The sequence below is a fragment of the Benzoatithermus flavus genome, from assembly GCF_037908215.1.
GTDB classification, from domain to species: Bacteria; Pseudomonadota; Alphaproteobacteria; order Geminicoccales; family Geminicoccaceae; genus Benzoatithermus; species Benzoatithermus flavus.
Genome location: NZ_JBBLZC010000005.1, coordinates 56266 through 111460, shown reverse-complemented (window position 1 = coordinate 111460; position 55195 = coordinate 56266). Strand labels below are relative to the sequence as shown.

The 55195-nt window shown below is 69.1% G+C and carries 58 protein-coding genes and 1 pseudogene; 40 read left to right on the top strand and 19 right to left on the bottom strand.

Annotation, left to right across the window (positions count from 1 at the left end; genetic code table 11):
- Positions 1 to 55: 55 nt before the first annotated feature.
- Positions 56 to 493 (bottom strand): ricin-type beta-trefoil lectin domain protein, encoded by a 438-nt coding sequence (locus tag U1T56_RS06860; protein ID WP_418158708.1) that lies wholly within the window; start codon positions 491 to 493, stop codon positions 56 to 58.
- A 383-nt stretch (positions 494 to 876) separates the two neighbouring features.
- On the opposite strand from U1T56_RS06860, the gene U1T56_RS06855 reads away from it, so the two are divergent.
- The 17 genes and pseudogenes from U1T56_RS06855 (at position 877) to U1T56_RS06775 (ending at position 14844) form a co-directional block, all read left to right on the top strand.
- Positions 877 to 1221: a hypothetical protein gene (locus U1T56_RS06855; protein ID WP_418158707.1), complete on the top strand. Its 345-nt coding sequence runs from the start codon at positions 877 to 879 to the stop codon at positions 1219 to 1221.
- Positions 1222 to 1437: 216 nt separating this feature from the next.
- A complete protein-coding gene (locus U1T56_RS06850; protein ID WP_418158706.1) occupies positions 1438 to 2541 on the top strand; it encodes an autoinducer 2 ABC transporter substrate-binding protein in 1104 nt (367 codons plus the stop codon).
- A 58-nt stretch (positions 2542 to 2599) separates the two neighbouring features.
- A complete protein-coding gene (rhaM, locus tag U1T56_RS06845; protein WP_418158705.1) occupies positions 2600 to 2914 on the top strand; it encodes an L-rhamnose mutarotase in 315 nt (104 codons plus the stop codon).
- A 9-nt stretch (positions 2915 to 2923) separates the two neighbouring features.
- Complete coding sequence (locus tag U1T56_RS06840) at positions 2924 to 4285, top strand: FGGY-family carbohydrate kinase (RefSeq protein WP_418158704.1); 1362 nt, start codon at positions 2924 to 2926, stop codon at positions 4283 to 4285.
- 58 nt (positions 4286 to 4343) lie between these two features.
- Entirely contained in the window at positions 4344 to 5459 is a 1116-nt protein-coding gene (locus U1T56_RS06835) for a 5-methyltetrahydropteroyltriglutamate--homocysteine S-methyltransferase (protein ID WP_418158703.1), read from the top strand.
- 128 nt (positions 5460 to 5587) lie between these two features.
- A complete protein-coding gene (locus U1T56_RS06830) occupies positions 5588 to 6427 on the top strand; it encodes a transporter substrate-binding domain-containing protein (protein WP_418158827.1) in 840 nt (279 codons plus the stop codon).
- Positions 6428 to 6493: 66 nt separating this feature from the next.
- Positions 6494 to 7165 (top strand): amino acid ABC transporter permease, encoded by a 672-nt coding sequence (locus U1T56_RS06825; protein WP_418158702.1) that lies wholly within the window; start codon positions 6494 to 6496, stop codon positions 7163 to 7165.
- Positions 7166 to 7168: 3 nt separating this feature from the next.
- Entirely contained in the window at positions 7169 to 7816 is a 648-nt protein-coding gene (locus tag U1T56_RS06820; protein ID WP_418158701.1) for an amino acid ABC transporter permease, read from the top strand.
- An 8-nt stretch (positions 7817 to 7824) separates the two neighbouring features.
- Entirely contained in the window at positions 7825 to 8643 is an 819-nt protein-coding gene (locus tag U1T56_RS06815; protein WP_418158700.1) for an amino acid ABC transporter ATP-binding protein, read from the top strand.
- 17 nt (positions 8644 to 8660) lie between these two features.
- Positions 8661 to 9866 (top strand): aminotransferase class V-fold PLP-dependent enzyme, encoded by a 1206-nt coding sequence (locus tag U1T56_RS06810; RefSeq protein WP_418158699.1) that lies wholly within the window; start codon positions 8661 to 8663, stop codon positions 9864 to 9866.
- An 11-nt stretch (positions 9867 to 9877) separates the two neighbouring features.
- A complete protein-coding gene (locus U1T56_RS06805) occupies positions 9878 to 10630 on the top strand; it encodes an SDR family oxidoreductase (protein ID WP_418158698.1) in 753 nt (250 codons plus the stop codon).
- 62 nt (positions 10631 to 10692) lie between these two features.
- Entirely contained in the window at positions 10693 to 10950 is a 258-nt protein-coding gene (locus tag U1T56_RS06800) for a type II toxin-antitoxin system VapB family antitoxin (RefSeq protein WP_418158826.1), read from the top strand.
- Positions 10949 to 11089, top strand: a pseudogene (locus U1T56_RS06795) (type II toxin-antitoxin system VapC family toxin); the annotation flags it as partial. The gene U1T56_RS06800 and the pseudogene U1T56_RS06795, both read left to right, overlap by 2 nt.
- Complete coding sequence (locus U1T56_RS06790) at positions 11086 to 11841, top strand: ATP-binding cassette domain-containing protein (RefSeq protein ID WP_418158697.1); 756 nt, start codon at positions 11086 to 11088, stop codon at positions 11839 to 11841. The pseudogene U1T56_RS06795 and the gene U1T56_RS06790, both read left to right, overlap by 4 nt.
- Before the next feature lie 121 nt (positions 11842 to 11962).
- On the top strand, positions 11963 to 12766 hold the full coding sequence (locus tag U1T56_RS06785; RefSeq protein WP_418158696.1) for an ATP-binding cassette domain-containing protein: 804 nt from the start codon (positions 11963 to 11965) through the stop codon (positions 12764 to 12766).
- Positions 12767 to 12771: 5 nt separating this feature from the next.
- Complete coding sequence (locus tag U1T56_RS06780) at positions 12772 to 13809, top strand: ABC transporter permease (RefSeq protein WP_418158695.1); 1038 nt, start codon at positions 12772 to 12774, stop codon at positions 13807 to 13809.
- A 36-nt stretch (positions 13810 to 13845) separates the two neighbouring features.
- A complete protein-coding gene (locus tag U1T56_RS06775; protein ID WP_418158694.1) occupies positions 13846 to 14844 on the top strand; it encodes a substrate-binding domain-containing protein in 999 nt (332 codons plus the stop codon).
- A 47-nt stretch (positions 14845 to 14891) separates the two neighbouring features.
- Here the strand turns inward: U1T56_RS06775 and U1T56_RS06770 are convergent, their stop codons facing one another.
- Positions 14892 to 15569, bottom strand: a complete 678-nt coding sequence (locus U1T56_RS06770; RefSeq protein ID WP_418158693.1) for a hypothetical protein — start codon at positions 15567 to 15569, stop codon at positions 14892 to 14894.
- Positions 15570 to 15626: 57 nt separating this feature from the next.
- Complete coding sequence (locus U1T56_RS06765; RefSeq protein WP_418158692.1) at positions 15627 to 16613, bottom strand: hypothetical protein; 987 nt, start codon at positions 16611 to 16613, stop codon at positions 15627 to 15629.
- 326 nt (positions 16614 to 16939) lie between these two features.
- Between U1T56_RS06765 and U1T56_RS06760 the strand changes: the two genes are divergently transcribed.
- The 16 genes from U1T56_RS06760 to U1T56_RS06685 all read left to right on the top strand — a co-directional run bounded on the left by U1T56_RS06760 (position 16940) and on the right by U1T56_RS06685 (position 33867).
- Positions 16940 to 17995 (top strand): sugar ABC transporter substrate-binding protein, encoded by a 1056-nt coding sequence (locus U1T56_RS06760; protein WP_418158691.1) that lies wholly within the window; start codon positions 16940 to 16942, stop codon positions 17993 to 17995.
- Positions 17996 to 18008: 13 nt separating this feature from the next.
- Entirely contained in the window at positions 18009 to 19019 is a 1011-nt protein-coding gene (locus tag U1T56_RS06755; protein WP_418158690.1) for an ABC transporter permease, read from the top strand.
- Positions 19020 to 19297: 278 nt separating this feature from the next.
- Positions 19298 to 19507 carry a Flp family type IVb pilin gene (locus tag U1T56_RS06750; protein WP_418158689.1) on the top strand — a complete coding sequence of 70 codons (210 nt, stop codon included), beginning with the start codon at positions 19298 to 19300 and terminating at the stop codon, positions 19505 to 19507.
- Between the two features lie 104 nt (positions 19508 to 19611).
- Positions 19612 to 20073, top strand: coding sequence for an A24 family peptidase (locus tag U1T56_RS06745; protein WP_418158688.1), 462 nt, complete (start codon positions 19612 to 19614; stop codon positions 20071 to 20073).
- Positions 20074 to 20086: 13 nt separating this feature from the next.
- On the top strand, positions 20087 to 20995 hold the full coding sequence (gene cpaB / locus U1T56_RS06740; RefSeq protein ID WP_418158687.1) for a Flp pilus assembly protein CpaB: 909 nt from the start codon (positions 20087 to 20089) through the stop codon (positions 20993 to 20995).
- A 20-nt stretch (positions 20996 to 21015) separates the two neighbouring features.
- The gene (locus tag U1T56_RS06735; RefSeq protein ID WP_418158686.1) at positions 21016 to 22419 is read left to right on the top strand and encodes a type II and III secretion system protein family protein; all 1404 of its coding nucleotides are present in this window, start codon (positions 21016 to 21018) and stop codon (positions 22417 to 22419) included.
- Entirely contained in the window at positions 22419 to 22811 is a 393-nt protein-coding gene (locus U1T56_RS06730; RefSeq protein WP_418158685.1) for a CpaD family pilus assembly lipoprotein, read from the top strand. Before U1T56_RS06735 ends, U1T56_RS06730 begins: the two co-directional genes overlap by 1 nt.
- A 19-nt stretch (positions 22812 to 22830) precedes the next feature.
- A complete protein-coding gene (locus U1T56_RS06725) occupies positions 22831 to 24036 on the top strand; it encodes a CpaE/TadZ family protein (protein WP_418158684.1) in 1206 nt (401 codons plus the stop codon).
- A 4-nt stretch (positions 24037 to 24040) separates the two neighbouring features.
- Positions 24041 to 25390 (top strand): CpaF family protein, encoded by a 1350-nt coding sequence (locus U1T56_RS06720; RefSeq protein WP_418158683.1) that lies wholly within the window; start codon positions 24041 to 24043, stop codon positions 25388 to 25390.
- A 10-nt stretch (positions 25391 to 25400) separates the two neighbouring features.
- On the top strand, positions 25401 to 26372 hold the full coding sequence (locus U1T56_RS06715) for a type II secretion system F family protein (RefSeq protein WP_418158682.1): 972 nt from the start codon (positions 25401 to 25403) through the stop codon (positions 26370 to 26372).
- Positions 26369 to 27307, top strand: coding sequence for a type II secretion system F family protein (locus tag U1T56_RS06710; RefSeq protein WP_418158681.1), 939 nt, complete (start codon positions 26369 to 26371; stop codon positions 27305 to 27307). Before U1T56_RS06715 ends, U1T56_RS06710 begins: the two co-directional genes overlap by 4 nt.
- A 17-nt stretch (positions 27308 to 27324) precedes the next feature.
- A complete protein-coding gene (locus tag U1T56_RS06705) occupies positions 27325 to 28152 on the top strand; it encodes a tetratricopeptide repeat protein (RefSeq protein ID WP_418158680.1) in 828 nt (275 codons plus the stop codon).
- A gap of 1 nt (position 28153) precedes the next feature.
- On the top strand, positions 28154 to 28786 hold the full coding sequence (locus tag U1T56_RS06700; protein ID WP_418158679.1) for a TadE/TadG family type IV pilus assembly protein: 633 nt from the start codon (positions 28154 to 28156) through the stop codon (positions 28784 to 28786).
- Entirely contained in the window at positions 28786 to 29382 is a 597-nt protein-coding gene (locus U1T56_RS06695; protein ID WP_418158678.1) for a TadE/TadG family type IV pilus assembly protein, read from the top strand. The genes U1T56_RS06700 and U1T56_RS06695 overlap by 1 nt, the downstream gene beginning before the upstream one ends.
- Positions 29379 to 30905 carry a pilus assembly protein TadG-related protein gene (locus U1T56_RS06690; protein ID WP_418158677.1) on the top strand — a complete coding sequence of 509 codons (1527 nt, stop codon included), beginning with the start codon at positions 29379 to 29381 and terminating at the stop codon, positions 30903 to 30905. The genes U1T56_RS06695 and U1T56_RS06690 overlap by 4 nt, the downstream gene beginning before the upstream one ends.
- A gap of 244 nt (positions 30906 to 31149) precedes the next feature.
- Positions 31150 to 33867: a cation-translocating P-type ATPase gene (locus U1T56_RS06685; protein WP_418158676.1), complete on the top strand. Its 2718-nt coding sequence runs from the start codon at positions 31150 to 31152 to the stop codon at positions 33865 to 33867.
- 129 nt (positions 33868 to 33996) lie between these two features.
- On the opposite strand, the gene U1T56_RS06680 is transcribed toward U1T56_RS06685, so the two are convergent.
- From U1T56_RS06680 to U1T56_RS06640, 9 genes are all read right to left on the bottom strand, one after another.
- Positions 33997 to 34221 carry a DUF3775 domain-containing protein gene (locus tag U1T56_RS06680; protein ID WP_418158675.1) on the bottom strand — a complete coding sequence of 75 codons (225 nt, stop codon included), beginning with the start codon at positions 34219 to 34221 and terminating at the stop codon, positions 33997 to 33999.
- Between the two features lie 100 nt (positions 34222 to 34321).
- Entirely contained in the window at positions 34322 to 34519 is a 198-nt protein-coding gene (locus tag U1T56_RS06675) for a hypothetical protein (protein WP_418158674.1), read from the bottom strand.
- A 77-nt stretch (positions 34520 to 34596) separates the two neighbouring features.
- Positions 34597 to 36027: an RtcB family protein gene (locus U1T56_RS06670; RefSeq protein WP_418158673.1), complete on the bottom strand. Its 1431-nt coding sequence runs from the start codon at positions 36025 to 36027 to the stop codon at positions 34597 to 34599.
- A 38-nt stretch (positions 36028 to 36065) separates the two neighbouring features.
- Positions 36066 to 36488 carry an archease gene (locus U1T56_RS06665; protein WP_418158672.1) on the bottom strand — a complete coding sequence of 141 codons (423 nt, stop codon included), beginning with the start codon at positions 36486 to 36488 and terminating at the stop codon, positions 36066 to 36068.
- Positions 36489 to 36551: 63 nt separating this feature from the next.
- Complete coding sequence (locus U1T56_RS06660) at positions 36552 to 37091, bottom strand: Hsp20/alpha crystallin family protein (RefSeq protein WP_418158671.1); 540 nt, start codon at positions 37089 to 37091, stop codon at positions 36552 to 36554.
- 147 nt (positions 37092 to 37238) lie between these two features.
- Complete coding sequence (locus U1T56_RS06655) at positions 37239 to 38087, bottom strand: carbohydrate kinase family protein (protein ID WP_418158670.1); 849 nt, start codon at positions 38085 to 38087, stop codon at positions 37239 to 37241.
- Positions 38088 to 38146: 59 nt separating this feature from the next.
- The gene (locus U1T56_RS06650) at positions 38147 to 38314 is read right to left on the bottom strand and encodes a hypothetical protein (protein WP_418158669.1); all 168 of its coding nucleotides are present in this window, start codon (positions 38312 to 38314) and stop codon (positions 38147 to 38149) included.
- Between the two features lie 847 nt (positions 38315 to 39161).
- Positions 39162 to 39767 (bottom strand): cytochrome b/b6 domain-containing protein, encoded by a 606-nt coding sequence (locus U1T56_RS06645; RefSeq protein WP_418158668.1) that lies wholly within the window; start codon positions 39765 to 39767, stop codon positions 39162 to 39164.
- Between the two features lie 202 nt (positions 39768 to 39969).
- Positions 39970 to 40881 (bottom strand): LysR family transcriptional regulator, encoded by a 912-nt coding sequence (locus U1T56_RS06640; protein WP_418158667.1) that lies wholly within the window; start codon positions 40879 to 40881, stop codon positions 39970 to 39972.
- A gap of 118 nt (positions 40882 to 40999) precedes the next feature.
- Between U1T56_RS06640 and U1T56_RS06635 the strand changes: the two genes are divergently transcribed.
- Positions 41000 to 41440 carry a DoxX family protein gene (locus U1T56_RS06635; RefSeq protein WP_418158666.1) on the top strand — a complete coding sequence of 147 codons (441 nt, stop codon included), beginning with the start codon at positions 41000 to 41002 and terminating at the stop codon, positions 41438 to 41440.
- Positions 41441 to 41462: 22 nt separating this feature from the next.
- Positions 41463 to 42239, top strand: coding sequence for a DODA-type extradiol aromatic ring-opening family dioxygenase (locus U1T56_RS06630; RefSeq protein WP_418158665.1), 777 nt, complete (start codon positions 41463 to 41465; stop codon positions 42237 to 42239).
- 13 nt (positions 42240 to 42252) lie between these two features.
- On the opposite strand, the gene U1T56_RS06625 is transcribed toward U1T56_RS06630, so the two are convergent.
- Positions 42253 to 43044 carry a cyclase family protein gene (locus tag U1T56_RS06625; protein ID WP_418158664.1) on the bottom strand — a complete coding sequence of 264 codons (792 nt, stop codon included), beginning with the start codon at positions 43042 to 43044 and terminating at the stop codon, positions 42253 to 42255.
- A gap of 172 nt (positions 43045 to 43216) precedes the next feature.
- Here U1T56_RS06625 and U1T56_RS06620 point away from each other — a divergent pair, with 172 nt between their 5' ends.
- Positions 43217 to 44932 (top strand): thiamine pyrophosphate-requiring protein, encoded by a 1716-nt coding sequence (locus tag U1T56_RS06620; protein ID WP_418158663.1) that lies wholly within the window; start codon positions 43217 to 43219, stop codon positions 44930 to 44932.
- 54 nt (positions 44933 to 44986) lie between these two features.
- On the opposite strand, the gene U1T56_RS06615 is transcribed toward U1T56_RS06620, so the two are convergent.
- Entirely contained in the window at positions 44987 to 45325 is a 339-nt protein-coding gene (locus U1T56_RS06615) for a hypothetical protein (protein WP_418158662.1), read from the bottom strand.
- Between the two features lie 771 nt (positions 45326 to 46096).
- Here U1T56_RS06615 and U1T56_RS06610 point away from each other — a divergent pair.
- On the top strand, positions 46097 to 46300 hold the full coding sequence (locus tag U1T56_RS06610) for a hypothetical protein (protein WP_418158661.1): 204 nt from the start codon (positions 46097 to 46099) through the stop codon (positions 46298 to 46300).
- Between the two features lie 17 nt (positions 46301 to 46317).
- On the opposite strand, the gene coaD is transcribed toward U1T56_RS06610, so the two are convergent.
- The 3 genes from coaD to U1T56_RS06595 all read right to left on the bottom strand — a co-directional run bounded on the left by coaD (position 46318) and on the right by U1T56_RS06595 (position 50497).
- Positions 46318 to 46848 (bottom strand): pantetheine-phosphate adenylyltransferase, encoded by a 531-nt coding sequence (coaD, locus tag U1T56_RS06605; RefSeq protein WP_418158660.1) that lies wholly within the window; start codon positions 46846 to 46848, stop codon positions 46318 to 46320.
- Positions 46849 to 46976: 128 nt separating this feature from the next.
- Positions 46977 to 49682: a DNA gyrase subunit A gene (gyrA, locus tag U1T56_RS06600; RefSeq protein ID WP_418158659.1), complete on the bottom strand. Its 2706-nt coding sequence runs from the start codon at positions 49680 to 49682 to the stop codon at positions 46977 to 46979.
- 173 nt (positions 49683 to 49855) lie between these two features.
- On the bottom strand, positions 49856 to 50497 hold the full coding sequence (locus U1T56_RS06595; protein ID WP_418158658.1) for a DNA-3-methyladenine glycosylase family protein: 642 nt from the start codon (positions 50495 to 50497) through the stop codon (positions 49856 to 49858).
- A 96-nt stretch (positions 50498 to 50593) separates the two neighbouring features.
- On the opposite strand from U1T56_RS06595, the gene U1T56_RS06590 reads away from it, so the two are divergent.
- From U1T56_RS06590 to U1T56_RS06580, 3 genes are all read left to right on the top strand, one after another.
- Entirely contained in the window at positions 50594 to 51616 is a 1023-nt protein-coding gene (locus U1T56_RS06590; protein ID WP_418158657.1) for a TMEM43 family protein, read from the top strand.
- A 108-nt stretch (positions 51617 to 51724) separates the two neighbouring features.
- The gene (locus U1T56_RS06585) at positions 51725 to 53362 is read left to right on the top strand and encodes an electron transfer flavoprotein-ubiquinone oxidoreductase (protein WP_418158825.1); all 1638 of its coding nucleotides are present in this window, start codon (positions 51725 to 51727) and stop codon (positions 53360 to 53362) included.
- 3 nt (positions 53363 to 53365) lie between these two features.
- Positions 53366 to 53497 (top strand): hypothetical protein, encoded by a 132-nt coding sequence (locus tag U1T56_RS06580; RefSeq protein ID WP_418158656.1) that lies wholly within the window; start codon positions 53366 to 53368, stop codon positions 53495 to 53497.
- A gap of 60 nt (positions 53498 to 53557) precedes the next feature.
- On the opposite strand, the gene U1T56_RS06575 is transcribed toward U1T56_RS06580, so the two are convergent.
- Together U1T56_RS06575 and map are read right to left on the bottom strand one after the other, a co-directional pair.
- Positions 53558 to 54277 carry a peptidoglycan-binding domain-containing protein gene (locus U1T56_RS06575; RefSeq protein ID WP_418158655.1) on the bottom strand — a complete coding sequence of 240 codons (720 nt, stop codon included), beginning with the start codon at positions 54275 to 54277 and terminating at the stop codon, positions 53558 to 53560.
- A 59-nt stretch (positions 54278 to 54336) separates the two neighbouring features.
- Complete coding sequence (gene map, locus U1T56_RS06570) at positions 54337 to 55164, bottom strand: type I methionyl aminopeptidase (RefSeq protein ID WP_418158654.1); 828 nt, start codon at positions 55162 to 55164, stop codon at positions 54337 to 54339.
- Positions 55165 to 55195 lie beyond the last annotated feature (31 nt).

Here is a 55195-nt window from a genome sequence, read left to right as displayed (position 1 = left end):
CCGATGTCCTTCCCCTATCGGCAGGAACTGCCCGCGGGATCCGAGCGGCCGCGCCTTATCGCACCGTCCACCTCTGCGCGGCCGTGCCGTTGCATGGAAAGATCTGAACAGGGGTGCCGTCGGCGATGACCCCTCCGCGAACATCCAGGCACTGGTAGCGGATGCCGCGGATGCTGCCGTCCATGTACATCCATTCCTGCGCCGCCGTCCCGTTGCAGTCGAACATCTGGACCGGCGTGCCGGTGGCAGGGTTGCCGCCAGCGACGTCCAGGCATCGGCCACCCAAGCCGCGAATCTCGTCGCCGACGAGCGTCCATCTCTGCGCGGCCGTGCCGTTGCAGGCGAAGATCTGAACCTGGACGCCGTTGCCGAGGATGCCACCTCGAACGTCGAGGCATTTGTTGCCGATGCCGCGAATCTCGGCGGCATCGGCAGAAGAGATCAGGATCATGCCGACCGCACAGGCGGCAGCACATTCCAGCAAAGGATTCATACCCATGACGGCCTCTCTGTATTTTCCGATGAGACAACTTATAGATATTTCTACTCCGTGTTGAAGAATACGATAATAGTCAATTCACGATATCATTCGAATTATTTCAGGTCAAGATCGCGAAGGATGCAGATGCGCTGTTCCGATATTATCCTACGAAGCGTCCATCTTTCCCGCCGGCGCCGACCAGGGCGAGGTCGGATTCCGATCGGAAGCAGATCGAGGATGGAGCCCCGGCTAACGGCAAAGCAAACACCACGAGGGCAGGCGGCGACCGACGATCTCTTTCCGGCGGAATTTCGCAACGTTGACGAAAAACAATTTCCAATTTACTATCCGAAAATTCATTGCATCGACTCATCATATCACGGAAGGCTCGATATATGCCGCTCAAGCCTCTTGCTGCCGCCATTCTCCTCTTGACGCTGGCACAGCCATTTTCCGCCAGTGCCCAGACGAGCGGAGATCCCCTCGCCGGCCTGTCCAGCCTGGTGACCGCCTGCAGCAAGGGAGATTCGTGCACCATCGTCGACAGCCTGCCGTGCGGCTGTGCCTCGGGCGGATCGCCCGTCGCGATCAATGCGCGCTATGCGAAATTCTGGCAGGCGCTGCAGCGCGATCTCAGGCGCAACGCTCCTCCGGTTTTCTGCCCGCAGGTGTACCGCTGCATCCCCGGCGCCCGGGCCGCCTGCGTCCAGGGCCGATGCGCCGTCAGAGCGCCGCGCTGAAGCGAGGATGGCGGCACGATTGCTGGTGCCGCCGCCAACACGCAGGCTGCGCGGGAGGATGCTCACCGGCGCTGTGCGCCATGTCCTGCCGTGCAGCCCGCGGCATCTCTTCCGCAAGGCACCCCTTCCTCCTTCCGGCTTGATGGCGCGCGCGGGCTGGGCCATGAGTGCGGCAGGCGAGCGAGACGACCAAGCGTCGCCAGGGAGGTTCGGGATATGCTGCGCACGATGATCGTGGCGTTGGGATCGGTGCTGATGGCGTCGTCCGCCATGGCGGCCGGGCGGTGGGACGGGGCGGACGAACTGCCGACCAATCCCTTGGCCTGCGACGGCGGGGCGGCGCAGGTCGCGGCCAAACCTTACGACGGTGGACAGCCCGTCAACCCGCCCGACCTCGCGGGCAAGCCGATCACGGTCGTGGACGTGCCGAAGCTGATCGGCATCGGCTACTTCAATGCCACATCGAAGGGCATTCAGGACGGGGCCAAGGAGCTCGGCAACGTCCAGGCGACGACCGACGGGCCGACCAAGGCCAACATCGACGAGCAGATCACCTTCATCGACAACTACATCACCCGCGGCGTCAACGGCATCCTGTTCGCGGCCAACGACCCGGTGGCGATCGCCCCGGTGCTGAAGAAGGCGCTCTCGAAGGGCATCCACGTCGTGGGCTACGATGCGAATTCGACGCCGGATGCGCGCGAGTGGTTCGTGAACCAGGCCGAGTTCAACGGCATCGCCAAGGCGATGGTCGATTCGATGGCGAAGGAGATCGGCGAGGACGGCAGCTTCGCGATCGTGACCTCGACCTTCACGACGCCGAACCAGGCGCGGTGGATCGCCGAGATGCAGGCCTACGCCGAGAAGTGCCATCCGAAGATGAAGTGGCTGGAGACGGTGGAGGCGCAAGAAGACAACATCCTCTCCTTCAACCAGGCCAGCACGCTCATCAACAAGTACGGCGACGAGCTCAAGGGCATCTTCGGCATGACCTCGGTGGCGACCCCGGCCTCGGCCGAGGCGGTGACGCAGGCCAAGCAGTGCGGCAAGGTCGCGGTCGTGGGCCTCGCCACGCCCAACGCGATGAAGCCCTACGTGCAGTCGGGTTGCGTCAAGTCGGTCGTGCTCTGGAACCCGGTCGACCTCGGCTATGCCGCGATCCACGTGATGCGCGCCGTGGTCGACGGCAAGCTGAAGCCCGGCGCCACCGAGGTCGAGGCCGGCAAGCTCGGCAAGCTCAAGGTGGTGAACGGCAGCGAGGTGCTGCTCGGCAGCCCGTTCATCTTCACCAAGGACAATATCGGCCAGTTCGACTTCTGATTTCCTCAAGACGAGGGCGGGCAGCGGCCCGCCCTTCTCCTGCCCCGTGAGAGGGAAGATGGAGAAGATCGCCTTCACGATGCGCCTGAAGCCGGGGCAGGCGGCGAAGTACGAGCGGCGGCACGACGCGATCTGGCCGGAGCTCGTGGAGCTTCTGCGCACGGCCGGAAGCAGGGACTACTCGATCTTCCTGGACGAGAGCACGAGGACACTCTTCGCCGTGCTGTGGCGGGAGGACGGGCACCGCATCGACCGGCTGCCGGAGCAGCCCGTGATGCGGCGCTGGTGGAGCCACATGGCGGACATCGTGGAAACGAACCCGGACGGGAGCCCGGTCACGACGCCGCTCCGGCGCGTCTTCCATCTGGATTGAGCGAGCCTCATGCCCATCGCGGTCCTCGACATCGGCAAGACCAACGCCAAGGTCATCGTCGTGGACGATGCGGGCGAGCCGCTCGCGTCGCGCTCCAGGCCCTCGGCCGTGCTGCCGGGGCCGCCTTATCCGGCGCTCGATCTCGATGGCGTCTGGGCGTGGGCGGTGACGGCGCTCGCAGAACTCGCGGGTGAGCACCGGATCGAGGCGATCGTGCCGGTGGCGCACGGGGCGGCGGCCGTGCTCATGGCGGGCGAGGAGCCGGCCCTGCCGGCGCTCGACTACGAGTTCGCGGGACCGGACGAGACCGCAGCGACGCTCGCGCCCGACCCGTTCAAAGAGACCGCCTCGCCCACGCTTCCGGCCGGGCTCAACGTGGCGGCCCAGCTCCACTGGCAGGAGGTGCGGTTCCCGCAGGCGTTCGCGCGCGTCACCGACATCCTGATGCTGCCGCAATACTGGGCATGGCGGCTCTCGGGCGTGAAGGCGAGCGAGGCCACGTCCTTGGGCGCTCACACGCATTTGTGGAACCCGCGCGAGCGGGGGTTCTCGGGGCTGGCGCGAAGGCGTGGCTGGGCCGAGCGGTTTCCACCCCTGCGCTTTGCCTGGGAGGTGCTGGGACCGGTGCAGCCGGAGCTCGCGGCCGCGACCGGACTGCCCGCGGACTGTCGGGTGCTCGCCGGCATCCACGACAGCAACGCCTCGTTCCTGCCGCACCTCGTCTCGAGGCAGGTCCCCTTCACCGTGCTCTCGACCGGGACCTGGGTGATCGCGATGGCGGCGGGTGCTTCGCTCGACCGGCTCGATCCTGCGGCCGACATGCTCGCCAACGTCGATGCCAGGCGCGATCCCGTGCCCTGCGCGCGGTTCATGGGCGGGCGCGAGGTCGAGCTCGTGGCGGGGGCGGACGCGGTGCGCGCGGCGGCGAGCCCCGAGGACGTCGCCCGCATCGTCGCGCGCGGGGTCATGGCGCTGCCGGCCTGCGTCGCGAGCGGGCCTTTCCTCGGCCAGAAAGGGCGGATCGTGGGCGAGATCGGCCCCGAGCCCGGCGAGCGGGCGGCGCTGGCGGCGCTCTATGCGGCCCTCGTGGTCGAGGTGATGCTGGAGAAGCTGGGGGCGGCGGGGCCCGTCGTGGTCGAGGGCAGCTTTCATCGCAATGCCGCCTTCTGCGGCCTGCTCGCCGCCTTGCGGCCGGAGCAGAGCGTCCATCCCACCGACGATCCGAGCGGCACGGCGCGCGGTGCCTGGCTCTTGAGCCGCTGGGGCGAGGACGTGGGCTGGCGGGCCGAGCTCGAGGCGGCGGCAACGCCCTGGCGGATCGAGGGCCTCGCCGGCTACCGCGCCCGCTGGCGGGAGCTGGCCGGGGCTTGATCCGCGCGGGCAGTGGTGGTGACACGGGAGCCTTAATCGCAGCCGAGGAGAGCCTATCATGACCCGCGAGCCTCCTTTCCGCGCCGACCATGTCGGCAGCTTTCTCCGGCCGCAGCGGCTGCGCGAGGCGCGCGACCGCTTCGCGCGGCAGGAGATCGACGCCGCAGCGCTGCGGGCGGTCGAGGACGACTGCATCAGGGAGGTGGTGAAGAAGCAGGAAGAGGTGGGCCTCAGGGGCATCACCGACGGCGAGTTCCGCCGCACCTATTTCCACGTCGACTTCCTCGAGCAGCTCGAAGGTGTGACGGTCACCTACGGCGAGTTCGCGGCGAAGTTCAGGAAGGACGACGGCACCGAGGTCGGCTTCCGTCCGCCCGTGATGCATGTCGAGGGCCGCATCCGGCATACGAAGCCGATCCAGGGCCGGGATTTCGACTTCCTGAAGTCGGTCGTGACCCGCACCCCCAAGGTCACGATCCCGGCACCCTCGATGCTGCATTTCCGGGGCGGGCGGCAGGCGATCAGCGAGGCGATCTATCCCGATCTCGAGGCGTTCTTCGAGGATCTCACCGCCGCCTATCGCGAGGAGATCAAGGATCTCGCGGCGCGCGGCTGCCGCTACCTGCAGATGGACGACACCAACCTCGCTTACCTGTGCGATCCCGCGATCCGCGAGAGCACGCGTGAGCGGGGCGACGACCCGGATGATCTCACCCGGCTCTATTGCCGGCTCGTCAACGACGCGATCCGCGACCGGCCGCAGGACATGACGATCGCGGTTCATCTCTGCCGCGGCAACTTCAAGAGCGCCTGGGTAGCACAGGGCGGCTACGAGCCCGTGGCCGAGATCCTGTTCAACGAGATGAGGATCGACGGCTTCTTCCTCGAATATGACGACGAGCGTTCGGGCGACTTCGCGCCGCTCCGCTTCATGCCCAAGGACAAGACGGTGGTGCTCGGGCTCATGAGCTCGAAGCGGCCCGAGGTCGAGGACGCCGATGCCGTCAAGCGCCGGATCGAGGAGGCGGCGCGCTACGTGCCGCTCGAGCAGTGCGCGCTCAGCCACCAGTGCGGCTTCTCCTCGACCGCGCACGGCAACGAGCTCGGCGAGGAGGACCAGTGGCGCAAGCTCGCGCGCTGTGTCGAGATCGCGCGGGATGTCTGGGGGTATTGAACGCGGAAAAGCGTTCCCTTGCGCCCACCGGCCGTTGCGGCAAGATGCCGGTGCCAGAACAAAAACGGGGAGGCTGGCGGATGAGGGAGATCGTGCCGAGCCGGCGGTCGTTCTTGAGCGCCGGTGGAATGGGCCTCGCCGGCGGCGTGGCGGCGGCCGCAGCGGCGGTGGCGTTGGATGCGGAGCGCGCTTACGCGCAGGCGGCGGAGGAGAGCCTGCTCAGAACGGTGCTCGACCGCGGGCACCTGATCGTCGGAACCGGGTCGACCAACGCGCCCTGGCACTTCGAGGACGAAAAGGGCAACCTCACGGGCATGGACATCGCCATGGCCCGCATCCTCGCCAAGGGCCTGTTCGACGACGACACGAAGATCGAGTTCGTGCGCCAGGACCCGGCCGCGCGCATCCCCAACATCGCCACCGGCAAGGTCGACATCACGATCCAGTTCATGACCGTGACCCCGCAGCGGGCGCAGCAGGTGGCGTTCACACGGCCCTACTACATCGAGGGTATCGCGCTTCTGACCAAGCCGGGAAGCCCGACCGAGAAGTTCGAGGCGCTCGAGAAGGGCGGAAGCAACACCAAGGTTTCGATCCTGCAGAACGTTGATGCCGAGCAGTCGGTCCATGCGGTGCTGCCGCAAGCACAGGTGCTGCAGATCGATACGCAGGCCAACGTGATCCAGGCCCTCGAGGCCGGGCGGGTCGATGCGGCGGCGGTCGATCTCTCGACCGTGTGGTGGCTCACCAAGCGCCAGCCCGACAAGTATGCGGATTCCGGCAAGCGCTGGTACAGCATGCTCTACAGCGCTGCCGTCCGGCGAGGCGATCCGGACTGGCTCGAGTTCGTCAACACCACCTGGGACGTGGCGATGTTCGGGCATCAGAACGCCATCTTCGACCAGGCGATTCAAGACTTCTTCGGCCTGAAGCCGCCCGTGCGCGAGCCGGGCCTGCCGCCGTTCTGACCTCCCGATACGGCTTTCCCGCCCCGGCGCCTTCGGGGCGGGAAAGTCCTCTGCCCCGACGCGCGGATGACCTATCATTTCAACTTCAACCTGGTCTGGCGGCACTTCGGCCGGCTGGGCTGGGGGCTCGTGCTGAGCCTCGAGCTCGCGGCCTTGTGCATCGCCATCGGCATGGTGATCGGGCTCTTGGGTGCCCTGCTCCACGTCGACGGGCCGAAGCGCCTGCGGCCGCTGGTGACGGCCTATGTCGAGTTCATCAGGAACGTGCCGCTCATCCTGCTCGTCTATCTGGTGTTCTACGGCATCCCGAGTGTGGGCGGGTTCAAGTACGGGCCGACCGAATCCTTCATCATCACGCTCTCGGTCTATGCCGGGGCCTATCTCGTCGAGGTGTTCCGGGCCGGGCTCGATGCCGTGCCGAAGGGGCTGATCGAGGCCGGAAAGGCGATCGGGCTCACACCTTTCCAGCGGCTCGTCCATGTCCGCCTGCCGACCATGTTCCGCATATCCCTTCCGGCGCTCGGCAACAGCTTCGTCTCGCTGTTCAAGGATACCTCGATCGCGAGCGTCATCGCCGTGCCGGAGCTGACCTACGGTGCGCAGTGGATCAACTTCAACACCTTCCGCTTCGTCGAGGTCTATGCCGTGGTGACACCGATGTACCTCGTGACGGGCTATCTCATCCTGTTCTGCCTGCGGCAGCTCGAGCGCCGCTACGCGATCACGAAGCTGCGCTGAATAATGGACCTGGCCCTTCAGTCCCTGCCGTTCCTCACCAAGGGACTCCTCGTGACGCTCGAGGTCTCGGCCCTCGTGGTGACGCTCTCGCTCGTCTTCGGCTTGACCTTGGGTGTCGTGCTGGTCTACGGGCCTCTACCTTTACGGCTTCTCGTGCGTGGCTACAGCGACTTCGTCCGCGGCATCCCGGTCTTGGTCCTGATCTTCGCGGTTTATTACGGGCTGCCGGCGCTCAAGGTGAATCTCGGGAACCTGACGGCCGCGGTCGCAGCGCTCACCGCGTTCACGACCGCGCAGGTGATCGAGACCGTGCGCGGCGCCATCCAGTCGATCCACCACGGCCAGATGGAGGCGGGCAAGGCGATCGGGCTCGGCTTCGGCCAGCGGCTCCTCTACATCATCTTCCCGCAGGCCATCCGCCGCTTCCTGCCGCCCTGGATCAACAGCGTGACCGATGCGGTCAAGGGCAGTGCTCTCGTCTCGCTCGTAGGCGTGGTCGATCTGATGCTCGCGATCCAGCAGGTGATCGGCCGGGTCTACGAGCCCATGCCGCTCTACATCGTAGGGGCGCTGATCTATTTCGCGATCAACTTCAGCCTCTCGAGCCTGTCGCGGCGGCTCGAGGCGCGCTTTTCTTACGTGCGGGAGTAGAGGTTCCGATGCGCCCTGATGCCGACGGGAGGCCGGTGGTCGAGATCCGGGGGCTCGGCAAATCATTCGGCACGAACCGCGTGCTGCAGGGGGTCGATCTCGAGGTGCGCGCGGGCGAGGTCGTCACCATCATCGGCCCTTCCGGCAGCGGCAAGACCACCCTCCTTCGCTGCATCAACCTGCTCGAGCTTTATGACGAGGGCAGCATCCGGCTCGATGGGGTCGAGGTCGGCTACCGTGCGAGCGAGGGGCCGGGCCGGGTCCGGCGCAGCGAGCGGGAGCTGGCTCCGATCCGCGCCAAGACCGGCATGGTCTTCCAGATGTTCTACCTGTTCCCGCACCTCACGACCTTGCAGAACGTGATGCTGGGGCTGGTCAAGGTGAGGAAGAAGCCCAAGGCCGAGGCGCGGCGGATCGCCGAGCACTGGCTGGGGCGCGTCGGGCTCGGCCACAAGCTGGACAGCCTGCCCGCCCAGCTCTCGGGCGGGCAGCAGCAGCGAGTCGGGATCGCGCGCGCCGTCGCCATGGAGCCCATGCTGCTGCTGCTCGACGAGATCACCTCGGCCCTCGACCCTGAGCTCGTGGGCGAGGTCCTGGCCGTGGTGCACGAGCTCGCGGACGAGGGCATGACCATGCTGGTCGTGACCCACGAGATGAGCTTCGCCCGCGAGGTCAGCGACCGCGTGGTGTTCATGGACGGCGGCCGGATCACGGCGGCGGGCCCGCCGTCCAAGATCTTCGACCGGCCGGAGAGCGACCGCCTCAGGACCTTCCTCGCCCGCTTCGATCAGGCACGGCTCGGCCGCGGCCCGATCCCCACCGACTGAACGCTCTGGAACCGCCGATGCTCTCGAACCGCCCCGACATCCGCCCCGAGCTGGGCCTGCGCCGCGTCATCAACGTCTCGGGCACCATGACCTCGCTCGGCGCCTCGATCGTGGTGCCGGAGGCCGTGGAGCGGATCGGCCGCATCCTGACCGAGTTCGTCGAGATCGGCGATCTGCACCGCAAGGCCAGCGCCGTCATCGCCGCGGCCACGGGTGCGGAGGCCGGCACGATCACGGCCTCGGCCTCGGCCGGGATCAGTGTCGCGGTCGCGGGCTGTCTCACGGGCGCCGACCTCGCCCGGATCGAGCGCCTGCCCGACACGGACGGGCTGGAGCGGGACGAGGTCGTGATCCAGATGGGGCACATGGTCCATTACGGTGCGCCCGTGGAGCAGGCGATCCGGCTCGCCGGTGCGAAGGTGGTTCCGGTCGGCACGGCGACCCATGCCCGCCCCTACCATCTCGAAGGGGCAATCGGCCCGCGCACGGCGGCGGCGGTCTACGTCGTCTCGCACCATGCGGTGGGCTACGGCCAGATCCCATTGCCGGTGTTCTGCCGCGTGTGCCGGGAGAAGGGAGTCCCCGTCGTCGTCGATGCGGCTTCGGAATATGATCTGAAGGGCTTCCTCGCCGCCGGGGCGGATCTCGCGATCTACAGCGCGCACAAGTTCCTGGGCGGCCCTACCGCCGGCATCGTCGCCGGGCGGAAGGATCTCGTGCGCGCCGCATACCTGCAGAACTTCGGCATCGGCCGAGGGATGAAGGTCGGCAAGGAGGGGATCGTCGGGGCCATGGCAGCGCTCGAGGCCTGGGAGAGGCGCGACCATGCCGCCGTCCGGGCACTCGAGCGGAGCCATCTCGCGCTCTGGCAAGAGCGCCTCGGCGCATTGCCGGGCTTACGGGTTTCGGTCGTGCCGGATCCGACGCAGAATCCGCTCGAGCGGCTGAAGGTCGAGGTGGTGCCGGAAGCGGCCGGAACCACGGCCTGGGCGCTGGCCGCAGCGCTCGCCGCCGGCGAGCCGCCGGTGATCGTGCGCGACCACGAGGTCGAGCACGGGCATTTCTATCTCGATCCCTGCAATCTCCATCCCGAGGAAGCCCCGATCGTGGCCGAGACCATCGCTCGCACGCTGGAATCGATCCGCGGCCGGCCTTCGCCGACGCTGGAAGATCTCCGCGAGCGGGCGCACTGGCGGCTGCTCGCCTGGCCGGACCCGGCGTGAGGAGACGAGGCATGGCGGGACGGCTGGAAGGCAGGGTGGCGGTGGTGATCGGCGCGGGACGCGGCATCGGCCGGGCCATCGCCGAGCGGTTCGAGGAAGAAGGGGCGCTGCTGGTCCTGGGCGATCGCGACGCCGAGCTTCTGGCCCGGACGGCGAACGAGCTCGGGGCGGCGATGGCGCCCTGCGACGTGGCCGAGAAGGCCGACGTGGAGAGGCTGGTACAACGGGCGCTGGACCTCTACGGTCGGCTCGACGTCCTGGTGCAGAACGCCGGCATCTTTCCCGAGACGATGCTGGAAGCGATCCCGATCGAGGAGTGGGACCGGGTGCTCGCGGTCAATCTGCGCGGCTGCTTCCTCGCGGTGCAGGCGGCGCTGGTGCCGATGCGGACGCAGCGCTACGGGCGGATCGTGCTCACCTCCTCGATCACCGGCCCCAGGGTGGTGCCGCCCGGCCATGCGCACTATGCGGCGAGCAAGGCCGGGATCAACGGGCTGATCCGGGCGGCGGCGCTGGAAGCGGCACCGTTCGACGTCACCGTCAACGGTGTCGAGCCCGGCAACATCCTGACCGAGGGGATGCACGCCGAACGCTCGCCCGACTTCATCGCCGCGATGGAGCGCTCGGTGCCGCTGGGCCGGCTCGGCATGCCGCGGGACGTCGCCAACGCCGTCCTGTTCCTCGCTTCCGACGAGGCGGCCTACGTCACGGGAACCACGATCGTCGTCGACGGCGGGCAGATCCTGCCCGAGAGCCGGAGCTAGCGGTATCGGAAGCCAGCACCTATCATTTCGCCTGCAGCATCCGGACGGAGTTCATGACGGTCATGCCCGCCATCGACGATCCTGAGGTGGACGAGCTGGCGCGGCGTCTCGCCGCCCGGACCGGCGAGACGGTCGTCCACGCTGTCGAGCAAGCCTTACGCGAGCGCTTGGTACGCACCCGCGAGCTCTCGCCCGAGGAGATCGAGGAACGCCGTCGGCGCATTCGGGCCTATGTCAACGAATACCGCTCCCTGCCCGTGATCGATCCCCGCAGCCCCGACGGGATCTTGGGCTACGACGAGCACGGGCTTCCGACCTGATGGCCGTGGCCGTCATCCCGCCGGCCTCAATTTCGGCGACTGCTTCAGCTATGCCCTGGCGAGGAGCCTGAACGAGCCGCTTCTCTTCAAGGGCAACGACTTCACGCTCACCGACATCACCCCGGCGCTGACCCCATGACCCCACCCCTGCTGTCGATCGACAACGTCACCAAGCGCTACGGCGCCGTAACGGCGCTGGAGCGCGTCAGCTTCGACGTCTACCCCGGCGAGGTGCTGGCGCTTTTGGGCGACAACGGCGCCGGCAAGTCGACGCTCATCAAGATCATCGCCGGGGCGCAGCCGCCGAGCTCGGGGCGGCTGATCTTCGACGGCAGGGAGGTGAGCTTCGCTGGCCCGGCCGAGGCCAAGGCTGTGGGGATCGAGACCGTCTACCAGGACCTCTCGCTCTGCCCCAATGCCGACGTGGTCGCGAACTTCTTCATGGGACGCGAGCGCGTGCGGCGTTTTCTCGGCCTCGAATGGCTGCAGGAGCGCGCCATGGAGGAGGAGACGCGGGAGGCGCTCGCCGGCATCGGGGCACGGGTGCCGAACCTCCGAGCCAAGGTCGAGACCCTCTCGGGCGGGCAGCGGCAGGCGATCGAGCTCGCCCGCTTCGTCCATTGGGGCGGGCGGCTCGTGCTGCTCGACGAGCCGTTCGCGGCGCTCGGCGTGACGCAGACCCGGCGCGGGCTCGAGCTGATCGAGCAGGTCCGGGCGCGCGGTGTGGCGGTGATCGTCATCACCCACAACGTGCTCCACGCCTTCCAGGTCGCGGACCGTATGGTCGTCCTGCACCAGGGGCGCGTCGCCGGCGTGCGTCGGCGCCAGGACACGAGCCACGAGGAGATCGTGGCGCTGATCACGACCGGCAGCGCCGCCATGGCCGCCTGAGCCTTGACAGGGCCGGGGCCCTTGGCGTCTCGTCGACGTGCCGGAGGACGAGAGGAACAGGGAGGCGGAGCCCCGAGCCGGCCGGGAGCCATGCCGCTCTTACGGGGTGGATCGGACCTTGGTGGCGCAGCGCCCGACCACGGCTGAGCGACCGCGGCCAGCGGATCAGGACTATGCGAACATCGTCCGCCTCGAAGGCGTCAACATGGAGTTCGGCGCGGTCAGGGCTTTGCGCGACATCGATCTCGCCATCGGCCGCAACGAGATCGTGGGCCTGATCGGCGACAACGGCGCCGGCAAATCGACCCTCATCAAGGTCATGACGGGCGTGCTCAAGCCCACCTCGGGCACGGTCTACATCCGCGACCGTGCCATCGATCTCGACGAATACTCGGTCCGCATGGCGCACGAGCTCGCGATCGAGACGGTCTACCAGGACCGGTCCTTAGGCGAGAAACAGCCGCTCTGGCGCAACTTCTTCGTCGGCCGGCAGATCACCAACCGCTGGGGCTTCATCGACGTCAGGCGCGAGAAGGAGATCGCGGGCCAGATCCTCCTGAAGGCGATCGGCTTTCGTGGTGCCGGCATCGGGCCGGATTCGACCGTGAAGGAGCTCTCGGGCGGCGAGCGGCAGGGGATCGCCATCGGCCGCGCCATGCATTTCGACGCCGACCTCATCGTACTCGACGAGCCGACCGTGGCGCTCGCGGTGAAGGAGGTCAGAAAGGTCCTCGACTTCGTCCGCCAGATCAAGGCGAGCGGGCGGGCTTGCGTCTACATCGAGCACAACCTCGCCCACGTTCATGCCGTGGCCGATCGTCTCGTGATCCTCGACCGGGGCGAGATCGTGGCCGAGGTCAGGCCATCCGAGATGCCGGTGCACGAGCTCACCGAGTATCTCATCACGCTCCAGCGGCCGCGGTGAGCCCGATGCGACGAGCCTTTTCCCTCGCCCGGCTCGAAGCGCTGCCGATCATCGTCGTGTTCCTGCTCCTCCTGGGGCTGTTCATGGCGACCGCCCCCCAGGTGTTCCTCGCACCCTTCATCTACACGACCTTCCTTTCGACCCTGCCGCCTCTGATCCTGCTCGCGGTGGGGCTCACCCTCGTCATCGCCGCCGGCGAGATCGACCTTTCCTTCCCTTCGGTGATCGCGTTCTCGGGCTTCGTGTTCGCGGTGCTGTTCAAGGAATACGGCCTGGGCTGGCTCGCCGTCGTGATCGCCCTCGCGAGCGGCGTCCTGATCGGCTTTCTCAACGGCTTGCTCGTCGCCGTGATTGGTCTGCCCTCCTTCATCGCCACGCTCGCGACCCAGTTCTTGTGGGCCGGGATGGCGACGGTGCTCTCGGGCGGCAAATCTTACGCGCTGCGCGGGATCGAGGATTCGTCGGTGTGGCAAGTGCTGGTGGGCCGGACGGTCGTGACCGACGATCCCGCCTTCTGGGTCAACGCGGTCTCGGTGCAGGCGTTCTGGACCGCCGGGATCGTCGTCCTGATCTGGTTCGTCCTCAACCGCCACCGCTTCGGCGAGCATCTCCTGTTCATCGGCGACAGCAACGAGGTGGCGCGCGTCGTGGGCATCGACGTCGCGGCCGAGAAGGTGCGCCTGTTCGCGCTCATGGGCTTCCTCGCCGCCCTCGCCGCCCTCTTCCTCACCCTCGAGAACAAGAACTATTTCGGCAACCAGGGCCAGGGCTATCTGCTGACCGCGATCGCGAGCGTGCTCATCGGCGGCACCTCGATCTTCGGCGGGCGCGCCACCGTGCTCGGCACGGTGTTCGGCTGCTTCATCATCGGCATGATCGAGGCGGGGCTGGTCGCGACCGGCCTCACGGGGGCCTGGGTGCGGACGGTGCAGGGCATCGTCTTTCTGGTCGCGATCGTCTTCTATCTTCTCGTCGACGAGCCCGGCCGGCGGCAGGCCTTCTTCCGCCGGCTCCGGCGCCTCGTGGGCAGCCGGGCGCCCTGAAGGTCCGGCGGACGACAAAGGGAGGTCTGAACGACGATGCGCTCGAAGCTCGGAAAAGCCCTCTTCGGAGCCGCCTTCGCCTGCGGGCTCGCGGCCCCCGCCTTCGCCGCGGCACCGGAAGCGCCCGGCAAGGGGATCACCATCTACATGCAGATGGGCGGCAACCCCGGCGACGGCGCCACGCTCGCCCGCCAGACCGGAGCCGCCGCCGCCGCCAAGGCTCTGGAGGTGAGCAGCCTCAACGAGCAGTTCTCGGGCTGGGCGCCCGAGAAGATGCTGGAGCAGTTCAAGCAGGCCATGGCGGCGCGGCCGTCTTGCATCGTCATCATGGGCCATCCCGGCAACGAGGCGTTCAGCGATCTCGTCAGGCAGGCGGTGGACCAGGGCATCGTCGTGACCGACGGCAACGCGCCGCTCTCGCAGCTCCAGGCCCAGTTCGGGCCCAAGGGCTTCGGCTATGCCGGCGTCGATCTCTATGCCGGCGGCAAGCTCACCGCCGAGCGCATGATCGAGGCCGGCAGGCTGAAATCCGGCGACGAGGCCATGGTCTACGGCGTGTTCAGCCAAGCCGAGCGCGGCCAGTCGGAGAAGGGTCTCGCCGACACGCTGGAGAAGGCGGGCCTCAAGGTGGACCGGCTCGAGATCACACAGGAAGCCAACAGCGATGCGTCGCTCGCGGTACCGGTGCTCGCGGCCTATGTCCAGTCGCATCCGAAGCTGAAGGCGATCGGCACGCAGCACGGCGGCATCACGAGTGTCCTGGCCGAGGTCCTGAAGAAGGCCGGCAAGAAGCCCGGCGAAATCACGGTCGGCGGCATCGATCTGGCGCCCGCCACGATCGATGGGCTCGAGAGCGGCTACGTCTCGGTGACGCTCGACCAGCTCCTCTATCTCCAGGGCTTCATCCCGGTCCTGCAATGCGTGCTCACCAAGGCCTACAAGATGCCGGGCATCTCGGTGAACACCGGTGCGGGCGTGGTGACGCCGCAGACCATCAAGGAACTCGTGCCCCTGATCGAGGCCGGGATACGCTGACGCCGGAAGTCTCCCTCGGCCCCCCTTTGCCGAGGGAGGCGCCTCGCTCAGTCCGCCGCGAAGCAGTAGAACAGGCCGGCGCCGCCGGTGCCGCGCAGCGCCTCCTGGCTGCAGCCGCCGCGGGAGAGATGCGACGAGTTCCAGGACTTGGAGGCCGCGTCGTCGCGCAGGCCCATGCGGTCGTGATGGCCGAGCATGGCGGCACCCTCGGTGCCATTCCTCGTCCAGTTGCCACAGGTGCGATCCTCGGCAACGGCGAACGCCGTCCCGTCCGGCTGCGAGCCGGTGAGGATGTCGTGCATGTTGGGCGTGTCGCCGCGCCCCTTGACGATCTCGCCCTTCTCGGTGAGCGCCGTCTCCTTCGTGAGATTGTTCGTGCCGTGGAGCTCGTTCACGTCGCGTGCGATCACCACACCCTTCGCGTTCCGCCACGGCCCGCTGCCGATCCGGCTCCTGGCATCCACCGCCGGCTGGCCATCTGTCGCCTGGGTGCTGAGATAGGCACGCCAGGTGCGACCGCCGGCACCCACCGCCTCGGCGAGCTGCCGGCAGTGCCGGTCCGCGCCCTCGAGCCCGCCGAGATCAGCACCTTTGCCGGAGCCCACGCTGGTGACGAAGAAGCTCATGCCGGCGGCGCCGCTCTCCTGTGCCTGCGCGCCGACGCCGAATCCCGAGGCGAGCAGCAGCATCGCCGTCAGTGCGGATGATTGCTTCGTTCCGTCCATCCCGGTTCTCCTCGAATCGTTCGGCTGCGCCGGAACCTGCACCAGATGCCCGTCCCGCTACCGGTGCTCGATGCGGATCAGCTCCTCGCGCTCGTGCGTGACCTGGTCGATCGTGAGCACGAGGCCGATGCCCCGCGCGTAGAACTTGGTCTCGAGCGCATCGGGCTCGAGCGGCGAGAACGCCCTTGTCCGCAGCGCGTTGCGGAAGACGCCGAACGGCACGCTCACCCTGGCATCCAGACCTTCGATCGCGGCCGCGTCCTCGGCGGTGCCGAGCGCGAACTCCTGCCGGTCAGTCCGACCGACCGCAGGATTGGCGGGCATGATGATGCCGGGCCTGGCACCGTCGACCCCGGCCCGCCACGATCCTTCGACCCCGACGACCCTGCCCTCCTCGAGGGTTTGGGAGTCCTCGCCGAAGTACCAGACATTCCCCGCGCGATCCTGGGCGTAATAGTCGAGCGTATCCTCGTCGACCGCACCGTCGACCACCGACCGGTCGTGCACCACGACGCACTCGACGCCGGCGATCCGCCGGGTCCGGCGGGTGACGGTCACGGTATCGGTGCCGTGCGGCTGCCGGTAGACGAAAATGGTTCCCGGCCTGAGCGGGAAGAACGGGTTAACGATCGCGGTGATGAAGTCGCGCGGATCGATCCGCGGGTCGTAGGCAGCCGGACCCAAGGCGGCGCACAGCCTCTGCCGGGCGGCGAACTGCGCCGTGCACAGGCTCTTGGCCTGCCGCCGCTCGTCACGAGCGGCCCCGAGGCACCCGTCGTGCGCGGCACGATCCGCGACATTAGCGCAGATCCCCTGCGCCAGAAGAAAATCGCTCTCCGCCCCGCTCCGGCAGGCCCCGAGTGCCACGCTCGCGGCCAGCCCGCACGGGCCGCCAGCGGCATCCGCATTCATGCCGGCCAAGGCCGTGTCGCTCGCCGGCAGCTCCGCTGCCGCGGCCAGTCCAGCTGTTGCGACGGCCGCCGAGACGATACCCACGGCGAGAAGAGCGGCCAGCACCTCCCCATGAGCGAGACCAGCCTGCATGTGGCGTTCCTCCTGCAGTCCGATCCGCCCGGACCGGCACTGCTTTTTGGCGGCTCGGGGCGAACGGATATGGTAAGCTGAGCTGCCTCGGCGGGACAATGTCCGAACGGGAACGCTACCCGGAACGTGATGGCGCTCGCCGGTGGTCGCAGCGAGAATCATGGCCATCTGCCGGCGCCCGCCAATACGGGCACGCGCTGATTCCTCTAAGGAGGGCAAGGACGCGACCGTCGACGTACGCAAGAGCGGCTGAGGTCCCCTACTCGACGTTGGACAAGAGAGCCGGTCTTGCGCCAAGATCGGCGCCACAACAGGGAGGTAGAGACATGACGCTGCTGCGGCGCCGCGCGCTCGCTCGTCTGCTGCTCGGGGTCGCGGGCATGGCCCTTCTGGCCGTCCCCGCCTTCGCCCAGTCCAAGGGCAGGATCGTCTACTTCATTCCCACCCTTCTCGACGAGTTCCAGACCGAGAGCCAGAAGGCGATCGAGAGCGTGTTCAAGGGCATGGGCTACGAGGTCACCTCGCTCGATGCCCAGAACCGGGCCGACCTCCAGCTCAACCAGCTCGAGGACGCGATCCGCACCAAGCCCGATGCCATCATCATGAACGCGGTCGACTTCGACGCCATCGTGCCCGGCATCGAGAAGGCCAAGGCCGCCGGCATCAAGGTCCTGAACTTCGACCGGCAGATTCGCTCGACCAAGTTCGATCTCACCTCGGTCGCGGGCACGGTCGAGATCGGCCGCATCGCGGCGAACGAGGCCGTGCGGCTCCTCGAGGAGCGGCACGGCGCGCCCAAGGGCAAGGTGCTGCAGATCCTGGGCGATCCTGGCGACAACTATACCCTCGACATCCAGAAGGGCTTCGAGGAGGTGATGCGGCAGACCGCCCCCGACGTCGCGATCGTCACCAAGGCGGCGATGCAATGGGAGGCGACCAACGCCGGCAAGGTGTTCGAGGACCAGATCCTCGTGAACCCCGACATCGATCTCGTGTTCTGCCACGCCGCCCACCTCACCGTCCCCATCGTCTCGATCATGGAGGCCAAAGGCATGAAGCCCGGCCAGATCATGATGATGGCCTCCAACGGGGCACCCGTGGGCCTCGACAACATCAGGAAGGGCTGGCAGCAGGTCGAGGTCGAGCAGCCCACCTACGCGCAGGTCTACGGGCTCGCCATGTTCACGCCGAAGATCATGGCGGGCGAGAAGCTCGTCCCCGGCAGGTACAAGGTGCTGGGGCTCGACGCCGAGCTCACCGAGGAGGCCTGGGGGCCGAACCTCAAGATTCCGGGTGCGGCCATCACCAAGGCCAACGTCGACGACAAGCGGTTCTGGGGCAACCTGCACCCGCCCACGGACCCGGTCGAGGTGGTGAAGTAGGAAGCCCCGGTTCATGGCCGTCGCGCGCGAAGCTTCCGCGGGCAGCGCCTCGGGGCGCCGGCCCCTGCTGCCCTTCGTCCTGGATCACCTGGTCTGGGGCATCCTGGCCGCGATCCTGCTCGTGTGCTCGCTCGCGATCCCGCACTTCTTCCAGCTCGGGATCTTCCTCAACATAGCGCTTCATGCCACCTTCGTGGGCCTCCTTGCGGTCGGCCTCTCGTTCTGCATCGTCGCCGGGCACATGGACCTCTCGATCGAGAGCGTCATGGCCTTCGCCGCCATGGTCGCGGCCTGGCTCACCGCCGCCCGCGGCTCGCCTCTGGGCATCCAGCTCCCGACCGCGCTGACCCTGCTCGTGGTCCTCGCCTTCGGGGCGCTCGCCGGCCTGTTCAACGCCGTCCTCGTCGTGCGCTTTCGCATCAACGCCTTCATCGTGACGCTCGCGACCTACATCGCGATCCGAGGGCTCGGGCTGATCCTCACCGGTGGCCGCTCGATGTACGGCCTGCCCGACGGCTTTCGCGCCGTCGGCAGCGCCGATCTCCTGGGCGTGCCGCTCCTGATCTGGATCCTGATTACGACCTATCTCGCCTTCGGCGCCATCCTGCGCCGCACCCGGTTCGGCCGCTGGGTTTATCTCGTCGGCGGCAACCCGGTGGCCCCGTTCCGCGCCGGCATCGACGTCGACCGCGTGCTCTACAAGGTCTTCGTGCTCTCGGGCGTGCTCGCGGCGTTCGCGGGCTTCCTGCTCGCCGCCCGCACCAACGGGGCGACGCCCAATCTGGGTTTGGGCATGCTGTTCGAGGCCTTCGCCGCCGTCGTCATCGGCGGCGTGTCGCTCCGCGGCGGCGTCGGCGGCCTGTCGGGCGTGTTCGCGGGCGTGCTCCTGCTTTCCACCATCGACACCGCTATCAACGTGATGGGGCTCGAGGCCTCCTACATGCAGGTGATCCGCGGCGCCCTCATGCTGCTCGCCGTACTCCTCGACAGCGTCAAGCAGTCGGTCCAGCGGCGCTGGGCCTGAGACCCGCCACACACGGCGACGGACAACACCGCTTCGATTCCGTTTCCTTTCATCCTCGTTTCGATTCCGTTCTCATGCCTGCGGCGAAAAGATTCGCCGGATGGGCGATTGACGTTTTCTAAAATAAGTTCTATTGGTTGCGTACGCAGGAAACCCATATCCAATAGGCAAGGATTTCCTGTGCGCACCCGATGACGGTTCTGGTCGAAGGCGCCGGGAGCGACCTTTCGAGCGGACGCTCGGAGACAAGCATTCCTGCCTCGAGACGGAGATCTTCCATGGACAAGCTGAATCTGCTCGCCCTTCGCCTGCTAGACGATCGCCGCGGCGTCACCGCCATCGAGTATGCGGTTCTCGCCGGCGCGGTCGTGGTGGGCCTTCTCGCCGTGTTCGGCACCGGCGCGGGTGGCACCGGAACGGTGTTCGCCACGCTGAAGACCAAGCTGACGGACATCATCAAGCTCATTCCGTCGACGACGACTCCTTGACGCATATAGGATTCGGTCCTTGTATCCTACCCGGTAATGGGCGAATCCTTCGCCGGTGCCTGCCCACGGGGCCGGCACCCGGCGCAAAGGACGGACGGCGGCCCATGCCGCACTACTGGCTATTCCTGGCGCTCCCGCCGCTCCTGGCCGCGGCGGTCGCCGACATCGGCTGGCGCATCATCCCGAACTGGGTCCCGCTCGCTCTGGTGCTCGGCTACGCCGTGGCCATGATCATCGAGCGCGACCCGACCGGTCTGGTGCAGGCTCTGGCCATAGGCGCGGGCGTTCTGATCGCCGGCATCGTTCCGTTCGCGGCCGGGCTGATCGGCGGCGGCGACGTCAAGCTCGCGGCCGCCGTCGCGGTATGGATCGGCGCCGGCGCCCTGCCCGAGTTCCTGGTCGTCATGGCGCTCGTGGGCGGACTCCTCGCCTTGGTGACGCTCGCCCTTCGGATCGTCCGCCGCCTCCTCGACCACGGCCGGCGGCCGGCCGGTCCGCCGAGCGGCGTTCCTTATGGTGTCGCGATCGTGGCGGCGGCAGTCTGGATCCTGGCCGGCCGGCCATGAAGGAGCCCTGGCCATGATGAAGCTTCTCGTCCGCATGGCGCTCGTGGCGCTCGGCATCATGGTCGCCGTGATCGCCGGTCGGGCACTGCGCCTCGCCGAGCCGGAATCCGCTGCCGCCAGCAGCACGCCCAAGCTGATCGTGCGCATCGCCGCGCGCGACCTCGAGCCCGGCACCTTTCTCGACGCGGCCAAGGCACCGTTCGGCGAGTGGCAGGGCGCGGCCTCGGACCAGTTCGTCGAGCAGGGCGTGCCACCCGAGCGCGACGTGCTGGGCGCGGTGATCACCGCGCCGATCGCGGCCGGCCAGCCGATTCAGCGCACGAAGCTCCTCATGCCGGGCCAGGACGGCTTCCTCGCCGCGGCGCTCGCTCCGGGCATGCGTGCCACCTCGGTGGCGGTGGACGCGGTCTCGGGCAATGCCGGGCTGATCTTTCCGGGCGATCGCGTCGATCTGATCCTGACCCAGAACCTGCCGGCGGAAGGTGCCGCCACCGACCTCGCGCAGCGCTGGGCGAGCGAGACCATTCTCGAAAACGTCCGGGTGATCGCGGTCGATCAGCGGCTCACGGCCGATCCGACGAAGCGGAACACCACCGAGGTGGCACGCACCATCACCCTCGAGGTCGACCCCAAGGATGCCGAGAAGGTGGCGCTGGCGAGCGGCCTCGGCCGGCTGTCCTTGAGCCTACGCAGCCTGATCGCGCAACCGCAGCGAGCGGAGGGCGGGGCTGCCACCGCCCCCGGGTCCACGGCCGGCCGCAAGCCGACCTGGGCGAGCGACGTCTCGGCGGTGATCCGCAGTGCTGCCGGCCGACCCGAGCCTGCGGCGGCACCGAGCGGACCCGCCCATGTCGCGCCGGCGGCACCGCCTCGCGTGCGGGTGTTCCGGGGCAGCAAGCTCGACGAACCCGCCTCCCCATAGCCATGCGACGACGAGCCCCCATGCCACACCTCCCGAACAGTTTTGGGATCACGGGCGTGAAGGCCCTGCTCCTCGCCGTCGCCGCCCTGCTCCTGGCACTCGCGCCGGCGACCCGCGCCGAGAACCTGCCGCAGATCACCGTCGCCGTCGGCGAAGGGCAACTCGTCCGCCTGCCAGCACCGGCCGAGAACATCATGGTCTCGGACCCGCAGATCGCGGACGTGCAGGTGAGCGGACCGACCGCGTTCGTCGTGTTCGGCGTCAAGACCGGACGCACCACCCTCTACGCGCTCGACCGCAACGGACGGAACGTGGCGGCTTACGACGTGCGGGTCCAGCACAACCTCGCCGTGCTGAACCAGCTCCTCGCGACGCGCTTTCCCGGCCAACGCATCGTGCTGACCTCGGCACCGAACTCGCTCATGGTCGAGGGCTCGGTCGCGAGCCCGCGCGATGCGGAGGCGATCCTCGCCACGCTGCGCGCCGCACTGCCGCAGAACGACCAGATCATCGACCGGCTCACCATCGACACGCCGACCCAGGTCAACATCCGGGTCCACGTCGCCGAGGTCTCGCGCTCGGTCGACCAGCGGCTCGGCATCAACTGGCAGGCCCTGCTCAACGCCGGCGACTTCGTGTTCGGCCTCGCCACCGGCCGGGACTTCCTGGTCTCCGGCGGCAGCGGCAGCTTCGGCTCGGGCAACACGATCCTGCTGCCGACGGATGCGGCCGGCTCCTATCTCGGCAGCTTCAGGAACAGCAAGGTCAGCATCGACGCGCTGATCGATGCGCTCGACCAGCAGGGGCTCGCCCGCACGCTCGCCCAGCCCAACCTCACCGCCGTCTCGGGCCAGAAGGCGAGCTTTCTTGCCGGCGGCGAGTTCCCGATCCCGGTGGCGCAAAAAGAGGGCGAAATCACGATCGAGTTCAAGCAGTTCGGCGTGAAGCTCGACTTCGTGCCGACCGTGCTCGCCCCCGATCGGATCAGCCTCACCGTGCGCCCCGAGGTGAGCGATCTCAGCGACAACGGTGCGATCGTCTCGAACGGCCTGACCATCCCGGCCCTCACCGTGCGCCGGGTCGAGACCACGGTGGAGCTCGGCAGCGGGCAGAGCCTCGTTCTGGGCGGACTCCTGCAGCAGGGCACGCGCGACGCCGTCACCAAGCTGCCGGGCCTCGGCAACCTGCCCGTGCTGGGCTCGCTCTTCACCTCGACCAGCTACCAGCGCAACGAGACGGAGCTCGTCGTGATCGTCACCCCTTACATCGTGCGGCCGACGGCTCCGGAGGAGCTGCAGACCACGCTCGGCCGCTACGCGCCGGAACGGCCGCTCGAGAGCCTGCTGCTCGGCCGCGCCGGGACGCAGGGCGCCGCTCTCGGCGCCACCCCCCGGCTCAACGGCCCCGTCGGTTTCATCTTCTGATGCCCGCCCACACCACCATCCGGGTCCGCCCACGCCGCCTCGCGGCCGCGGCGGTCCTCACGGTCCTTCTCGCCGGCTGCCAGGCGCCGCCCTTTCCGGAGCAGGCCCGGCCGGTGAACGGCGCGGCCTCCGCCTGCCCGGACTGGCGGAGTGCTCGACTCTCGCACCCGATCGACGCGCTCCTCGGCAACCCGAGCCCGGCCGAGGCGCTGTCCTTGGGCTGCGTCAACGACACGAACCTCACGCGCATGGTGGCGGATCCGGCCGATCTGCGCGGCGGGCGCGGCACGGGCCCGGCCCATGCGCCGAGCGCCGTGGGCGCCGTGCAGCGCTACGACAAGAACGAGACGACGCCTCTGCCCCCGCCCTCCGGCACGTTCGGAGGCATGTGAGCCGCATGCGGATGCTGCCATGCTGAGCCTCGCGTCCACGAAGCCGGCCACGGCCGGTGCCACCGACAACCCGGACGTCGTAGCCTTCCTGACCGACCCCGCGAGCCTAGCCCTCGTCGAGCAGCTCTGCGCGGCGCGTCCCGAAGGGCGGTCGCGGATCGTGCGCAAGGGCGGCGTGCAGGACGCCATCCGCTGCCTCGCCAGGCTCGCGACCCCGCCCGAGGTCCTGATCGTCGACGTCAGCGAGACCGATCTGCCGCTCTCCGAGATCGACCGGCTGGCCGACGTATGCGAGCCGAGCGTGCGCGTCGTGGTCGTGGGCGACCGCGAGGATGTCGGCCTGTTCCGTCAACTCATCCGCCTGGGCGTCGCCGACTACATCGTCAAGCCGCTCAACGTCGACCTCCTGCTGCCACACCTGAGCGAGGGCGGCGCCAGGGTCGCCGTCGCCGGCACGCGCACCGGCAAGCTCCTCGTCGTCACCGGGGCACGGGGCGGCGTGGGCACCACGACCATCGCGGCCAACCTCGGCTGGCTCCAGGCCAACACCAGGAAGCGCCGGGTGGCGCTGATCGACCTCGACTTCCACAACGGTGCCCTCAGCGCCCAGCTCGATCTCGGCGCGGGCGAGCTCGCCGAGGTGCTCGTCGGCGGCAGCCGCCGGGTCGATCCCCTGATCGTCGAGCGAACGCTCCGGCGCCACGGGCCGCGCCTCGTGCTGCTGAGCGGCGAGCTGCCGCTCGACCGGGCGACGGCTTTCGATCCCGAGAGCCTCGGTCAGCTCGTCGAGGTGCTGGAGCGGCAGCACCATTACGTGCTCGTCGACCTGCCGCGCGTTCCCGGTGCGGCTTACGGCTATCTGCTCAAGCGCGCCGCGGTCCGCGTCATCGTCGGCAACCGTACGCTTCCAGCCGCGCGCGCGCTGGCGCGGCTCCTGGATCTCGTCGAAGGGGCGCCCGGCCGCTCCGTCCTCGTCCTCAACGAGGACCGCCCGCTCGCCGCCGGGCTCGTAAGCCGCAAGGCGCTCGAGGAGGCGCTGGGACGGAGCTTCGACGTCGAGATCCCCTATCTCAAGCAGGCCCCGCTCATGGGCGACAATCTGGGCGAGCCCGCCGTCGCGCGCAGAAAAAGCGGCTTCACCCAGGCAATCGAGCGGCTCGCGGCCGCCATCGCCGGCGAGCGCCTGCCGCCCTCGGGCTTCTGGCGGCGCTGGCGGCGAGGGTGAAGCGATGTTCGGCCGCAAGGTGACGCTGCCGCAGGTCGAGCGCGTCGAGAGCCCCGGCGCTGCCGGGCGCGCCACCCAGCCTCCGCCCGATCAGGAGGAGATCTTCCGCGCCCATTTCCGGCGCATCCGCGAGCGGCTGATCGCCCGGATCAACGTCTCGGCCGCGGTGCTCACCGGGCGGGAGCGCCTCGCCCGCTATCTCGGCGCCGTGGTGGCGGAGATCGCCGGCGCCGAACGCCTGCGGATGACCGCGGAGGAACAGGAGCGCGTCGTCGGCCTTCTCCTCGACGACATGTTCGGGCTCGGCCCCATCGAGCCGCTCCTCGCCGACGAGACGGTCACGGATATCCTGATCAACGGTCCGAATCAGGTGTACGTCGAGCGGCACGGCCTGCTCGAGCTCACCAACGTCACGTTCCAGGACGAGGATCACGTCGTCAACATCGCGCAGCGGATCGCGTCCTCGGTCGGGCGGCGGGTGGACGAGACCAGCCCGATGGTGGACGCCCGCCTCGCCGACGGCAGCCGCGTCAACATCGTCCTGCCGCCTCTGGCCCTCGACGGCGCCTGCATTTCGATCCGCAAGTTCGCCCGCACCCGTATCGATCTCGCGGCCATGGTCCAGAACGGCAGCCTTTCGCTCGGCATGGGCCGGCTGCTCGCGATCGCCGGCCGCTGCCGCCTCAACATCGTCATCTCGGGCGGCACGGGCTCGGGCAAGACCACGCTCCTGAACGCGCTCTCGCAGATGATCGACCGGCGCGAGCGGATCATCACCATCGAGGATGCGGCCGAGCTCCAGCTCCAGCAGCCGCACGTGGTCCGGCTCGAGACCCGCCCGCCCAGCATCGAGGGCATCGGCGAGATCAACCAGCGCGAGCTCGTCCGGAACGCGCTGCGGATGCGGCCCGACCGGATCATCTTGGGCGAGACCCGGGGTGCCGAGGCGTTCGACGTGCTCCAGGCCATGAACACCGGCCACGACGGCTCGATGACCACGATTCACGCCAACAGCCCGCGCGACGCGCTGGTCCGGCTCGAGAACATGGTCGTGGCGGCCAGCCCCAACCTGCCGCTGCGCGCCATCCGCAGCCAGATCGTGAGCGCCATCCACCTCATCGTCCAGGTCGCGCGCATGCGCGACGGCAAGCGCCGGGTACTCGCGATCACCGAGATCACCGGCCTCGAGGGCGACGTCATCGCCACGCAGGACCTGTTCCACTTCGTCTACGACGACAACGAGTCTTCGGACGAGGTGCGCGGCCGCTACGTCTGCAACCGGATCAGGCCACGCTTCGCCGAGAAGGCCCGCTATTACGGGCTCGAGGACGAGCTCATGGCGTGCATGGCGTGAGGTGACGGCCGTGCAGGGCGCCTTCTCCCTCCTCGATTTCGCCGCGATGGGCCTCGTGCTCGGGTTGGCACTCGCGATCTGGCTGCCGGCGTGGGTCGAGGCGCGCCCGTCGGTCCGGGTCAGGCACCGCCTGGCCGGTGTGCGGCGCAAGCAGCAGCCCGCCGGCGGCACGGCTCCGACAACGGCCGCGGGCGATCTGTTCGCGCGGGCGGACGTCGACGGCCTGCGCCGCTTGTGGACCGCGCTGAGCGAAAAGGGTGCCAGGATCGGCGGTGCGCCGATCCTGCGCAGCCTCGCGATCGTCGGCACCGCCTCGGCGCTCGCCCTCCTCACGGGCCTGCGGGCGCTCGATTGGTTCACGCCGCTCCCGACCCTGGCGCTCACCCTGCTCGGGACGGGCATCTTCCTCGTCGTCGCCTGGAACCAGCTCCAGCGCCGCTGGCAGATCCGCTTCCTCGACAACTTCGCGGATGCGATCGACCTTCTCACCCGTGCCGTCCGCTCGGGCCTACCCGTGACCGAAGCCATCCGGGTCGCGGGCCGCGACGTCGGCGAGCCCGTGGGCGGCGAGTTCCAGAAGATCGCGGACGCGCTCGACCTCGGGATCGACCTCAAGGACGCGCTGCGCCAGGCGGCCCGACGAATCCACCTGCCCGACTTCGACTTCCTCGTGGTCACGCTGGTCCTCCAGCGCGAGAGCGGCGGCCAGCTCGCCGAGACCCTGGACGGGCTCAGCACCATCCTGCGCCGGCGCAAGGAGCTCCGCCTCAAGATGCGCGCCCTCACGGCCGAGGGCCGCATGTCGGCCCTGATCGTGAGCGTGCTGCCGATCCTGAGCGGGCTCGGCATGTACCTGGTCGACCCCGACTACGTGCTCCAGCTCTTCAGGACGTCGCTCGGCCGCACGCTGCTCGGGATCGGCGCGGGCTGCCTCGTGCTCGGCACGATCGTCGTCCGCCACATGACGCGGGCACGGCCATGACGCCCGGGCTCCTCATGCTCCTCGGCATTCTGGCCGCGATCGGGCTGGCCCTTCTCGTGCTCGACCGGGCCGTGACGCGCCGCGATCGGATCCGTGCCCGGCTGATCCGGGCGTGCGGCAAGGAGAGCGATCACGGCACCCGCACGCCTGCGACCGACGGCCTTCCCGACGGAGAGGGCGGGCTTCTCGACGCGCTCGCGGACAGGCTCGCCCGCCCCTCGCTCCTGGGCAGCCGCGATCAGACCAAGATGCGCGAGCTTCTGCTCGCCGCCGGCTTTCGCGATCCCTCGAGCCTCGGCCGCTACGTCGCGGTGAAGGCTCTCGCCATGGCCGCAGGCGCCTTCCTGGGGCTCGGACTGATGCTCCGCGACGCGGCGGGTGAGCCCGTCCTGCAGCTCGCCCTCGCCGGCGTCCTCGCCTTCGTGGCCGGCCTCTTGCCGGAGCTGGGGCTGAAGCTGATGCGGCGTCGCCGGCAGAACGCGATCCGAGCCACGCTCGCCGACGCGCTCGATCTCATGATCATCGCCGCCAATGCCGGACACAGCCTGGACGTGGCGGTAGCCAGGGTCGGCAAGGAGATCGCCCACATGGCACCCGTGCTCGCGGACGAGCTCGCCGTGCTCGGCTCCGAGATGCGGGCATTGCCCAACCGCCGCCAAGCGCTCGAGAACCTGGCGCAGCGCACCGGCCTGCCGGAGGTCAGGAGCCTGACCGCGACCCTGATCCAGACGATCCGCTACGGCACGCCGCTCACACAGGCCCTGAAGACGCTCGCCCTCGAGATGCGCCAGGCGAAGCTCCTCCTGCTCGAGGAGCGCGCCGCCCGCCTGCCGGCGCTGCTCTCGCTGCCGCTCATGCTCCTCATCATGCCCTCGATCTTCATCGTCACGGTAGGGCCCGCGATCATCCGGATCAGCGCCCTGTTGTTCGAATGAACCAAGGCCAACGCCCCATGACCAAGCAGCTCGATCGGTCGCGACGGGCCGGAATCGGCCTCCTGGCCCTGGTCCTCGCCGCCTGCGCCGGTCCCTCGCCCGGCGAGGGCCCGAAGCCCGCCAGCCTCTCGCCGCTCGGCGTGGAGGGGCAGCTCCGGCTGGCCGAGGCGGCACTTTCTGGCGGCGACGCCAACAGTGCCCTGAGCCTGCTGCAGCAGGCGGTCGCGGCGAACCCGAACTCGCTCGAGAGCCGGCGAGCGCTCGCCGACGCCTATTACGCCGCCGGCGCCTACCCCGAGGCCGAGCAGGCCTACCGCGAGCTCGGCGTGCTCGAAGGCGGTACCACCGCCTCGCTCCTCGGCCTCGCCCGGACGGCGCTCGCCCGCGGCGATCTTCCGGTCGCGATCACGCGCTTCGAGCAGGCGCGGCGCGCAGGGCCGCAGAATCTGCAGGCGCTGAACGGCCTCGCCGTGGCCTACGACCTGAGCGGGCGTCATCGCGAGGCGCAGGCCCTCTACACCACCATCCTCTCGCAGGATCCGACGAACCGCGGGGCGCTCAACAATCTCGCCCTCTCCCTGGTGCTGTCCGGCGAGCCCAGGGCCGCGATCACGCGCCTTTCCTCGCTGGTCTACGGCCCCACCGTGATGCCCCAAGCCCGGCACAACCTCGCTCTCGCCCTCGGGCTCGTGGGCGACGAGGAAGGGGCGCGGAGCCTGCTCGGTCGCGACCTCGCCCGCAGCGCCATCGAGGACAATCTCGCCTTCTACCGCCTCGTGCGCACGGCCGGCGGCCCGGCACCGGCCGGCCCCGCCGCAGCGTCGGCATCGGACAGGCCGTCGTGAAATGACAGCGGCGGCGCCAGCACCGCCCCGGCGGCTCCTGGCCGACCGGTCGGCGGTCTCCTCGATCGAGTTCGCGATCACGGCTCCGCTCGTGCTGATCGTGATCCTCCTGCTCATCGAGACGGGCTTCCTCCTGACGGGCGGAATCCTGCTCGAGGCGGGCGTGCGCGCCGCGGCACGGGTGGGTATCACCGGCAGCACGAGCGGCGGCCTCACCCGCGAGGCGCTCATCCGCCAGACCATCACGCGCTATGTCTGTCCGTCGATCCTGCCCGGGGCGACAGGCGGCGTCTGCCTTTGGACGACGAGCGGCGTGCCGCTGCAGGACGGCTCCCCCTTGATCCTCACCCCCAAGGTTTACGGCGATCCCCGCAACATCGGCGTATCCGAGCCCTATGTCGACAACGCCCCGGCCAATGGCCGCTACGATCCCGGCGAGATCTTCACCGACCTCAACGGCAACCGGCAATGGGACGCCGATCTCGGCGTCGCCGGGCTGGGTGGTCCGGGCGATCTCGTCGTCTACACGGCCGACATGCCGCAGCGTGTGATCAACCCGCTCCTGCAGGCGGCCCTGGGCGGCGCGATCTACCACCACACTGCGACCCTCGTGATCCGGAACGAGCCCTCCTGATGCGACCGCAGCGGCTGCCCATGTTCCTCGCCCGGCTCCGCCGGGTGTCGTCCGCCCGGGACGGCGCCGTCGCGATCGAGGCGGCGCTGCTCGTCCCCTTCCTGCTCGTCGCCATGGTCGTCCTGATCGACACGGTGCGTTACATCCGCACGACCGCGCGCATGGACCGGGTGGCGGCGACCACGGCCGACCTGATCGCGCGCAACGACCGGCTGATCGACCGGACGGACTTCACGACGGCGACGCGCAACGACGAGCTCGGCACCTTCTTCCTGATCGCCAACAAGGTGGCAGCGCCGAGCGACCTCGCCACACGGGGCGAGGTGATCGTCACCTCGATCACGCCGCTCGCGAGCGGCTTCAAGCAGAACTGGCAGCGGACCGGCCCTTACGGGCTGACCTTGTCGAGCCGCCTCGGCGACCTGCCGCCGCTGCCGACCGGAGGTGCTTTGATCGTGGCCGAGGTGTTCTACAGCTTCGATTCGATCATCCTGCAGAGCCTCGGCGTGCTCTCGCCCTCAAGCCTCACGATCTACCGCCGCGCGGTGTTCCGGCCGCGCCTCGGCGCGTTGGAAACGCTGGACCCACCGTCATGATGCCTGCCCTTCTCGGCGCCTCCTGCCGGCCGATCCGCATCTTCGGCGCGCTGAAGACCTGCCGGCGCGGCGCCACCACGCTCATGGTGGCGATCGCATCGTTCTCGCTTCTGCTCACGAGCCTCCTTGCGATCGACATCGCCCGCGCACACCTGGTCCAGACCAAGCTGCAGCAGGCGGCCGATGCCGCGGCTCTCTCGGCGGGGCGCGACTTCTACGGCGCCACGCTCGCGACCGACATGCGCCAGATCTTCGACGCGAACTTCCCGAACGGCTATCTCGGCGCCACCGTCGAGAGCTTCACCTACAGCGTGGCGTCGTCCACCACGATCTCCGAACTCCTCACGCTTGAGGTGCGGACGAAGCTGCCTTCGCCGGTCGCGAGCTTCGCGAAGCTGGTCGGCTTCGACGCCTACCATCTCGGGGCGAGCGCCACGGTCGAGCGGCGCACCAAGGGCGTCGAGCTGGTGCTGGTCCTCGATACCACCTTCTCGATGATCAGCGACCCCGGCAACAAGATGGGCGGGCTCAAGACGGCTGCCAAAGAGCTCCTGAACATTCTCTATGGCGATCGCGAGACCGTCCCGAACTTCTGGGTCGCCGTCGTGCCCTACATCGCCTCCGTCAACGTCGGCACGGCGAACATCGGCTTTCTCGCGAGCGGTGATCGGGCTCTGCCGCCGGCCAACGCCTTCAAGCCGGAGGCCTGGGGTGGGTGCGTCCTGGCGCGGGCCGCACCCCGCGACCAGAACGACGATCCGCCGAGCGTCGAGCCGTTCCGCAGCTACCTCTATCCGGACCTTCCCTCCTCTCCTTGGCCCAACGACTGGGGCCCGGGGCGGACGCCACAGACTTACCGGGCAACTGCCTACGACAGCTACGGCAACGGCTATGTCGTCGGCCTGAGGGCGAGCGAGCCGAGCTACGGCCCGAACACCGGCTGCCCACCGCCGATCCTGCCGCTCAGCGTCGAGAAATCGAAAGCGATCGCCGCCATCAACGCGCTGCTGCCCGAGAGCCGCGGCGGCACCATCACCAGCGAAGGCATGGCCTGGGGCTGGCGGGTGCTGTCGCCACGCTGGCGAGGCCTGTGGGCCGGCGCGCCGAGCAACCTGCCGCTCGATTACGATACGCCCGGGATGGACAAGGTCATGGTCGTCCTCACCGACGGCGAAAACCAGATGCTGGTGACCAGCTACAACGGCAGCCTCGTATCGCCCTACACCGCTTACGAAACCTACAAGAATCTCGGTATCACGGCCACGAATGCCACGACGGCGCAGAACGCCGCGAAGGCGGAGATCGACAAGCGTACCCAAGCGGTCTGCACCGGCATCAAGAGCAAGGGCGTCATCATCTACACCATCACGTTCGGGGCGGCTCCGTCGGCGGTGGTCAAGGCGTTGATGCAGGGTTGCGCCACGGATGCGGCGCACTATTTCCACTCCCCCGACAACGCCACCTTGACCACGGTCTTCCGCAGCATCGGCTCGCAGCTCACCAACCTGCGCATCGTCCGGTGACGGAGCTGCCCGGCGGCCCGGGCCGGGATTGAGCCAGGTCAAGGACGCGCCGGCATCGTCGGCGCAGATTGCGGACGCCACTCGCGGGAGGCTGGAGCGATGCGGCGGCTCCGGCTCGTCGACATCGGGCGGAAGCCCGTGCCGTGATGTCGGCCCGGCCTCTGCCGGTCGCCTCGTCGGGCATCCGGAGGAGCGCACCTGCGGCGCCGTCGCCAGCACCGGCAAGGGGGGATGCTCTCGGTCCATGAACGTCACCAGTGCGAGCGCGGAGGAGGTGCTGGACCAGCTCGGCAGCCGGCCGCAAGGCCTCGACCCCGCCGAAGCCCGCAGCCGTCTGGCGCGGGTCGGTCGCAACGAGGTCGAGCGGGTGACGGGGGTGCCCTTGTGGCGACGCTTCGTCGGCAGCTTCACCCATTTCTTCGCCCTTCTGCTCTGGCTCGCGGCCGGTATGGCCGCGGCCGCCGAGATCGCCGATCCCGGAGAGGGCATGCTCACCCTGGCACTCGCGATCGTCGCCGTCGTCCTCGTCAACGGCCTGTTCGCGTTCTGGCAGGATTACCGCGCCGAGCGGATGCTCGCCGCCCTCGAGCATCTCCTGCCGCAGTGCACGCGCGTGCGCCGCGGCGGACAGGTGCTCGAGATCCCGGTCGCGGAGGTGGTGCCGGGCGACGTACTGCTCCTCGCCGAGGGCGACGCGGTGCCGGCCGACTGCCGCCTGCTGCAGAGCTTCGGTCTTCGGGTCAACGCGGCCACGGTGACCGGCGAATCGCTGCCACAGGGCAAGAGCGCCGCACCCGTGGCCGAGGAGGATGTGCTGCACAGCCCGAACGTGCTGCTCGCCGGCACCGAGGTGGTCTCGGGCGAGGGCGAGGCGGTGGTGTTCGCGACCGGCCCACGCACCGAGTTCGGGCGCCTCGCCCATCTGGCGCAGACCGGTGGTGGCGGGCGCTCGCCCTTCCTCGAGGAGATCGCGCGGGTGAGCCGGGTGATCGCCGTGATCGCGACCGGGCTCGGCGCGTCGTTCTTCCTGATCGGCCTATCGGTCGGGCTCGACCTGTTCGGGGCCGCGATCTTCGGCATCGGCATCATCGTTGCCAACGTGCCCGAAGGGCTGCTGCCGACGGTGAGCCTGGCCCTTGCCATGGGTGCCCAGCGGATGGCGCAGCGGCGCGTGCTGATCCGCCATCTGCCCGCGGTCGAGACGCTGGGTGCGGCCACGGTCGTCTGCACCGACAAGACCGGCACGCTCACCGAGAACCGCATGACGCTGCAAGCGGTCTGGCTCGCCCGGAACCGCACGGCCGGACCACCCGAGCAGCTCCTGCGGCCGGAGCTGCCGACGGACCGCCGCCTGCTCGCGGTGGCGCGGTGGTGCCAGAGCCTGAAGCCCAAGGCGGGCGGCGGCTGGCTGGGCGATCCCATGGAGGTGGCGCTGGTCGAGGCGGCGCAGCGGCTCGTGCCCGACATGCCGGAGCCGGCGCTCCTCGGCGAGGTGCCGTTCGATGCGCAGCGGCGGCGGATGAGCGTACTGCGGGCCGAGCCCGACGGGCCCTGGCTCTATCTCAAGGGTGCGCCCGAGGTGGTGCTGGCCGCCGCCACGCGGATCGCGACCACGACAGGCGATGCGCCGCTGGACGAAACGGCGCGCCGCGCCGTGGAGGAGGCCGCGAGCGGGCTCGCCGAGCGCGGGCTCAGGGTGCTGGCGATGGCGGCACGCCCGCTCGGCAAGCACGACTGCGACACCGCCGACGAAACGGAGCTCGTGCTGCTCGGCCTCGTCGGCCTGCACGACCCGCCGCGCCTCGGCGTGGCCGAGGCCGTCGCCGCCGCCCGCGCCGCGGGGGTGCGGGTGATCATGACCACCGGCGACCATCCGCGCACGGCGCTCGCCGTCGCCCGCGAGATCGGCCTCGTCACGGACGAGCGGTCGGTGCTCGTCACCGGCGAGCGGCTCCATCGCATGTCGGAAGCGCAGCTCCGCCTCGTCCTGAGCGCGCAAGAGATCGTGTTCGCCCGGCTCGCCGCCGAGCAGAAGCTGCGCCTCGTCCGGGCACTCCGCACCATGGGCGAGGTGGTGGCGATGACGGGCGACGGGGTCAACGACGCGCCGGCGCTGCGCGCAGCGGATATCGGCATCGCCATGGGCAGGAGCGGCAGCGACGTGGCGCGCGAGGCGGCCGACGTCGTGCTCGTCGAGGACAACTTCGCCGACATCGTGGCCGGGATCGAGGAAGGCCGGGCGGTGTTCGCGAACGTCCGCAAGTTCATGACCTACATCCTGACCTCGAACATCCCGGAGCTCGTCCCCTATCTCGCCTTCGTGCTCTTCGGCATCCCGCTGCCGCTCACCATCGTCCAGATCCTCGCGGTGGATCTCGGCACCGACATCCTGCCGGCCCTGGCTCTCGGCGCCGAGCGGCCCGATCCGGACGTCATGCGCCGCCCGCCACGGCCGAGAAGCCAGCGGCTCCTGAGCCGCGGGCTCCTTCTGCGCGCTTACGCCTTCCTCGGCCTGTTCGAGGCGGCGGCGGCCATGCTCGCCTACTTCGTCGTGCTCCGCACGGGCGGCTGGCGCTGGGGCGAGGCGCTGGGTCCGCACGACCCGCTCTACCTCGAGGCCACCACGGCCACCTTGTGTGCCATCGTCGTGACGCAGGTCGTGAATCTCTTCGTCTGCCGCAGCGAAGAGCGCAGTGCCTTCACGCCGCCGCCCGCTCGCAATCCCTGGCTGCTCTTCGGCCTCGCGGCCGAGATCGGGCTCATCGCCCTCATCGTCTACACGCCCTGGGGCAACGTCCTCTTCGGCACGGCGCCACTTCCGCCCGCGGCCTGGCTGCCGAGCCTGCCCATAGCCCTCGCCATGCTCGTGGCCGACGAGCTGCGCAAGGCATGGCGGCGTCGGCGCCGGACGACCGAAGCCGATCGAGGGCATCGTCAGGTGGCGGCGAGCTCGCCCGGCTGAATGTCGACGCAAGACAGGCCGAAGGCATCGAGCCCGGCCTCGAGATGGTCGGTCAGCACCGGGATGCCCAAAAGATAGGCCGAAGTCGCCCCCCGTCCGTCGGCTGCGGGCGGCCGCCACCGCCCGTGGCTACTCGTCGGCCGGGTAGTCGCCGCGCCCGACCCAGGCGAGCGCCACGGGCGCACACTGCTCGTCCTCGTCGAGACCGTCGATGAAGATATGAAGCTCCTGGAAGGTCGGGTCGTCGCCATAGGCGGCGAGAACCTCGCGGAAGCCCTCATCGATCGGGTTCCCGCCGTAATCCTCCTCGACCATGTCCTCCTGCACGTCGAACGCGCGTGCCTTGACGATCACGCAGCGCACCTTGTCGAGGCCGATCCCCAGCTGCGGTTTCGCCGCTCTCCCACAAGCGGAGCTGCGCTGTCGGCAGCCCGCCTCCTTTCCTCCTGCCGTCTCACCCGACGAGGCAATGCTTGCCGATGAGGTGCACCGTCGAGGCTTGGAGGGACGTCCTCGTGCACGTGATCCCGGGGCCCGGTACGGGATCGACCACGATCTCCTTGCCGGGCACGGCGAGATCGATGCGGGTCCGCACCTCCGCCGCGGGCGACGGGTCCATCTGGCGGAAGTGGACGATCAGCGGCTGCTGCACGGTCTGCTCTCCCTTCATTCCAGTATGACCGGCTGCGCAGGAGCGCGGCCCGAGACGATCGCCCTTTCCCGAGACGATCACCCTTTGATGCAGATCACGGGCCGCAGCCGGGCAACCCGGCGGGCGAGGCCCGCGGCCTCGGCGGCGGCGACGACGGCATCCACGTCCTTGTAGGCGCCGGGCGCCTCCTCGGCGACGCCGCGCAGGCTGTGGCTGCGGACGAGAATGCCGTGGGAAGCGAGCTCGTCCACGATCTGCCGGCCGTTCCACTGCCGCAGCGCCTGATGCCGGCTGAGGCTCCGCCCGGCGCCGTGCACGGCCGAAGCGAAGGCGCGCCCCCGCTCGCAGCCCGCGAGCACCCACGAGCCCGTGCCCATGCTGCCGCCGATCAGGACGGGCTGGCCCCACGGTCGCAAGGCCTCGGGCAGGGACGGATCGCCGGGGCCGAGGGCGCGCGTCGCGCCTTTGCGGTGGACATGGAGCTCCCGCTCGACCCCGTCCGCGCAGCGGTGCCGCTCCAGCTTGCAGGTGTTGTGCGAGACGTCGAACAGGAGCCGCAGCCTGCCCCCACTCCCGAACAGTCGCGTGAACACCTGCCGGGCGAGCTGGCCGATGATCTCGCGGTTGGCGAGCGCACAGTTGATCCCGGCGCGCATGGCACCGAGATAGCGCTGCCCGAGCTCGGAGGCGATTCTGGCGCAGGCGAGCTCACGATCCGGAAGGGCGATGCCGGCAGGCTCGGCGGCGAGCGCCATCTCGCGCAGATAGTCGGTGCCGATCTGATGGCCGAGGCCTCGGCTACCGCAATGGATCGTGACCACGATCCGACCGCGCTCGAGGCCGAAGCCCTCGGCCGTGGCGGGGTCGAGGATCTCGGCTACCGCCTGCACCTCGAGATAGTGGTTGCCCGAACCGAGCGTTCCCATCTCCGCGCGCTGCCGGCGCTTGGCCGCGGCGGAGACGGCAGCGGGTTCGGCTCCTGCCATCCGGCCTCCCTCCTCGATCCGGATCAGATCCTCGGGCTCTCCCCAGCCGCGCGCCACCGCCCACACGGCCCCGCCCAGGAGCATGGCGTCGAGCTCGGTCTCGTCCAGGCGGATCCCGCCCTTGCCGCCCAGGCCCGCCGGCACGGTCGCGAGCAGGGCGTCGGCCAGGCTTTCCTTCAAGGGCTCGATCTCCTCGGAGCCGAGATCGGTCAGCATGGTCCGCACGCCGCAGGAGATGTCGAAGCCCACCCCGCCCGCCGAGATCACCCCGGCTGCGGTGGCGTCGAAGGCGGCCACGCCGCCGATCGGAAAGCCATAGCCCCAGTGTGCGTCGGGAAGCGCATAGGCCGCATCGACGATGCCGGGCAGGCTCGCGACGTTGGCGAGCTGCTCGCCGACCTTGTCGTCCATCGCCCGGAGCAGGCCCTCGTCGGCATAGATCACCGCCGGCACCTGCATGGCGCCGTGAGGCTCGAGGCGCCAGGTCGTGGCATCGACACGGGTGAAGCGGGCGGGATTCATGACGGGCCTCCTTCACGTCTCCGCCGCGGCCTTCGGGCTCAGACGTCGACCACGCACTGCGCCACCCAGGTGCCATCGGGCTCCCGGCCGACACGGAGCGCCGTCAGCGTGGCGCCCTTGACCTCGACGGCCGGCGCGTGGCGGCTCCGGTCCAAAGGCTCGCCCCAGGCCGTGGCGGTGAGGGTATCTCCTTCGATATGCACCTCGAACCGCCCGAACAGGAGCCCCTCCTCCGCCATCGCCAGCACGAGCGCATTGAGCCAGTCGCAAAGGAGCATGGCGTCGTCGGGAGCCCTGCACGCGATCGTCACCGCGCGTTCCGGCCGCACCTGCTCGGGCTCGGTGACGACCGCGGTCAGCGCGCGTGCGGCCTCCTCGAAGGCCGCTTCCTTGCTAGGCCCATAGCCGCGCACACCGATATCGGCATCGTGCGCGAAGTGCTCGAAGCCGCGACGGGCCATGCATCCTCCCGACAGGGCACGCCCGGCCCAGGGCATGGGCCGGGTTCGCCGTCGATTCCGTTCTCAGCCGGGCTTGATTTCGATCGTGCGGCGCCTGGCCTGTGCCTCCGGCTTCTTGGGCAGGGTGAGAGTCAGCACCCCGCTCTTGAAGGTCGCCTCGATCTTCTCGGGGTCCGCGTCTTCGGGCACCGGGAACGAGCGCTCGAACGAGCCGTAGCGCCGCTCGGAGAGGAAGTAGTTCTCCTTCTTCTCCTCCCGTTCCTGCTTCTTCTCGCCCTTGATCGTCAAGACGTCGCCGGACAGCGAGAGCTCGACGTCCTTCTCCTCCATCCCGGGCAGCTCGGCCGTGATCTTGTAGCCCTGCTCGGTCTCGGCGACGTCGACCGCCGGAAAGCTGGCCTCGAACATGCGCTGGAAGCGCCGCCAGGGCTCGGCCTCGAACCGGCGCCGGAACGGGCTGAGCATGGAGCCGGCGAAGAACTCGTCGAACAGCCGGTCCATCTCGTCGCGCAGCGCCAGAAGCGGGTGCCGTGCCGGCGGCACCGACGGCGCCTTGCGCTCGGCCTCGGGCTGCGCAGGGGTCTTGGCTTCGACATCGGCCATGATGATCTATCTCCTCTTTTGGCCGCTGGATTTCTCCAGCCGTTCGTTATTGGCATATCGGCCCGGCGTTCGTCTTGATTTAGATCAATTGCATCTCGATCTCCCCTTCGAGCACCGTGAGCGACCCGACAGGCGATCGCGCCTTGATCAGGATCGATCCCGAGCACCGGGCCGGGTGATCACGGCACGGGCCTGCCGCAGGCCCGCTTCCAGGCACGCGGCCGGCGAGCCGCGACGTGCCCAGCGGTCGAGAAAGCCCGCGACGAACGCATCACCGCCGCCGGTGAGGTCCACCACGTCGGTCGGCTCGGCAGGGACGAAACAGATGCCGGCGGCATCGGCCAAAGTGGCGCCGCGGGCGCCTTCCGTGATCACCAAGGTCAGCGGATGGTCGCCGGCGATGGCGGCGCGCGCTTCGCCTGCCGCGAGACCGGGGAAGCGGCACTCGAGAACGGCCCGACGGATGAAGCAGACATCGAGAAGCGCCGCCAGCGCCGGCTCGGGGATCTCGTCGATGTCGCACGAGGTCGTGGCGCCTCTGGATCGCGCGGCGTGCAGGAGCGGCAGAGCGACGGCGTCGAGCGGTGTCGCATCGTGCAGATGCGCATCCGGGCCGAACAGGTCCGGCGGCACCTGCGCCGGATCAAGGGCCGCGTTGGCGCCGCCGGCGACGACCATCCGCTTGCTGGTCCCGTGCGCGAGCACGGCGGCGACGCCGGTGCCGAGCCGGCCCGTGCGCTGGACGTGCCGCACGTCGACACCCGCCCGGGCCAGCTCCTCGAGGCACCAGTCGCCGAGGCGATCGCTGCCGGCGCAGGCGATCAGCGCGACCTCGTTGCCGAGCCGGGCCAGCCAGAAGGCGGTATTGGCCGCCGAGCCGCCGCAGCCGATATGCGCCTCCGCGCAGCGCAGCTTCTCATGCTCCTCGGGCAGGCGGACCACCGGAAAGATCAGATCGACGTTCAGGCTGCCGAGACAGACGAACCGCTTCGCCATCGACGACACCTCATCCGGGCTCGCCGCGGCCGGCGATGCAGGCCACGGGCACGATCACGTCACAGGTGGCTGCCGGAGATGCCGAAGTTGCCGGCCGGAGAGATGGCGACTCCGTTGAACAGGTGGACGTCGCTGTCGGTCCGTCCGACCACCGAGAACCTGACGCCGTCGAAGGTGAGCGATCCGGAGAGCCTGCAGGCCCCATCGAGCGTGATGCGCGCGGACACGACTCCCCCCGGCCCGCCATGCTCGTTGACGCACTGCGTCCTCGGGACGACTCCCTCGCGGGAGAATCTGACTCGGCAGTAGCCACCGGCTACGGATCCGGTCAGATACCAGAAGCCCTCGACCTGCGTCGTGGAGCAGACCGCGTTGGCAGCACTCGTGCCGAGGGCAAGCAGACAAGCAACCGTTGCTGCAGCCAACCTCATCATGAATCCTCCTCTTCCTATCTCGAGAGATAGAACTGTTATCATCGTCACATCATGCATCGTCTTGCAAGCGGGCATTGGCAATTCTTCGAATCGCGATATTCCGACTGCTTTCCGGGTGCTCAACGACGGCCGGAAGGTCCGGAACCTTCTCGAAGAATGCACGGTCCCGCAGCTCGGTGCGCAGGGTATCCCTGAGCTCCGGGGTGAGCGCTCGCCCGGCCGGCTCGGCGTGGGGCCGCATGTACCAGCAGGAGCAGCGCCATAGCGGAAACGGCGAGCAGATGCATGGTCGTCGTCACTCCTTGGGGATGGCCATCGCCTGGTCGTCGAAACGGCCGGTGGCCGCATCACGATGACACTGGCCAAGTAGACGAGCACCACGATGCCGTACCCGGCGAAGCTGTGCACGCCCATCCACCATTCCGGGGCGAGAAAGCGGTGAGGAAGTCGATCGTCACCAGGAGGACCAGGAGCCAATGGAAGATGCGGGTCGGCAGATCCCAGACCCGGACCGTGCGCTCTTCCCTCGCTTGGGCGGAACGTGATGCCGTAATGCCCGACACCCGCCTCCCCTGGCCGGATCGACCGCCCCGATCGTGCCCTCGCCCTCCGTCTCCGAAAGGGGGGCCGGCAAGGACTGCTATGCGATGCGCTTGCGGCCGGTGATCATGGCGCGGGCGAGGTTCTCGTGGTGGACGAGGCTCGCGAGCACCACCCCACCGATATGCAGAACGACCAGGGCCAGGGTCAGATTGGCCAGCACCTCGTGCAGCTCTTCCCACATGCCCTCGCCCGCCGGGCCGCGTTCCTCCTCGCTCTCGTCCTCTGCGACGGCGGCGGTCCGAGCCGGTGCAACCGCGGTGGCGAGCCCCGCGAGCGGGCCGGCGTGCTTCTCGATCGCATAGAGCTGGAGCCCGGTGCCGACGACGAGAGCGAGCCCCAACAGCAGGGCCAGGGTCATCGCCCCGCCGGCCGGGCTGTGGCCGAGATAGCGCCTGGCACGGAAGCGGACGAGGTCGACGAGGTAGCGCCAGACCGCGAGTGGACCGGCGACGAAGTCGCTGAAGCGGGCATGCTTCGGGCCGACGAAACCCCAGACGAGCCGCAGGAGGATCACACCGCCGACCGCGTAGCCCGCCCAGACGTGGAGCGCCAGCATCTCGTCGCCGCTGAAGTAGGCGGTGAAGAAGGCCAGCACGAGCGTCCAGTGGCAGATCCGCACCAGCGGATCCCAGACCTGGACCACAGGCTCCCCCTCCGATACCGGAAGGGACGATGATGCGGCATGCATGGCCTTTTCTCTCTGACCCTGTCAGCCTCCCTTTTACGCTCTCCTGCCGGAAGCCGCATTGATGTCGATCAAGCCCACGGGCGGATGGGCGCCGCCAGGACCGTTTCCGCCCGTGGCGCAACGTGCGTGAGCGGTATCGCGATGCCGGAAGCCGCCCTCAGCCGATCCCGGCATCCCAGGGCGGGTTGCCGCCGTAGCGCTCGACCAGGAAGTCGACGAAGCTGCGCACCTTGGGGGTCAGACTCCGCGGGTGCGGGTAGACGGCGTGGATGGCGAGCTCCGACGCCTCCCAGCCCGGCAGCAGGCGGACCAGAGCGCCCGTGCGCAGCGCCTCGCCGACGATGAAGGTCGGCTGCAGCACCACACCCTGCCCGGCCACAGCCGCCGCCACCACCGCGTCGCCGTTGTTGGCGACGAAGTTGCCCGAGATCCGGACCGTCTCCTCGACCGGGCCGAGACGGAAGCTCCACTGGTCGCGGTCGGCCGCGTAGCTGTAGAGCAGGCAGTTGTGCCGGGCGAGATCGGCCGGCCGTTCCGGCGCGCCGCAGCGCTCGAGATAGCGCGGTGCAGCACACAGCACGACCCGGCAGTGGGCGAGGCGCCGCGCGATCAGGCTCGAATCCGCGAGCCGGCCGATGCGGATCGCGAGATCGTAGCCTTCCTCGACGAGATCGACCACCCGGTCGTTGAGCACGAGCTCGACCCGGACCTTGGGATGCAGCTCGGTGAAGGCGGCGATCGCCGGTGCCAGGTGGCGCGCGCCGAAGGACATGGGCGCATTGAGGCGCAGGAGGCCGCGCGGCTCGGCCTGGAGCGAGGAAACGCTCCGCTCGGCCGCCTCCAGCTCGTGCAGTGCTGCCGAACAGCGCTCGAAGAACGCCAGTCCGGCTTCGGTCAGGCTCTGCTTCCGCGTCGTCCGGTTGATCAGCCGCACACCCAGATGCTGCTCGAGGGCCTGGATGTGCCGGCCCAGCATGGTGCGGGAGAGACCGAGCTCGGCGGCCGCGGCGGCTTGGCTGCCGAGTTCGACCGTGCGCACGAAGGCGGTGAGCGAGGTCAGGCGGTCCATGGCGTCGGACGATTATCGACCACGATGCGCATGTCTATCGCTGATACGACGGATTAACGCTTTTAAGTTTTCAATCCATCTTCGGCAGCAACGATCCCATCCCGACCGCGAGGACGACATGAACGATTCCCGCAACGCCGCCTATGCAGCGCTCCTGCTCCGGCTCGCCCTCGGCACGCTGTTCCTGGCGCACGGCCTGATGAAGGTCTTCGTGTTCACCGTGCCGGGAACGGTGCAGTACTTCCAGAGCATCGGCTATCCCGGCTTCTTCGCCTATCTCGTCATCCTGGGCGAGGTCGGCGGCGGCTTGGCGCTGATCTCGGGCCTTTGGACCCGCATCATCGCCCTGGCGCTCCTGCCGATCATGATCGGCGCCACGCTCCAGCACCTCGGCAATGGCTGGGTGTTCAGCAGCCAGGGCGGCGGCTGGGAGTTCCCGGCGTTCTGGACGGCAACACTCCTGGTCCAGGCCCTCCTGGGCGCCGGCGCCTTCGCTCTCGACCCGGCCGCCGTCTTCGGCGCATCGTCCACGGATCGCCCCGTCGGCGCCACGCGCTGACCATGCCTGGAGATCTCGGGCCATGCCTCGCTTCCCCGCCCTCTTCCTCTCGCACGGCGCGCCTACACTCCTGATCGAGCCCAGCCCGGCCAGGGAGTTCCTCGCCGGCTACGGTAAGGCGCTCGGCGAGCCTTCGGCCATCGTCGTCGTCTCCGCCCACTGGGAGACCGAGCGGCCGCTGGTGACGGCGGCCGCCCGGCCCGAGACCATCCACGACTTCTACGGTTTCCCCCGAGCGCTCTATGAACACCGCTACCCCGCGCCGGGCGACTCGGTTCTGGCACGGCGCATCGCGGGCCTTCTGGACGAGGCCGGCCTCGCGGCCGGGCTCGATTCCGAACGCGGCCTCGACCATGGTGCCTGGGTGCCGCTCTCGCTGCTCTACCCCGAAGCCGGCATCCCGACGCTGCAGGTCTCGATCCAGCCCCGGCTCGGCCCGGCGCATCACCTGGCGCTGGGCGAGGCCTTGCGACCCTTGTGCGAGGAAGGTGTGCTCGTCATCGGCTCGGGCAGCCTCACCCACAACCTGCACGACTTCCGCGGCCACATTCTCGCCTCCCCGCCCGAGCCCTACGTGGTGGCGTTCGGCGAATGGGCGGCCGCGGCGGTCGAGGAGGGCCGCACCCAGGATCTCCTCGCCTACCGCGAGCGGGCGCCCTACGGAGTCCGCGCGCACCCGACCGAGGAGCATCTCCTGCCGCTGTTCGCGGCCCTGGGCGCTGGGGACGGGCCCGGGCGGCGGGTCCATGCCAGCCACACCTACGGTGTCCTGGCGATGGACGTCTATGCCTTCGCCTGAGCCCGGCCGGCGCTCACGCGGCGTCGGCCGCGACCAGGGCCAGAACCCGCAGCGGGCTGCCGGAGCCGCCCTCGATCTTGAGCGGAGCCGTGATCAGCACGGCACCTCTGGGCGGCAGGAGGTCGAGGTTGCATAAAGAGGCGAGTCCGAACTTGCCCGCCCCGTGCAGGAGATTGTGCGCCGGGAACGGCGGCTCGAAGCCGAAGGCCCTGCCGGCATCGGTCCCCACCGCCTCGACTCCCCAGCCGATGACGTCGCGCTCCTCGACCAGAAGGCGCATCGCGGCGACGCTCGGCCCCGGAACATGCGGTCCGTCCGCCTTCGCGTTCAGGAAGGCGGACGGGTCCTCGCGCTTCGACCAGTCGGTCCGCATCAATACCCAGGAGCCTTTCGGGATGCGCCCGTGTGCGGCCTCCCAGGCCAGGATGTGCGCGGGCTCGAGCAGGAAGTCTTCGTCCGCGGCAGCCTCCTTCGAGCAGTCGATCACGCAGGCCGGGGCCACGAAGCGCTGGGCCGGGATCGTGTCGGTATGGGCCTCGGCCAGCTCCCGCCCGGTAATCCAGTGCGCCGGGGCGTCGAAGTGGGTCCCGGTGTGCTCGCCGCAACTGAAGTTGTTCCAGTACCAGGCGGGCCCGCGCTCGTCGTAGCGCGAGATCGTCTCGAGGCGGAACGGCTGCGTGGGTGCGAATGGCGGCGGAAGCTGGATCACGGGCGTCGACGCCCGCAAGGGCTGGGTCAGGTCGACGACGCGAACAGCACCCGTGGCGATGGCCGCCGCGAAGCTGGCGAGAAGCTCGCTCGACATGTTGGCCTCCCCCTTTGTCGCCGCATCGGCTGCGGCCGTGCCTTCCCGGCACGGGCGGAAATAGAGGGCGGGCTCGCGGCAGCGTCAAGGAGGAGCGGAGCGTTGGCGCTGGCAGGCGGCAGAAGATGCCGCCAGGATGCGGACGGAAAGCACGTCCGGGGAGGAGCCGTCCATGACCGAGATCCGTCTGCCCGCCGCGACCGTGGCCGAGGCCCTGCTCGCGACCTTGGCCGCGCGTGGGGTCGATCACCTGCTCGCCAATGCCGGCACGGATTTCGCGCCTCTGATCGAGGGCTTCGCCCGGGCACCGTCCTCCGGCCTGCGCTTGCCCACACCGCTCGCCATCCCGCACGAGCAGGCGGCGATCGCCATGGCGCACGGCTACTGGCTCGCGACCGGCCGGCCGCAGGCGGTGATGGTCCATGTCAATGTCGGCCTCGCCAACACGCTCATGGGTGTCATCAACGCGGCGCGGGACAACGTGCCGCTCCTCCTCCTTTCCGGCCGCACGCCCATCGGCGAGGCCGGCCGCACCGGCTCGCGCGACCTGCCGATCCATTGGGGCCAGGAGATGCGCGACCAGGGCGGCATGCTGCGCGAGCTGGTCAAATGGGACTACGAGCTGCGTTACCCCGAGCAGGTGCCCGAGATCGTCGATCGGGCGCTCGCGATCGCGACCAGCCCGCCGATGGGCCCGGTCCATCTGGCGCTGCCGCGCGAGGTCTTGTGCGAGCCCGTGGACGGGCTGGTCCTGCCCGAGATCCCGCGGCAGCACGCGACGGCACCCGCCGTGCCCGCACCCGCAGCGCTCGCCGAAGCGGCCGATCTCGTCGCCGCGGCCCGGCACCCGCTCGTACTCACCCAGCGCGCCGGCGGCTTTCCGGACGGCTTCTCGGCGCTCGCCGGGATCGCGGAGCGCTTCGCGCTGCCGGTCGTGGAGTTCTGGCCGCCGCGCATCTCGCTGCCCGTCGACCATCCCATGCACGCCGGCTTCGATCCCGCGGGGCCGCTCGCCGAGGCCGACCTCGTCCTGGTGGTGGATGCGCTCGTCCCCTGGATTCCGCTGCGCCACAAGCTGCCGACCGACTGCCGCGTGATCCAGCTCGGGCCGGACCCTCTGTTCGCGAGCACACCGGTCAGGGGTTTTCCCTGCGATCTCGCGCTCTCGGGCGACGTCGCGCAAAGCCTGCGCCTGCTCGGGGCGCTGCTCGAGGAGCGGCTGCCCGCGAGCTCGCGCATCGTGGCCGAGCGCTACGAACGGCTCGCGGCACGGCACGCGGCGGCCAGAGCGGCACGCCTCGCGGCCGCGGATCGCGGCGCAGGGCCGCCCATGCTGCCGGGCTTCGTCGCCCGCCGGCTCGCCGAGACGCTGCCGGAGGATGCCATCCTGTTCTCCGAGCTCGGCTGCGATCCCTCGGTCATGGCCTTCCGGACACCCGGCAGCTATTTCGGCTTCCCGCTCGCGGGCGGACTGGGCTGGGGCCTGCCGGCAGCGCTCGGCGCCCAGCTCGCCCGCCCCGAGCGTGTGGTGGTCGCCACGGTGGGCGACGGCAGCTACCTGTTCGCGAACCCGGTCGCCTGCCACCAGGTCGCCGAGGCGCTGCGGCTGCCGGTCCTGACAGTGATCCTCAACAACGGCATGTGGAACGCCGTGCACAAGACCACGCGCATGGTCTACCCCGATGGCCATGCCGCCCGCGCCAACGCCATGCCGTTGACCTCGCTCGAGCCGGCCCCCGACTACAGCCTGATCGCCCGCGCCAGCCGCGGCCATGCCGAGCGGGTGGAACTGCCAGACGAGCTGCCGGGCGCTCTGGCGCGAGCCCTCGACGTGGTGCGCCGCGAGCGCCGGCAAGTGCTGCTCGACGTTCGCGTGGCCCCGGCCTGAGACGTCGCTGCGATGCCGAGTGTCCGGGCGGTACGGTCGCTCCGGCTGTGCCGGCTACACCGTCCTCGCGAGCGCCCGCAGCGTCACGAGCGCATTGCGAAGACCGGCTGCCCTGGTCGGGCTCATGTCGCCGCCGTCCGGCAGCACCGCGGCGAGCCGCTCGAGCTGGGCCAAGGCACCTTCGACGGTGCGGGCCGGGGTCGCGAGGAGATCGTCCTCGATCGTCTGCGCCCGCACATAGAGAGCCTCGACCGCACTCCCCGGCTCGACGCTGTCGGGCAGCGCCGCCGCCGCCGCCTCGAGATCCTCGATCTCGCGCAGCCATCGGACGTGCGGATCGGTCTCGAGCATAGGGGGCGAGGCCATCATCGGCGGCAAGGTGGCGTTGGCCATCACGCAGGCTTTCGTGTGGTGGTCGGACCCGTCGGGGATCGACGGAGATCCGCTCGGATCGTCCCACATTGCTGAGTATCGAGCACGATCTCAAAACTATAAGGCGCAGTCAACGGACGGCTCGACCGTCCTAGGCGTGCACGAAGGTCTATGCATACCCCACGGCCCCTCGACTGCGCATCGCATCTGCCGAGTGGACGGAGAGACCGCCGACACCGTGACGTCGGCCCGGATCGGCGCTCAGCCATCCCCTGGTAGAAAGTCGTGGAGGCACGGGTGCCTCGAAGAGCCGAGTGGCTCGAGCCGACGCACACGCTCTCCCATCTCCTTCAAGGCGCAATAGAGCAGCAGCATCAGGCACGCCATGGCGAAGCCGAAGAGGCTGCCCGGTCCCGGCGGGAAAGTCCTCGTGGTGTCACCCACCGGCGACTCCATTCCGACTGCCGTCCTGCCGTTCGTCATCGTTTCCCCGCATGGTCATCGTTCGACTCATGCTTAGCCGTTCTACCGAGGGTGGCAAATCCACCTCCGAGGGCGAAGCGGCCCGCCTTTTGTCGCACGCAAGATCTGCAGCCGCGGCAGCCGGTCGGCCCCGCCCGAGCCATCCGCGAGCCGCAGTCGTGAGGCCCCTCGAAGAGGCCGAATCTGCTGTACGCACATTATGGGGCATTGGGTCCAACACCTCGTCGTATGCATGCGGCTCGGGCCGGAAGCACGGCAGCCTCGGCTCGTGATGTCATGGCCCCGGTGTGGACGAACCGGGGCGGAACGATGCTCGACAGGCTACGGGCGCGGCTCGGGGCAGCCGTCGGCTGGCTGGTTGCCTTGGGCAGCCTTCTGGATTTCCTCGGCAAGAAGGACGGGTGGACGGACGCGCGGGCCGAGCGGCCGCTGCGGCCTGCCGGGGCGATGCAGGGCTCCCGGGAAGCGGCCGAGTCCGTGACGAAGGTGGCGCCGCCACGCAGCGCAGCATGAGCCTTCCGGCAGAGCGATCAGGCCGCGTCGGGCGTGGCGCGGCCACGCTTCTCGTTGAGCGTGCGGAGCACGGCGGCCGAGACGAAGCTCGAGACGTCACCGCCGAGCGCGTGGATCTCCTTGACGAAGCGCGAGGAGATGAACTGGCTGGTCTCGGAAGCCATCAGGAAAATCGTCTCGATCCGGGGATAGATTCGCTTGTTGTTGGCAGCCATCTGGAATTCGTACTCGAAGTCCGAGACGGCCCGCAGACCCCTGATGACGATCTCGGCCCCGTTCTCCTGGGCGAAACTCATCAGCAGACTCTGGAACGGCATGACGTCGATACGCGCACCGTTGAGGGCGTTCGCCGCGAGGAGCGCGTCGATGTCGGCCTTGACCATCCGGGTGCGTTCCTCGAGCGTGAACAGCGGATCCTTGCCGGCGTTGATCGCCACCGCCACGATCAGCCGGTCGACGAGGTGCGAGGCACGGCGGATGACGTCGAGATGCCCGTTGTGGATCGGGTCGAACGTGCCGGGATAGATCCCGATGCGTGTCCGGCTCATCGCAGCGTTCCTGTCTGTGTGTCGGCTCCTGCCCCATGGGCGCCTGCAGCCTCATGGACTGCAGCGCCCGCGACGCCGGTGGGCGCCCACCTACCATGCTGCGATGCAATATGGAAGGCGGCAGCGCCTCAGCCTTCGCCTGCGTCCTCGCCCTCGCTCAGGCGAGCCGCCGAGACGATGTGCTCGTCCGCCTCGGTATGAAACAGCTTGACACCCAGGGTGTTGCGGCCGGCGATGCGAATATCGTGAACCGGAATGCGGATGGTCTGGCCCTTGTCGGTGACGAGCATCACCTGATCGCTATCGGCTACCGGGAAGGTGGCGGCGACCCGACCGTTGCGGGCCGAGGTCTCGATGTTGATGATTCCCTGGGCGCCACGGTTGGTCACGCGGTACTCGTAGGCCGAGGTGCGCTTGCCGTAGCCGTTGACCGTGACGGTGAGGAGGAGCTGCTCTCTGGCCTCCAGCTCGGCATAGCGCTCGGGGGTGAGCAGCACGAGCTCGCCGCCGTTGCCGCTCTCTGTCGCCGCCTCGCCGTTGCCCTCGCGCTGACGCCGGCGATAGCCGCTTACCCGCAGATACTCGTCGCGCTCCTCAGTCGAGACCTCGACGTGGTCGACGACCGACATCGAGATCACCTGGTCGCCGGGCTCGAGCGCCATGCCGATGACGCCCTCGGAGCTGCGCGACTTGAACACGCGCACCGAAGCCACCGGGAAGCGGATGGCACGACCGCCGGCGGCGGCGAGGATGATGTCGTGCCGGTCGTCGCAGACTTCGGCCCCGATCAGCCGGTCACCCTCCTCGAGGCCCATGGCGATCTTGCCGTTGCTCGGCACGCGGACGAAGTCGGCGAGCTCGTTGCGGCGCACCCGGCCGTTGGCGGTGGCGAAAAAGACGCTCATCGTCTCCCAGAGCCGCTCGTCCTCGGGCAACGGCAGGACGGCGTTGATGCTCTCGCCCTCGGACAGGGCCGGAAACATGTTGATCATCGCCCGGCCGCGCGCCTGGGGCGTGCCCAGGGGCAGCTTGTAGACCTTGAGCTTGTAGACCCGGCCGAGGCTCGAGAAGAACAGCACCGGCGTATGGGTGCTGGCGACGAACATGCGGGCGACGAAATCGTCGTTCTCGGTGCGCATGCCGGTGCGACCCTTGCCGCCACGCCGCTGGGCGCGGAACGAGGCGAGAGGAACCCGCTTGATCCAGCCCTTGTGAGTGACGGTGACGACCATGTCCTCGCGCTGGATCAGCTCCTCAAGGTCGAGGTCGGGCTCGGATTCGAGGTCGATCGCGGTGCGGCGCGGAGTATCGAACTGCTCCTTGATGCGACGGAGCTCCTCCTTCATCACCTCGAGCAGGCGCTGGCGCGAGCGGAGGATGTGCAGGAGCTCGGCAATGGTCTTCGCGATCTCCTGCAGCTCGTCGGTGAGCTTGTCGCGCTCGAGCGCGGTCAGGCGCTGCAGGCGGAGATCGAGGATGGCCTTGGCCTGCGCCTCGGAGAGGCGATAGCCGCCCTCGTCCACCTGCCGCTCGCCTTCGCCCTCCTCGACCTGGACGAGGCGCACGAGCGGCAGGATGTCCTGAACCGGCCAGGTGCTAGCGAGGAGCGCATCCTTCGCTGCCACGGGGTCGGGAGCGGCGCGGATGGTGCGGATCACCTCGTCGATGTTGGCGACGGCGACGACGAGGCCGACGACGATGTGCGCGCGTTCCCTGGCCTTCGCAAGGTCGAAGGCCGTGCGGCGCAGGATCACCTCCTCGCGGAACGCGATGAAGGCTTCGAGCATCTCCTTGAGGCCGAGCTGCTCGGGCCTGCCGCCGCGCAAGGAGACCATGTTGATGCCGAAGCTGGTCTGGAGCGGCGTGAACTTGAAGAGCTGGTTCAAGACGATGTCGGGATCGGCCTCGCGCTTGACCTCGATGACGACGCGCACACCCTGCCGGTCGCTCTCGTCGCGCAGGTCGGCGATGCCCTCGACCTTCTTCTCGCGCACCACCTCGGCGATGCGCTCGACCATGCGCGCCTTGTTGACGAGGTAGGGCACCTCGGTGACGACGATGGCGGTGCGGCCGCGCACCTCCTCCATCTCGGTCCTGGCGCGGACGACGATGCTGCCGCGGCCTTCCTTGTAGGCCTGAAGGATGCCGTTGCGGCCGAGGATGACGGCCCCGGTCGGGAAGTCCGGCCCCTGCACGATCTGGGCGAGATCGGCGAGCTCGAGGTCGGGCTGGTCGATCAGCGCCACGGTGGCATCGATGATCTCGCCGAGATTATGCGGCGGGATGTTGGTCGCCATGCCGACGGCGATGCCGCCCGCCCCGTTGACGAGGAGATTCGGGAACTGTGCCGGCAGGACCGCAGGCTCTTGCGCCGATTCGTCGTAGTTCGGGCGGAAGTCGACCGTGTCCTTGTCGATGTCGGCCAATAGCGCGTCGGCGGCCTTGGCGAGCCGCGCTTCCGTGTAGCGCATGGCCGCCGGCGGGTCGCCGTCCATCGAGCCGAAATTGCCCTGCCCGTCGATCAGGGGCAGGCGCATGGTGAAGTCCTGCGCCATGCGCACCATGGCGTCGTAGATCGCGGCGTCGCCGTGCGGGTGGTACTTGCCCATGACGTCGCCGACGATGCGCGCCGATTTGCGGTGCGGCTTGCCGAAATCGTAGCCCGATTCGCGCATGGCGTAGAGGATGCGACGCTGCACGGGCTTGAGGCCGTCGCGGACGTCGGGAAGCGCGCGACTCACGATCACGCTCATGGCGTAATCGAGATAGCTGCGCTTCATCTCCTCTTCGATCGGAACGATTTCGAACGCGCGCGGCGGTGTGGTGGTAGCCACGATGAAAATCTCGTCGAAAGAAGGGCTTAAGGCGGGGGTGCCGGTGATTCGATGCGCCGTCTGACTAGCAGATCGACGCCGATTTTACAAGTTTTCGGCCGTTCAGGGCGGGTGATCGGCCCGGTCGACGGCGAGCGTAGGAGCGAGCCTCGAGGGCAGCAGGCGGTCCTCGGTCATTCCGTTCCGTCCAGCGTGACAGCACCGTAATAGTGCCACAGGAACACCGCCCCCGCACCTCGCCACGGGCTCCAGGGCAGAGTCAGGCGGCGTAGCTCGCGGTCGGTCGGGCGTGCGGGCAGGCGCTTCAGGCGCTGGAACGCGATCTGTACGGCGAGGTCGCCGGCCGGAAACGCGTCGGCGCGGCCGAGCGCGAAAAGAAGATAGATCTCGGCACTCCAGCGGCCGAAGCCGTCGAGTGCCGTCAGCCTGGCTACCGCAGCCTCGTCGTCGAGATGCGGGATGGCATCCATGTCGAGCCGGCCCGACGCCACGGCCTCGGCGAGCCCACGCGCGTAGGCCGCCTTGCGGGCGCCGAGACCCGCTGCGCGCAACGCCGCCTCGTCCAGCATCAGCAGGCGCGCGGCCGTCACCTCGCCGTCCAGCGCCAGCTCCAGCCGGCGCCAGATGGCGGCGGCAGCCATGGTCGAGACCTGCTGTGCGACGATGATCCGGACCAGGGTCGCGAAGCCGGGATCGCGCTGGCGTGCGGGAGGATAGCCGATCCGCCGAAGGGCCGCAGCGACGTCGGGATCGAGCCCGGCCAGCGCGTCGACGGCCCGACGCAGCCGCTCGCCGGTCAGCGGAACGATGCTCATGAACGCCTTGTTCTCGACTTGTTCTCGTTCCCTTAGCTAGTGTGCCTGAGGCCGTTTCGCTAGAGCGGACGGAGCTTCGGGCAGCGGGAATCGGCGATGGGGCGCGGGCCGGCGCGGGCGATAGCGGTGATCGGCACCTCGATCGGGATCGGGGCGGCCGTCGTGCTCGTGTGGAACGAGTGGCAGCTCGCCTGGCGGCTGGGAGCCCTCGACGAAGCGGGCCGGAACCTCGTGACGGTGGCGCCGGAAAGCCGGGATGACGGTGGCGCCGTCGGCCGCCCGCTCCACCTCGTCGGCGAGGCCCTGGTCCCTGCCCCGATCCGGGATCCCGTGCTGGGTGTCTCGGTCGAGGCGCTGCGGCTCGACCGGACGGTCGAGACCTATCAGTGGGTCGAGCGCAAGGAAGGCTCGGGCGACAACAAGACCCTGCGCTACGAGCGGATCTGGTCGCCTCTGCCCATCCCTTCCGAGCGGTTCGAGCAGCGCACGCTGCACGTCAACCCGAAGACGCTGCCGCTCACGAGCGCAAGCAGCGTCGCGGCCGGGGCGCGGATCGGCCGCTTCGAGCTCGACGAGGCGCTGCTCGCGGCCCTGCCCGCCACCCGCGAGATCCTGCCGGAGGGCGAAGCGGGAACCCTGTCGGCGCGAGGCATGGTGTTCAGGCGCAGCGGCGACTGGCTCTACGGCAGCGATCCCGCAGCGCCCGAGGTCGGCGACGTGCGGGTGCGGCTCGCAGCGGCACCAACGGGCCGTATCAGCCTGATCGGAACGATCGACGGGTCCGGCCGGCGCCTGGTGCCGTGGCGGGCGCCGAACGGCATGGAGGTAGCACTCGCGGCCTACGGCGAGGTGGCGCCGGAGCGGCTTCTCGGCGCGGCCGCGCGCGGCGGGTGGCAGGAGGCCTGGAGCCTGCGCGGGCTCGGGGTGCTCGGCATGGTCGCCGCCGTCATGTTCGCGCTGCCGGCGCTCGCCGGGCGCTTCGCCGGCAACCCGGCCTTCCGGGGCAGAAGGCGACTCGGCACGATGCTGCTGATGGCGGCCGGGCTCGCGGCGGGCGTGTGCGTGGCGGGCCGGATCGGCGCGCGGCTCCTGCTGGCGCTTGGCGTCGCCGACGGCTGACGCGTCCGGCTGGCAGATTACGCCTCATCGGTGGGCTTCACCCTGCCGCCGCACCATGTTAGGGGCCGGCGCAACACAGCGAGAACCGATCTTCCGGGAGCAGGGATGATGGAACGCGAGTCGATGGCGTACGACGTCGTGATCGTGGGCGCCGGCCCCTCGGGCCTCGCCGCCGCGATCCGACTCAAGCAGCTCGCGGCGCAAGCCGGCCAGGAGCTCGGGGTCTGCGTGATCGAGAAGGGCTCGGAGGTCGGCGCCCATATCCTCTCGGGCGCGGTGCTCGAGCCCAGGGCCTTGAACGAGCTGATCCCGGACTGGAAGGAGAAGGGGGCGCCCATCGACACGCCGGCGACCGAGGACCAGTTCCTCTATCTCACGGAAACCAAGTCCTACCGCCTGCCCACCCCGCCCCAGATGCACAACGAAGGCAACTACATCGTGAGCCTCGGCAATGTCTGCCGCTGGCTCGGGCAGCAGGCGGAAGCGCTCGGGGTCGAGATCTACCCTGGCTTCGCCGCCGCTGAGGTGCTCTACGACGAGCAGGGCCGCGTCATGGGCGTCGCCACCGGCGACATGGGCGTGACCAGGGAAGGCGAGCCCGGCCCGAATTTCCAGCCCGGCATGGAGCTGCATGCCAAGCTCACCCTCTTCGCCGAAGGCTGCCGCGGCTCGCTCACGCGGACGCTGTTCGACCGGTTCCGCCTGCGCGAAGGCGTGCAGCCGCAGACCTATGGGCTCGGCATCAAGGAGCTCTGGGAGATCGAGCCCACGAAGCACGTCAAGGGCCGTGTCATCCACACCATCGGCTGGCCCATGGACAACAGGACCTATGGCGGCTCCTGGCTCTACATGTTCGGCGACAACCTGGTCTCGGTGGGCTTCGTGATCGGGCTCGACTACGAGAACCCGCATCTCTCGCCCTTCGACGAGATGCAGCGCTACAAGACCCACCCCGCGATCCGGCCGATCTTCGAGGGCGGCCGACGGATCGCCTATGGGGCGCGGGCGCTGTCCGAGGGCGGATTCCAGTCGATCCCGAAGCTGGTCTTCCCCGGCGGGGCGATCATCGGCGACGCCGCGGGCTTCCTGAACGTGCCCAAGATCAAGGGCACCCACACGGCGATGAAGTCGGGCATGGTGGCGGCCGAGGCCGCGTTCGAAGCACTCAAGAACGGAGCGGAGCGGCCGGAGCTCGATGCCTATCCGAAGATGCTGAAGGAGAGCTGGCTCTGGGACGAGCTCTACCGCGTGCGCAACATCCGGCCGAGCTTCCACTGGGGCTTGTGGCCGGCGCTCGCCTACTCGGCGCTCGACACCTACCTCTTCCGCGGCAAGGCGCCCTGGACGCTCGCGCACCGGAAGGCGGACCACGAGTGCCTCAAGCCCGCGGCCGAGTGCCCGAGGATCGAGTACCCGAAGCCCGACGGCAAGATCACCTTCGACAAGCTCTCCTCGGTGTTCCTCTCGAACACCAACCACGAGGAGGACCAGCCCTGCCATCTCACGCTCAAGGACCCGACGATCCCGGAGAAGGTGAACCTGCCGGTCTACGACGGGCCGGAGCAGCGCTACTGCCCAGCCGGGGTGTACGAGTACGTGACGGGCCCCGACGGTCAGCGGCACCTGCAGATCAACGCGCAGAACTGCGTACACTGCAAGACCTGCGACATCAAGGACCCGAGGCAGAACATCGTCTGGGTGACGCCCGAGGGCGGCGGCGGGCCCAACTATATCGGCGGGATGTGAGCCTTGCCGGAGGACCACCGGCGCCACGACGGAGCCGGGCGCTTCGCCCGGCTCGTCGCCTTCAAGGTCGCGGTGACGGCAGCGCTCGTTCTCGTGCTGACGCTGCTCGCCCTGCGCTCGGTGGGCCTACTCTGAGGCGCTCTTCGAGCGGGTCGGAGGGGTCCCCCTCGATCGCTGCGCGATCGAGGCGTGGCGCTACTGCTGCGGGCTCAGGCGGAGGTCCAGCTTCGGCGCCGGCTGCGCGGCGCTGCCGCCGCCCTGCTGGGACTGGGAAGGAGTGGCCTGAGGCTTCCCCGGCTGGGGAGCCGCCTGCCCCTGGGCATCGGCGGGAGCGCCGTAGAACAGGGCCACGAGGGTGCGCTGGTCGGGCACGCCCGTGGTCGGCAGACCCTTGTCCTGCTGGAAGGCCTCGATCGCGGCCTTGGTGCCGGGCCCGTAGCTCCCGTCGGCCTTGCCCTTGAGGTGGCCGGTCTTGATGAGCTGCTCCTGCACGTCCTTGATCGTGTCCTTGTAGAGATAGACGGTATCCTTGCCGTCGCCGATCTTCACGCGCTCGGAAGCGCCCTGGACCCGTTGCGGGTAGAGCACGCGGACCACCTGGGTCACCGCCTCGACCAGCGCCGCGTCCGGATTGGCCTTGCACAGGTTGAAGGCGCCTTGCGCCACGAGCTCGGGCGGCTGCCAGGGCAGGATGTCGAACGTGTCCTTGTTGAGCGCGTTGAAGGCCGTGAGATAGCCCGCGATCCAGGTGCCGGTGAGCTTGCACTCGTCCGAGCCCTTCTCGCACACTTCGACGAAATGCTTGCAGGGCGTGCGGCCCAGGCCGTGCGCCGCGTAACGGCCCTGGCCATCGGCGGCCTCGGCCGAGGCGCTCACGAGCGCCAGGGCGGCAGCCAGCCACAAAATTCGCGACATGGTCCGATCTCTCCTCGCCTGCCCGCGGGCGGATGGAGTGCCTCACGGGCGCGCCCCCTCTACAGCGGATAAGGTGGCTTGTCGAAGCCCTTGGGCGAGAGGGTGAATACCTCCACCCCGTCCTCGGTCACCCCCACCGTGTGCTCGAACTGGGCCGAGAGCGAGCGGTCGCGGGTGACGGTGGTCCAGCCGTCCGAGAGGATCTTCACCTCGTGCCGACCGGCATTGATCATGGGCTCGATCGTGAACAGCATGCCGGGGCGCAAGACGAGTCCCTCGCCACGGCGGCCGTAATGCTTGACCTCCGGCGCGTCGTGGAACACCCGGCCGAGCCCATGGCCGACGAAGTCGCGCACGACCGAGAAGCGGTTCCTCTCGGCCACGGTCTGGATGGCGTGCCCGACATCGCCCAGCGTAGCGCCGGGCCTGACGGCACGAATGCCGGCCCACATCGCCTCGAACGTCACCTCGACCAGCCTTTGCGCCTTCACCGGCACCTTCTCGCCGAGAAGATACATGCGGCTCGTGTCGCCGTACCAGCCGTCGAGGACGACCGTGACGTCGATGTTGGCGATGTCGCCTTCTCTGAGCCGCTTCTCGTCGCTGGGAATCCCGTGGTTGACGACATGGTTGACCGAGATGCAGCAGCTCTTGGGATAACCGCGATAGCCCAAGGTGGCGGGCACACCGCCGTGATCGCGCATGAAGCCTTCGATCAGGCGGTCGAGCTCGCCGGTGGAAACGCCGGGAACGACGTAGGGCGTGATGAAGTCGAGCGTCTCGGCCGCGAGACGTCCCGCCCGGCGCATCGCCGCGAAAGCCTCGGGTCCGTGCAAGGGGACGGGCTTCTTCGTGCCGTCCCGATCGATGATCATGTCGCCGGCCATGCGTGCGCCGCCTGGGCTGCCTCGATGAAGA

Excerpts from the sequence above, each read along its gene's own strand:
- U1T56_RS06860 (WP_418158708.1), bottom strand. The coding sequence starts at position 493 with ATGAATCCTTTGCTGGAATGTGCTGCCGCCTGTGCGGTCGGCATGATC.
- U1T56_RS06855 (WP_418158707.1), top strand. The coding sequence starts at position 877 with ATGCCGCTCAAGCCTCTTGCTGCCGCCATTCTCCTCTTGACGCTGGCA.
- U1T56_RS06850 (WP_418158706.1), top strand. The coding sequence starts at position 1,438 with ATGCTGCGCACGATGATCGTGGCGTTGGGATCGGTGCTGATGGCGTCG.
- rhaM (WP_418158705.1), top strand. The coding sequence starts at position 2,600 with ATGGAGAAGATCGCCTTCACGATGCGCCTGAAGCCGGGGCAGGCGGCG.
- U1T56_RS06840 (WP_418158704.1), top strand. The coding sequence starts at position 2,924 with ATGCCCATCGCGGTCCTCGACATCGGCAAGACCAACGCCAAGGTCATC.
- U1T56_RS06835 (WP_418158703.1), top strand. The coding sequence starts at position 4,344 with ATGACCCGCGAGCCTCCTTTCCGCGCCGACCATGTCGGCAGCTTTCTC.
- U1T56_RS06830 (WP_418158827.1), top strand. The coding sequence starts at position 5,588 with ATGGGCCTCGCCGGCGGCGTGGCGGCGGCCGCAGCGGCGGTGGCGTTG.
- U1T56_RS06825 (WP_418158702.1), top strand. The coding sequence starts at position 6,494 with ATGACCTATCATTTCAACTTCAACCTGGTCTGGCGGCACTTCGGCCGG.
- U1T56_RS06820 (WP_418158701.1), top strand. The coding sequence starts at position 7,169 with ATGGACCTGGCCCTTCAGTCCCTGCCGTTCCTCACCAAGGGACTCCTC.
- U1T56_RS06815 (WP_418158700.1), top strand. The coding sequence starts at position 7,825 with ATGCGCCCTGATGCCGACGGGAGGCCGGTGGTCGAGATCCGGGGGCTC.
- U1T56_RS06810 (WP_418158699.1), top strand. The coding sequence starts at position 8,661 with ATGCTCTCGAACCGCCCCGACATCCGCCCCGAGCTGGGCCTGCGCCGC.
- U1T56_RS06805 (WP_418158698.1), top strand. The coding sequence starts at position 9,878 with ATGGCGGGACGGCTGGAAGGCAGGGTGGCGGTGGTGATCGGCGCGGGA.
- U1T56_RS06800 (WP_418158826.1), top strand. The coding sequence starts at position 10,693 with ATGCCCGCCATCGACGATCCTGAGGTGGACGAGCTGGCGCGGCGTCTC.
- U1T56_RS06790 (WP_418158697.1), top strand. The coding sequence starts at position 11,086 with ATGACCCCACCCCTGCTGTCGATCGACAACGTCACCAAGCGCTACGGC.
- U1T56_RS06780 (WP_418158695.1), top strand. The coding sequence starts at position 12,772 with ATGCGACGAGCCTTTTCCCTCGCCCGGCTCGAAGCGCTGCCGATCATC.
- U1T56_RS06775 (WP_418158694.1), top strand. The coding sequence starts at position 13,846 with ATGCGCTCGAAGCTCGGAAAAGCCCTCTTCGGAGCCGCCTTCGCCTGC.
- U1T56_RS06770 (WP_418158693.1), bottom strand. The coding sequence starts at position 15,569 with ATGGACGGAACGAAGCAATCATCCGCACTGACGGCGATGCTGCTGCTC.
- U1T56_RS06765 (WP_418158692.1), bottom strand. The coding sequence starts at position 16,613 with ATGCAGGCTGGTCTCGCTCATGGGGAGGTGCTGGCCGCTCTTCTCGCC.
- U1T56_RS06760 (WP_418158691.1), top strand. The coding sequence starts at position 16,940 with ATGACGCTGCTGCGGCGCCGCGCGCTCGCTCGTCTGCTGCTCGGGGTC.
- U1T56_RS06755 (WP_418158690.1), top strand. The coding sequence starts at position 18,009 with ATGGCCGTCGCGCGCGAAGCTTCCGCGGGCAGCGCCTCGGGGCGCCGG.
- U1T56_RS06750 (WP_418158689.1), top strand. The coding sequence starts at position 19,298 with ATGGACAAGCTGAATCTGCTCGCCCTTCGCCTGCTAGACGATCGCCGC.
- U1T56_RS06745 (WP_418158688.1), top strand. The coding sequence starts at position 19,612 with ATGCCGCACTACTGGCTATTCCTGGCGCTCCCGCCGCTCCTGGCCGCG.
- cpaB (WP_418158687.1), top strand. The coding sequence starts at position 20,087 with ATGATGAAGCTTCTCGTCCGCATGGCGCTCGTGGCGCTCGGCATCATG.
- U1T56_RS06735 (WP_418158686.1), top strand. The coding sequence starts at position 21,016 with ATGCCACACCTCCCGAACAGTTTTGGGATCACGGGCGTGAAGGCCCTG.
- U1T56_RS06730 (WP_418158685.1), top strand. The coding sequence starts at position 22,419 with ATGCCCGCCCACACCACCATCCGGGTCCGCCCACGCCGCCTCGCGGCC.
- U1T56_RS06725 (WP_418158684.1), top strand. The coding sequence starts at position 22,831 with ATGCTGAGCCTCGCGTCCACGAAGCCGGCCACGGCCGGTGCCACCGAC.
- U1T56_RS06720 (WP_418158683.1), top strand. The coding sequence starts at position 24,041 with ATGTTCGGCCGCAAGGTGACGCTGCCGCAGGTCGAGCGCGTCGAGAGC.
- U1T56_RS06710 (WP_418158681.1), top strand. The coding sequence starts at position 26,369 with ATGACGCCCGGGCTCCTCATGCTCCTCGGCATTCTGGCCGCGATCGGG.
- U1T56_RS06705 (WP_418158680.1), top strand. The coding sequence starts at position 27,325 with ATGACCAAGCAGCTCGATCGGTCGCGACGGGCCGGAATCGGCCTCCTG.
- U1T56_RS06700 (WP_418158679.1), top strand. The coding sequence starts at position 28,154 with ATGACAGCGGCGGCGCCAGCACCGCCCCGGCGGCTCCTGGCCGACCGG.
- U1T56_RS06695 (WP_418158678.1), top strand. The coding sequence starts at position 28,786 with ATGCGACCGCAGCGGCTGCCCATGTTCCTCGCCCGGCTCCGCCGGGTG.
- U1T56_RS06690 (WP_418158677.1), top strand. The coding sequence starts at position 29,379 with ATGATGCCTGCCCTTCTCGGCGCCTCCTGCCGGCCGATCCGCATCTTC.
- U1T56_RS06685 (WP_418158676.1), top strand. The coding sequence starts at position 31,150 with ATGAACGTCACCAGTGCGAGCGCGGAGGAGGTGCTGGACCAGCTCGGC.
- U1T56_RS06670 (WP_418158673.1), bottom strand. The coding sequence starts at position 36,027 with ATGAATCCCGCCCGCTTCACCCGTGTCGATGCCACGACCTGGCGCCTC.
- U1T56_RS06665 (WP_418158672.1), bottom strand. The coding sequence starts at position 36,488 with ATGGCCCGTCGCGGCTTCGAGCACTTCGCGCACGATGCCGATATCGGT.
- U1T56_RS06660 (WP_418158671.1), bottom strand. The coding sequence starts at position 37,091 with ATGGCCGATGTCGAAGCCAAGACCCCTGCGCAGCCCGAGGCCGAGCGC.
- U1T56_RS06655 (WP_418158670.1), bottom strand. The coding sequence starts at position 38,087 with ATGGCGAAGCGGTTCGTCTGTCTCGGCAGCCTGAACGTCGATCTGATC.
- U1T56_RS06640 (WP_418158667.1), bottom strand. The coding sequence starts at position 40,881 with ATGGACCGCCTGACCTCGCTCACCGCCTTCGTGCGCACGGTCGAACTC.
- U1T56_RS06635 (WP_418158666.1), top strand. The coding sequence starts at position 41,000 with ATGAACGATTCCCGCAACGCCGCCTATGCAGCGCTCCTGCTCCGGCTC.
- U1T56_RS06630 (WP_418158665.1), top strand. The coding sequence starts at position 41,463 with ATGCCTCGCTTCCCCGCCCTCTTCCTCTCGCACGGCGCGCCTACACTC.
- U1T56_RS06625 (WP_418158664.1), bottom strand. The coding sequence starts at position 43,044 with ATGTCGAGCGAGCTTCTCGCCAGCTTCGCGGCGGCCATCGCCACGGGT.
- U1T56_RS06620 (WP_418158663.1), top strand. The coding sequence starts at position 43,217 with ATGACCGAGATCCGTCTGCCCGCCGCGACCGTGGCCGAGGCCCTGCTC.
- U1T56_RS06615 (WP_418158662.1), bottom strand. The coding sequence starts at position 45,325 with ATGGCCAACGCCACCTTGCCGCCGATGATGGCCTCGCCCCCTATGCTC.
- U1T56_RS06610 (WP_418158661.1), top strand. The coding sequence starts at position 46,097 with ATGCTCGACAGGCTACGGGCGCGGCTCGGGGCAGCCGTCGGCTGGCTG.
- coaD (WP_418158660.1), bottom strand. The coding sequence starts at position 46,848 with ATGAGCCGGACACGCATCGGGATCTATCCCGGCACGTTCGACCCGATC.
- U1T56_RS06595 (WP_418158658.1), bottom strand. The coding sequence starts at position 50,497 with ATGAGCATCGTTCCGCTGACCGGCGAGCGGCTGCGTCGGGCCGTCGAC.
- U1T56_RS06590 (WP_418158657.1), top strand. The coding sequence starts at position 50,594 with ATGGGGCGCGGGCCGGCGCGGGCGATAGCGGTGATCGGCACCTCGATC.
- U1T56_RS06585 (WP_418158825.1), top strand. The coding sequence starts at position 51,725 with ATGGAACGCGAGTCGATGGCGTACGACGTCGTGATCGTGGGCGCCGGC.
- U1T56_RS06575 (WP_418158655.1), bottom strand. The coding sequence starts at position 54,277 with ATGTCGCGAATTTTGTGGCTGGCTGCCGCCCTGGCGCTCGTGAGCGCC.
- map (WP_418158654.1), bottom strand. The coding sequence starts at position 55,164 with ATGGCCGGCGACATGATCATCGATCGGGACGGCACGAAGAAGCCCGTC.